The sequence below is a fragment of the Paenibacillus sp. FSL E2-0201 genome (assembly GCF_037963325.1).
Taxonomy (GTDB): Bacteria; Bacillota; Bacilli; order Paenibacillales; family Paenibacillaceae; genus Paenibacillus_AQ.
In genome coordinates, this window is sequence record NZ_CP150154.1 from 4,094,283 (window position 1) to 4,151,953 (window position 57,671).

The window sequence follows — 57,671 nt, forward strand, 5'->3', positions numbered from 1 at the left end:
TTGTTTCAGAGCAACTATCTTGCTTAGGTAAGGCTCAAAAGTGGCAAAATCATCGTTTTCCTTAGCTTCTTCCCAGATCGTTTGGGAATGTGCGGAAAGAACAGCATACTCCTCAAATCTTTTGGAAGGAATGCTCTTGCTGCGCTCATATTCTTTACGGCAATCGGTAACGATCTTCTTCTGATCATGTGATAGCTGGGTAATCACTTCAGGACGAGAAAAAAATGCTGTAAAATCTCCCATTTCCTCCGAAATTCCGAGTCTGAACAATTCTCCACTCAGCATCCCTATCGTACCCGAACGAACCTCTACTCCCTTACGCGGCGCACCGGTGCGCAAATCCCAATGAAGTAATTCTATGGCCTCTGAATATCCACTTATTTTTGATAATAACTCGCTAAATTTCTCCCACTGTTCCTTCACTTGCTGTTCCATTTTATTACACCTGCTTTCTCTGTTTTGCCGACTCCTCTTGATGATACTTTTTTGAATGAGTATAATCAACTTCAGAGATTACATCTCTAATTTAAAATATTCAATGGGTTACATAAGAAGCAGGACCTGCTTCGCACAAAATTCGAAGGAGCGTGAACAGGCTATGATGATTCAAGTTACACCTCTCGCAGAAAGGAAGTTAAAGGAAAGGCTTGAAGATCGGCCAGGATTTTTCAAGCTCTTTTATGATACGGAAGGCTGCGGGTGTGACGGAATTAATGTATTACTAATTGTTTCAGAAATGGAGGACGGCGATTCTAGGATTGAAAATGATTCCCTTCCCTTTATCGTAAGCCGCCAGCAAGAAATTTTTTATGAAGACAAGATGCGTCTAGATGCCGAGGAACGATTCTCTTCCTTTAAGCTAGACAGTGATTCACAGATTTACGGAAAAAATATCCTGGTCAGAGATATGCGTAATGTAAGTACAATTCAGTAATTTTAGGGAGGAAAAACAGCCATGAGCCATGTATCCGATATTATTAACTTTAATAAGAGTTTTGTAGAGAATAAAGAGTATGAAGCATATTTAACTAGTCGTTATCCAGATAAAAAAATGTTGATTATCACTTGTATGGATACCCGTCTGGTTGAACTATTACCAAAAGCTATGAACTTTAAGAACGGTGATGTCAAAATCATCAAAAATGCCGGAGCGGTTATTTCTCAACCTTTTGGTAGTGTTATGCGTAGTGTAATGGTTGCACTGTATGAGCTTGATGCTGAAGAAGTTATTGTCGTTGGACACTATGAATGTGGTATGGCTTCCCTCAACGCAGACCATATGATCAATTCCATTAAAGAACGTGGAGTATCCGAAGAGGTGCTGAGCACGCTGGAGAATTCCGGAATCAAGCTAACCAAATGGCTCCGCGGTTTTGACAACATTGAACAAGGGGTCATTCAGACCGTAGACTTGATTAAACGTCATCCACTGCTTCCTTCTGATGTACCTGTTCATGGCATGATCATTGATCCCGCCACTGGAGCGCTTGAGCTAGTCGCTGACGGGTATAAATGATTTAAGTAACAACCTTATAACAGTTGATTGCGTGGATCCTGGATCCACGCTTTTTTCGATTAAAAAAGTATAAGTTATGACAAGCATAAATTTTCTTATATTTTATATAAAAATTGAAACCTCATGGGACGTGCTGCGTATTACCGAATATGCACACAAATTCATACTCACAGGAGGGTTTTCGTACTAAATGAAACCAATGAAACGCGTAATGATGATTGTAATGGCCTTTACTCTATTTTTCGCCGTAGCTACCCCGAACTTTGTGGATGCGAAGCGAGGTGGTGGCGGATTTAAATCCGGCACTCGCAGCTATTCAACAACTCCAAAAAAATCAACAACCGATAACGTAAGAAAAAGCGATAGCACAAAAAGCTCCACAGCAGGATCTACTGCTGCAAATACGAAACGCGGATTTTTCAGCGGTGGCGGCTTAATGAAAGGTATGATGATCGGCGGTTTGGCTGGGTTAATGTTCGGCGGTATGTTCGCCGGTATGGGTGCCTTCGGTAACATTCTAGGACTCGCCATTAATATGCTTGCTATCTATGTACTCGTAATGCTTGTGATGTCCTTCTTCCGTCGCAGAAAAGAACGTCGCCGCTTAGAAGATCAAGGTGGTCGTTACTAATGTCAACAATGGTTCTAAGCATGGATGAGATCATCAACGCCCTATGTTTACATATGGCTGAACGTAAAGCGGTTCGCCCTGAAGATGTTCAGGTAGAACTGAGCTGGGAAGAAGACACTGGCTACTCTGCTGAGGTTTGGGTACAGGGACGTAGTCAATATCTAGTGGAGTCCAACATGATCGAGGCGATCCTGCGTTACATGCTTAGCGAATATGGCATTCGTGCCTATCGCGAAGACGTAAGGCTAGACCTGGATGAGGAAATCACCGCGATTGTAACTACACAGAACTAAGCCTTCTAGCGACAAATATAAGAAAAGGGACAGCCCAAGTGGTTGTCCCTTTTTTTTGTATGCACCTATTCATAGAAAAATTGCTTTACCGTTCCTACTCCGTTCGCCACATCAACTTCAGCGTACGCTCCGTTAATCAGCGTAATTTGCGGTGGAATATGACCACAATCAATATCATACACTATGGGCACTTGAAGCTCCTCAGAAAGCTCAGCGTAGATGTCTTCGGCCGTATAGTTCTCTACTGGCCGATTAGCAGGACTTCTGCCAAACATAATGCCAGAACAATTCTCGAACCAACCTGCCAGCTTCATCTGAACTAATGACCTGCGTACATCAACCGTATTCAGTTCGCAATTCTCTAAGTACCATAGGATTGGTTCATTGTTAATCATTTTTTCTTGAAAATGCCGCAGATTGCCAAATGGTGTGCCTATCAGATGCCTAATTACATCTATGCAGCCCCCTAGTAGACGCCCTTTCATAGTTACAGGGACAGATGTTACAGTCTTCCAACTGGTAACTTCTGTCAAGTGGAATACATAAGGCGTTGGAGCATCATGCTGCCATTCCCCTTGATATTTATCGGATGAACGCTGGACAATAGAATCGCCTACTTGCGTCGTAAGTACCGCTTCCCACATCGCTGTGGTATCATCCGAATACTCCCCTCTTAAATCAACAAGGTTTGTCCCATGAGCCGTTGCAATCCCTGTTCTTAACGTAACTGCAAGGAGCAGCACACTAATGTCCGAATACCCTAAGATCCACTTATTCTTCATGGTATCAAAATCAATAAATTCAAGAATCTCAATCAACAACTCCCCGCCCCAAGGCGGAATAATTAAATCAATATGCTCACTGCCCATCATCTCGTTAAACTCCTGAGCACGAACTTTAGCGGGTGCGGACTTGGCCTTCTCTTGCGTCCATACGGTCTCCCCACAAATCACTTCAAATCCTTTAGACTCCAAACGACTTGTAGCCAACTTAATTAACTCCGCATTTTGAGCGCCTACAACAGATGAAGGTGCTGTTACCCCTACTGTCGCATTCTTGTTCAAAATAGGATATCTAATCATATGACACCTCCAGTTTATAGCAATTATATCAAGAGTACACATCATTTACACAAAAAAAGAACATGGCTAGTCGCGTCAACGTGCAATCGCGATTTCAGCACATGTCCTTATTCAATATAATGTACACTTTAGAGTAAAGAAATAGCAAGTAGCTCAAACAACACAAGCGGCAAGATCACATTATTATTAGGAGGACCTGGGTATGGACCTGGATATGGGCCAGGACCCGGATGCGGATGATAAGGCTGGTATGGATTATAATATCCGCGTGACATTTGCCCATTCACCGCAACGTTCAAATACAAATGTTTATTATCTACTCCGGCAATAGTACCTTCGTGCACTAAGCCATCTAAAGTCTGTACATTCACCCTATGGTTTAAGTAGGGCTTGCAAGATTGATGCAGGGAATCACGAACACCGTGCAGGTGCCGGATCACCGCAGGATCGGCCTGATAAATCACATTCTGCTCTTGCCCAGTGTTATATGTCGACATGGATGCTCTGACCTCCGTAAATGGATTTGCTCCATTCTATGCAGAAGCCTATATCACGGTGCCTATTTAAGAGACATCATTATACCGGGAGGGCTACTTTCTCAACTTTCACATTTACCGAGACAAGGGACAGACCCATCATATTTTCCACTGCATTTCGTACATTTTTCTGCAACATATAACAGACCTCTTGAATTACGCATCCGTAATTAACAATAACCCGCAGGTCGATGGCAACGTCTACTTCTTTTACTTCTACAGACAATCCTTTTTTCACATTTTTACCGCCCAAACGTTTGGCCCAGTTGTCCGAAATATTGCTTCCTGACATTCCAGCGATACCTGGCGTTTCCAGAACCACCTGTCCAACAATCGATGTGACTACATCATCTGAGATATGAATTAATCCTTGCTCCGTTCCTTCATTCATATAAACAACCTCCATCATATTTGATAATTTAAGAGATATTAAAGGCTCTCCTCTACCTCTACTTCTACCTCTGCCCTGTGGTTCTTAACAAACAAATTATACACTTTGGTCAAGAGGATTTTCACAATCATATACAGTGGAATAATCAGCAATATCGCAATAATCCCGCCTATATCTCCACCAACCAACACTAAGATGATCGTTGTCAGCGGATGAATATCAAGCTTTTTCCCAAAAATGTAGGGAGCGATCAGATTATCCTGAATTTGCTGAGCTACAAGAACGATGATGATGGACCACACTGCAATGGACGGCGATTGGATGAATCCTATAATAAAGATTGGGATACTGGAGAGAATTGCACCAATGAAAGGTACAAAATTCATGACTACGGCAATCACTGTCAGCAACAATGCATACTGTAGTCCAATAATAAGGAAACCAATATACATCAGAACACCAAGCGCCAGATTGACTAATACCCGCCCAACGATGAATCCACTTAACGCACTGTCAATTTCACTCATCATTGAAGTCCCTTCTCCACGATACTTCTTTGGAAAGAAACTTACAATCTTACGACCAAATTTCCCACCTTCCTTAAGCATGTAAAACAACATGATAGGAAAGGTAAATAAAATAATCGCGAAATTTGAAACAAAGGAGAATAGACCCGTTACGTAATTCGAAATCAGATTAAATCCTTTATTCAAATATTCAGTCAATTGGGAAGCAAGATCCATATCTGCTGGGATAATAGAAGCCAGAAATCCACTGTCCTCGAGCCTCAATAGCTGCTGATTCACGGCTGCGATCAGATTTGGCATATTATCAACAAAATTAATGAGCTGTGTTCGAAGTGAAGGCCATACTCCAATACTAAAACCAAACAAAAGCAATGCAATGACCACATATACGATGATGATCGCAACAGAGCGATTTAGTTTATATCTCTCCAAAGTATTGATTAGAGGTCGGAGTAAATAATAGAAAAATCCTGCCAACATTAAGGGCACGATAATAACATTGAACAAAGACAAGATTGGACTGAAAATAAAATTAACTTGCGAGCCTAAAAATACTATACCTAACACCAAAAGGATCGCTATACAAACTCGAATGAATGTGTTCAGTTTAGCCATATTTCTCTCCCATCTTCTATTTTTGGGTGTCTTTCATCTTGCTATTTGGGAATACGTATGGTGAATACCGTTGGTTCCTTCTTTCCACGACTGAGATGAAGCGTGCCACCCATTTTCTCTGTATTTTTCATAGCAATGGATAAACCAAGTCCCGTTCCACCTGTAGTTGACCGCGCTTTATCTCCACGAACAAACGGATCAAAAAGCGTTGACCAAAGCTCTTCAGGAATGCCTACTCCGGTATCTGCAATTTCAATAGCAACCTCACTCTCTGCAGGTATAACCTCCACGCGCAAATGAGTGCCTGGCGGATTATAGGTCAAAGCATTGGAGATCAAATTATGAACTACACTCGAGAGCAGCTCCGCATCAAAGCTTGCGAATACCTCCTGTTCCGGAACATTCAGCTGCAGGATAAAGTTCTTTTGTTCTATCTCACCATAAGAGTCTGCAACGATTTCACGAATAAATTCACCCAGTTCTTGACGTTCCATCCGTAACAAAAAATCCGGGGAATCTATTTTGAGCAGCTCCACCATATTTTGAATCAGCTTAGTCACTTGCGAGGATTTATTATAGATATAGGTTAAATACCGTTTTTGGCGTTCTTCATCCTCACCACGACCCTCAACCAATGCCTGTGCAAAACCCTGTATACTCGTAATAGGCGTCTTCAGATCATGGGAAAGATCGACCATCATACGTTTCTTACTTTCCTCTGCTTGGCGTTTCTCTTTGGTCGTCTTCTCAATTACGTCCGCCATATAATTAAAAGTCTCCCCAATTTGAGAAAATTCTTTCTCTGCATATAACGAGATACGAGTATCATAGTTCCCTTCAATCATCTGCTTCAAACCAAGCGTAATGATCCGCAGCGGCTTCCTGATTCTTCGTGCCACCCAATAGCTATACACGATAATAAGCATAAGAACCATGCCTACTCCAAAAAAGACATAATATGAAATCGAGTGGTTGAAATAAGCAACCAGTGGGTCACTATTAATTGAAATATCAATCACTTCTCTAGGAACCTTTAGGAGCAGCCATTCTGATTCATTCTGATTATTACGTGTAGCCAATGAGTAGTAGTACTCCTGGTCTTCTCCGTTTTCCAGACTTTTTAAGAGCTGGTCATCGGTATATTGTGTTACATTATCTTTCTTCTCCCCAACAACCTCAATAACCATCTTGTTTTGATCCAAGACCTCTATCCATCCACTGCTACGCAGAAGGCGTTTGGTTTCTATCCCATGCTCCAGATTATCTCGATAGGCACTTGCTTCAACCTTTAAATCCGGATCAGCGATTTTATTTTTTTCGAACATATGGGTCACATCAAGATTAATGAACAAATAATAAACAATCACAAGAAAAAACAAAATGCAGATGAACAACAAAAAATCCAGCGTCAGCGATGATTGTAAAGGTCGTTGATCTCTATTGCTCCATAGGCGCTTCAATTTTGTATCCCAGCCCTCTAATAGTCTTTAAATAAACCGGCTTTTTGGAATCTTGCTCGATCTTTTCACGGATATTACTGATATGCACCATGATACTATTATCTTCGTACACATAGAAATCTTCCCATACAGCCTCATATATTTTTTTTCGAGTAAAGACACGTCCCGGTTGCTTCATCATTAATTCCAGAATTTTGTACTCGGTAGAGGTAAGGACGACGGGCTCCCCTGAACGATAGAGCAGACACTGGCTTTGATCCAGCCTCAATTCTCCCAATACAATCTGTTCAGCAGCCTTTTCTTCAATGATTTGTGCGTCAAAATGATGCACCCTCCGCAGCAAAGCTCCTGCACGAGCTACAATTTCCAAGGGATTAAACGGTTTAGAAATATAATCATCGGCACCGAGTTCAAGTCCCAGGATTTTATCGTAATGTTCGCTTTTTGCAGATAAAAACAACACCGGAAAATGATGGACCTCACGAATCTTTTTCAATAATTGCAATCCATCTAAACCAGGCATCATAATATCAAGGATCGCTAAATCAATTTTATGGTTCTGAACTTGCATTAACGCTTCGGTACCACTGTTCGCTTCCACAATGTTGTACTCTTTCTCTAAATATAATCTCAACAATTCTACAATTTCTGCTTCATCATCTGCGATCAGAATTGTATACATAGTAATCACCCCATCTAACTATAAGCTTCGATTATTAAACCCACCTAAATGCAATCTAAAGAAAAGCTAAATTATCACGTCCATCAACCAAGTCATATTAATTCATATATTTAAATAAAAATCGCACACAGGAACTCGTCCCATGTACGATCGTAAAATCCCAAAAATCAAAATATCAGGTCTTAAAAAGCTACCCCAATTCCACCTTCACCCGCATAGGTTCCCATTACAGGCCCCATACTTGAGAGTAAAACCTCTTTGAAGGGGTGCTTTTGTAAAATACGCTCTTTAATTTCAAGCGCAAGCTTCTCACAGTTACTGTGTACTATAGCGATAACAGCCTTCTCGTAATCATGCTGCTTCTCATCCAAATGTGCAAGCAGACGGTTTAATGCCTTTGGAAGACCCCGGGTCTTCTCTACTACCTCAACGGTGCCCTCTTCGCTGATTTTGAGCAATAATTTAATATTTAGCACGGAAGCAACTGCCCCCGATATCCGACTTAGACGTCCGCCTTTCATCACGTTCTCAAGTGTATCCAGTGTGAAATAAGCGCGAACTTCGTCAATTTGCTGAAGCACCTTTCCCTTCAGTTCTTGCAGACTCGTACAAGTCAATGACCACTTGGCTGCGAGACCCACAATCAGTGACAAACCTCCTGAGAAGGTCTTAGAATCTATAACCTCTATCGCATTGGAGTGCCCTTCTTCTTGATACATTTCCATAGCGATCATAGCAGTCTGATAAGTGCTACTAATATTAGAGGACATACATATGACCATAATGTCAGTGCCTTCCTCTACTTGCCTGAATGCCTCAAGGAATTGGTTTGGACTTGGACTTGCCGTAGTGGGCAGCTCCTTGGATTCAGCCATTTTAGCATAAAAGGTTTTCGTATCCGTATCCTCAGGCATAAGCTCATGCCCAAAGTGAACCGGTAGATGGATGACGGAAACATTATACTTCTCCATGTAGTCAAGGGGTAGGTCAGAACCGCTGTCTGTTATGATCTTGATTGCCATAATATAAGTACTCTCCTTTCAATATCAGTACTATTATAGCTATCATAAAATGAAATCTCCAGTAACCTTTATAACTTGAAAAATCCTTCGATTTGTGCTTATGTCTTTCTTCCTTAACTTGTCCTAATATGATATGGTTTATGAATAAGCGTATAGAAATGGAGTGTATGTATGAGTAAGGGAAGAGTATGGAATAGAGGCAAGCATGACGGAACAGGACTATCAAGGAAAAAAAGTGTAGATCAAGAAGTAACAGCATCTACTGAAACAGAGACCAATGAAGCATCGAATGAACTAAATTCTAGAATTGATACAGTTAAACCGATGAATCGTACAAACTGGGTAACTCGTCCAACGCGGGTCATCAATAAAGATTCCAAAGATAAACAATAACGTTGAAAAAAAGGCTGCCCTCAAGGGCAGCCTTTGCTAATCTAAACCTCATGCACGTGTGGAGAGAATGAATCTCTCAAGTGCTGCTGTATCCGTAATCCTATGATTACATTCTTGGCTTTCTATGCATATATATTGGCCAATAGAAGAGTAATCATCCGGCGAGGATTTCGCAAGCTTGGTCTTGACCGTAAAAAAGGCAAGCTGTTGCTGCCGATTACAGAACAAGCAATACCCCTTCTTGTTCATAGGTGTCATTCTTCCCTCGATACCGATAAACTGTCCTTCGAACGGATATACGATATATAATTTGTTGGTAGCAATATCTATCCAGCTCAGATATGTCATATATCGAAAGTCAATCACTGATAAATCCGGTACCTTCAGCTTCTTATTCTTAGGAAATAACTTCTGAACTTGTTTCGGCGTAATCTGTGGAAAAGGTTCTAAATAAACTTCTAATCCACTTAGATACTTCTGAAAATCGTCTGCCGTCTCAAAGGTAGATATTTGTTGCAGCATCTGCTGCTGAGTATCATTAAGTGTTGGAAAGGCTTCTATAACGTTCAACGATGAACGATATCTCACTGTCTCCAAGACTCTTCGATCTGCTACAGTTCGCAGTGTTTTCAGAAGAAAATCTGTTTGCTTCTTAATAAAATTATATTGATGGTTTCTAATAAATGGTGTGTTCATTGCTTTTCAGCCCCTTATTTATATTGAAATTCCATAAGGTGCAAAGCCCATTATTAGAAACGATATGTTTAGTTTGGGCGATCATCCATCTATCGCACCTCACGCAAAGTATCGCCCTAATTTAGGCTTTGCGTGAGGAACTTCTAGCTAATGGGCAAACCAGCATTAGCACAGTACCACCTCCAAATACATTCACGAAAAAAGTATAACAGGAATGTTTGGAACCGACTAGACCCTATAGCCAACCTCTGCTTCATCTCTGGAGGGAGCTTCACCGATCAACTGCTTCAATAGTTTCTTCATCATGACCGAGGCCTTCACTTTAGTATGAAGACAAGGTGAGAGCTCAATTTCGTAGTTGCCTTGCTTAATCGTTTCTTTCAATTCCTCAACAGTGGAGCAGTTGGTATTCAACCGATTCAATACGCTCCCATATTGCAGACACTGATGACTATCACTGCCGGCGATCACGGGTACACCCAGCGTCTCCGCAAAGGGTGTAATTAGGTTCTTATAGGTCTCTGCTCCCTGCATGTAAATATCTTTTGCATTGAAATCAAAAGCATCTAATCTCCGAAGCAGTTCTGGGTCCAGTTGATGTAATGGCGTAGAAGTGCGGAAGGGATGTGCTCCAATTTTCCAAAGGTTATGTTCGTCCGCCATATCAAGCAATCTCTTAAAAGCAATAAAATTGCCCTCTTGAGTATGCTCTTCCAGTAAAGCTCGGACCGCTAGCACATTCTCCTTAAGTCCGATCAGCAGGATATGACCTGTCTCCGCAATATCCACTTCCATACCCGGAAACAGTTTTAGCCCATTTACATCATAATAATGCCCGTTATAGGGATACATCTGATCCAGTTCTTCATACATTGCAAAGAAATTCGAAGTGTTAAAATGCTCAGTCAAAGCCACTGCCTGTAATCCGTTCGCTTTTGCCTCAAACATCATTTCAGCAAAATATTCTGGGGAAAACGTTGATTTCTTAGATAATTTACCGTGAGTATGCAGATCAATATTCATGACTAATTCGTCTCCTTTGAGCTTGTAAGTTATGTTAATACACCAGTTTAGGGTAGAGATAACCGATCCAGAATAGCAAAATGATATAAGCCGTGGAACCGGATAAAAAATACCAGTCGGACCGCTTCATTTTCAAGTAAGATAGCTTGATCTTCTTCACTTTCTTATTGTTCAAACCGTAGCTAAATCCCCGAGTTTCAAGCGCCTCGATCGTGGTCCGAGAACGTTTAGCTGTGTTCAGCATAAGTGGGTAAAAGGCCAAAATTACAATTCGTAAATAATACGTTGCCGTTCTCCAATACAACAGTCCATGTTGCAGGGGTCTTTGCCCTCTCAGTCTGAAAGACAACAAAATCTGATGAAATTCCTCCAGTAACGTAGGCAAAATACGATAACCATAAGATAAGCTAAATGCAAACGTATCAGGTATTCCTAAAGATAGCAGGCCGTCACTAAGCCTTTCCGGATCGAGACTGGAGAACACCGTAATACTCGCTAGTGAAATCACTGAGAGCTTAAGCGTTAGCGTCAACATGGGCAGCAACGATTCAATTCCTCCGCCGAAAAAGAGCGACAGGATGAACATCCACCCAATTTGGCTGATTAATCCCAAACACAATATGAAAATAATATATGGACTGACGCGTGAGAGGACTGTCGTTAAGACCATAAGTACGAACATCCCCAACAGGACCGTACGGTTATGTACGAACCAAGGTACTATGGCAAAGAACAAATACCAGAGCAGCAGAGTTCGCGGGTCGAGTCTCCCTAGAAAAGTGCTGCTGCTGTTATAAGCCGTCCCTAAGAGTTCCAGTTTGATTTGTTCTACAGATATACGGTCAAGTGCCCGTTTAACGGCTTCCATGAATTGCTGCCACCTCCTTCTGTACTTCCACTAGACTTACGAAGTCCTCCAAGCTGCTGCAAATGCGGGGCAGACCGAGCAACCGACTCAGTTCCATCAATTGTGTCTGAGCCAGACCCGCACGCCGTAATAGAAGTCCGTCCGCGAAGATTTCATCTTTCGTTCCGTCAGCAATAATTTGACCTTGATGCATAACGATAATCCTAGTCGCCCATTCTGATACAAGCTGCATATCATGAGTCGCAATCACAACCGTCTCAACATGGCTGCGAAGCGTATCTAGTACATGTACCATTTCCTGTTTCGTCGAAATATCCAGATTCGCCGTTGGTTCATCGAGCAGCATGACAGCAGGACGAACCGCTGCTCCAATAGCCAGTGATACTCGGCGCTGCTGACCTCCACTCAGAAGACGAGCGTCACGTTCTGCTAATTCACTGAGCCGGAATGCTGTGAGCATTTCTTCTACTCTCTCTTCTGCGTCGACTAGCTTTCGCGCTTTCAAATAATAAGCCATTTCTTTACGTACAGAATCCTCAATAAACATTTCCTCTGGGTTCTGAAATACGTAAGCTACGGTACCGGAAAGACGCTCGGGTGGCAGACCGTTCACAACCATCCCCTTCACATTTACCGTTCCTGCTGTAGGTCTGACAATTCCAGCAATCAGCTTCATTAAAGAAGATTTGCCCGCTCCGTTGTTTCCAATAAGAGCTATAGATTCACCTTGCCGCAGCTCTAACTGAACACCATTCAAAACAGGATGCATCGTCTTATGAATCGTGCGATAAGATAGGTGAACATTCTCCATCTGAACGACGTGCTTCACTTCCCCAGTTATAGTAAGGGACTGCTCGTAATTAGGCTCAGATGATTCCGTTCTCACGATCGAATCCTGGCGAAGCACCATGTGGGCGCTCGCTTCCACAGCATTTAAGGGAAGTAAGTGGGTTCGCGGTGCATCAGATTGCAACAGCCAAGCTGCACGGGTGACATCCGGTGGATAGATGCCAAGCTCCAACAGTTCTTTTACAGATGAAAGAGCCTCCCTTACAGGCTTCTGCCATCGAACCTCCCCCTTATCCATCAGGACGACATTCTTACAATAGTCTGCAATAAATTCCGCATGGTGTTCGATTACTACAATGGTCTTCCCCTGCTCCTCGTTCAATCGGCGCAAAATATCATAAATATGGCGGGCATGCTGTGGATCCAGCTGAGCTACTGGTTCATCAATAACGAGAATTTCCGGATCCATCGCTAGAGCTCCGGCAAGAGCGAGCAAGTGCTTTTGCCCACCACTCAATTGCCAGATAAATTCATTTCTTAAATCGCTAAGTCCGGTTAGCGCCAGTGCCCGTTCTCCCCGTTCCTTATAATCGGCAAATCCATAATTGAGCGGTGTAAACGACACATCGTCAAGTACCGTCGGGCGTACCAACTGATTCTCAAAATCCTGATATACATATCCTATATGTTTGGAAAGCTCCGCTACACTTTTCCCATCCGCCGGTTGACCGCAGATCGTCACCTCACCCGCGAAATCACCTGTGTAATAATGAGGAATTAAGCCGTTAAAACATTTACAGAGCGTGGATTTTCCCGAACCGTTACTACCTATAATGGCAATGAAATCTCCTTCATCTAACTGCAGAGATACATCTCGCAGTACTGGTTGTTCAGCTCCCGGATAAGTAAAGGTGACCCCATTCAGTTCGAGTATTGATTTACGCATCTACTTGACCTGCTTCCTGTCTTTTACGTGCTGACCGCCGAATGAGGGATATAATCGCTGTTGCTGCAACAACTGCTGCTACCAGCATACTCAGCCAAATCAAGCTCTCTTCATTGGACTCTGCCCAAGCAAACTCAAAATCACCAAAATTCCATCCGGATTCCGACAGCAATTCCGATCCAAGCGCAACCATTACCAGAATTGTTCCAGAAATGACGAGCTTAGGAGATAACCAAGCCCCTGTTGCATATTTCATATTCCGTTCACGCGGCTTCATGCCAAGTAAAGGTTCGATCTTTCCATATAAGCGTGGAACCAGATACATGGTAGGAATCAAAGCGAACAAGATACCAGAGAAGAGTACATCATTCAAAAAGCCAACTCCCTCAATGACTACGATACTCTCTGCTAGACCTTTAACAGCTTCAAGCTCTTCCACACCCACCCATACCTTCACTATATCCACAACAGAGCTGAAGAACTGATGAATCACTACACCAGTAATCGCCGCCACTCCAACCTGTCTGCGATTCTTCGGATCGGATACCATACGACCTGCAGTATACATCGCTAGTGAGAAGGTAATGAATTTCTCCAGTTCTCCTAACCCACCAAATTGACCTAACATCAGTTCTCCGAAAATCACTTCACCTACAGCTGCCCCAATGGCCGCATATAAAGGATGAAACAGCATACATAAGGTCAAAGGAATGAAAGCAAAATATTCAATCGATAATTCAATGGGGCCTAGTTTGATCCCAGGCACTAGCTCCGTGAACATATTGGACAAACCGTAAAGCGACATCGATAGTACAAAAATCATCATTTTCTGTGACTGTGTCAGCGTGTAGCGCGTTTTTATCGTACTCATGAATATTTGGCCTCCCTACAGGAATTTATCTTCATTATAAGAAGGTCATGTCAGCACAACTTTTACCAATTGTTAAATGAGAGTAATATTTTTTTCAATATTTTTAACGTTGTAAAAATATTTACAACATCTTCGCACGATATATTCTATTTATCGCTTCATATTAGGAGGAATGAGAAATTGTATAAAGATTGGAATCGCCGCGCTTTCTCACCAAATCAACGAATTATTGCTGACTTTATCCAGAAAAATGAGCAACGTGTGGTATATATGACCGAACAGGAAATGGCCGATGAGCTTAAATTGAGCATCGCCTCCGTCTCTCGTTTCTGGAAAGCGGCTGGATACAACCATGCCAAGGATTTCAAGAACCGACTTCGTTTCCGTTTCGAGTCCACACCTTCCATCAAAATGCGTGATGCCATGCAAAGATCGGATGATAGTTCACTCCCTCAAGTACTGCTGGACAATTGCTCACATCATCTACAAGAAACACGCCGCTATTTGAGCGACGAGGCACTGCAACGTGCAATAGAAGCATTATCTACAGCTCGTATTGTATATGTATATAGCCCCGGTCCATGTGCTGGATTGGCGGAGCTGATGATCTATCGTATGGCGCGTTTTGGATTACAGATGAAAAAAATGGCTCCCAGCGGACACGAGTTGTTAGAGACCTTGATGCATGCTGATAAACAAGATGTAGTGCTTGTTTTTGGATTCGTTCAACTGTTACCGGAAATCGAAGTGATTCTGGACCATTCACGGGAAGTAAAATATCAGGTCATCTTGATCACCGACAGACTCGTATATCCACGATCCCAAGATGCAGATATTGTACTGTATGCCGGGAGAGGTGAGGTATGGGAATTTCACTCTATGGTCGGTCCCACTTATATCATCGAGAATCTGATTCTTGGCGTAGGTTTAGCAAATAGGGATAGTAGTCTGAGCAAGCTGGACAATTTGCAGCAGCTAAGAGCGCAGTATGGAGGAAAGCTTCCGCGGAGCTAGGATTAAATACGATAACAGAAAGATAACAAAAACACATATTTTTCGAATATTCTAGCGGTTTATTAAGTTTTTTTATTCAAAATCACTAATTAACAATTAAAAACAAGTTTTCCAAGAAAAAAAATGATCAACTGTATAAAATAATTATACGCCCCTTAAATAACATAATGCTAATATAATAACGACAATTCCTATGAAGTTAGCAATTCCTCGAAAGCATAGTTAAATATGTCACCCTCATTATTCAACACTAGGAGGTGAACGCACGCTACCGGTATTAACCTAATGAGGGTTTACATAAATAAAATTCATGGGGTGGTTTTTAGTGATTTTACGCAAGTGGTTGATTGCTTTTGTCGCATTTTTACTGATGTTCTCGTGGACTGGACAACTTACGAACAAAGCACATGCTGCAAGTGGATTTTATGTAAGCGGTACCAAATTATTGGATGCTACAGGACAACCATTTGTGATGCGAGGAGTCAATCATGCGCACACATGGTATAAAGATCAACTATCCACCGCAATACCAGCCATTGCCAAAACAGGTGCCAACACGATACGTATTGTACTGGCGAATGGACACAAATGGACGCTTGATGATGTAAACACCGTCAACAATATTCTCACCCTCTGTGAACAAAACAAACTAATTGCCGTTTTGGAAGTACATGACGCTACAGGAAGCGATAGTCTATCCGATTTGGACAACGCCGTTAATTACTGGATTGGTATTAAAAGCGCATTGATCGGTAAGGAAGACCGTGTAATCATTAATATAGCTAACGAGTGGTACGGAACATGGGATGGAGTCGCCTGGGCTAATGGTTATAAGCAAGCCATACCCAAACTGCGTAACGCTGGTCTAACTCATACGCTGATTGTTGACTCCGCTGGATGGGGACAATATCCAGATTCCGTCAAAAATTATGGGACAGAAGTACTGAATGCAGACCCGTTAAAAAATACAGTATTCTCTATCCATATGTATGAATATGCTGGGGGCAATGCAAGTACCGTCAAATCCAATATTGACGGTGTGCTGAACAAGAATCTTGCGCTGATTATCGGCGAATTTGGTGGACAACATACAAACGGTGATGTGGATGAAGCCACCATTATGAGTTATTCCCAAGAGAAGGGAGTCGGCTGGTTGGCTTGGTCCTGGAAGGGAAATAGCAGTGATTTGGCTTATCTCGATATGACGAATGATTGGGCTGGTAACTCCCTCACCTCGTTCGGTAATACCGTAGTGAATGGCAGTAACGGCATTAAAGCAACTTCTGTTTTATCCGGCATTTTCGGGGGTGTAACTCCAACCTCAAGCCCTACTTCTACACCTACATCTACGCCAACCTCTACTCCTACTCCTACTCCTACTCCTACTCCTACTCTTACTCCTACTCCTACTCCTACGCCAAGTCCGACCCCGAGTCCGGGGAATAACGGGACAATCTTATATGATTTCGAATCAGGAACTCAAGGTTGGTCGGGAAACAATATTTCGGGAGGCCCATGGGTCACCAATGAATGGAAAGCAACGGGAGCGCAAACTCTCAAAGCCGATGTCTCCTTACAATCCAATTCCACGCATAGTCTATATATAACCTCTAATCAAAATCTGTCTGGAAAAAGCAGTCTGAAAGCAACGGTTAAGCATGCGAACTGGGGCAATATCGGCAACGGGATTTATGCAAAACTATACGTAAAGACCGGGTCCGGGTGGACATGGTACGATTCCGGAGAGAATCTGATTCAGTCAAACGGCGGTACCATTTTGACACTATCCCTCAGCGGCATTTCGAATTTGTCCACAGTCAAAGAAATTGGGGTAGAATTCCGCGCCTCCTCAAACAGTAGTGGCCAATCAGCTATTTATGTAGATAGTGTTAGTCTGCAATGACTTATCTGCAAAAAAACTCCAGCTTATATAGTAAGCTTAATAATTCGAGGAGCCGTTACCTAACGGCTTCTCTTTTGCTATCAAGGATTGATTGAAAACTTAATTCATCCTCACTTCGAATGACTACGAAAGCCATGAATAATTTACCTTCTTTTACAAACACTACGAAACAAAAGGAGGCTGATGTTTCATGTGTCAACGTTTTTCCCTGGCGGCCGAACTGCAGGAAATTAGGGATCATTTTGAAATTAACCGGGTGATGTACTACTATAAAGACCGCTATAACATTAGTCCCACGCAGGATATGCCGGTAGTTTTACAACAGGATGGAGAGCGAATTCTAGATGAGTTCCGTTGGGGGTTCGTTCCTTATTGGGGAAAAGATGCAATCAATGCAGATCTCCGAAATGTGTATCAGAATCCAACCTATCGCAAGATGGTGGACAAGCATCGTTGTATTATTCCGTGCAATGGATTTTACTATTGGAAAAAAGAAAGCAAGAAGACTTATCCAGTTCGGGTAGTCATGAATAATCGCAGTATGTTCGGAGTAGCTGGTTTATACGAAATTTGGCGTGATACGCGCGGGGAACCTCTTCGCACCTGCTCTCTGGTTATGACAGAAGCTAACCCACTGATTAGTGAATTTGAGAGCCGGATGCCGGCGATTTTATCCCCCCAGGATATCACTCGATGGCTTGATGAGGAGACCAATGATCTTGAAGCACTGAATCCGATTCTGCGGCCTTATTCAGCAGATGAAATGCAGGTGTACCCGGTCACACCAATGATTAACAACAACAGAAATGACTCGGCTGAATGTATTCGGGAAATGGATTTGAACGAGTCCTGGGTAAAGCCGTGAAATAATTACAGATTTGAACTAGGACTCCCTAATAAATAAGCAGCGGTGCTAGTGCTAGAAACTGGTCATAGCCCCGTCAAGTAGACAGTAAAAAAGAAGCCTTCTAAGCGGCGATCTGGTTCCGGTACTCTTCCGGAGACAGGTCGCCGAGTTTTTTTTGGAAACGTTCCTTGTTGTAATAAAGAATGTATTCCCTAACCAAATGTTCAGCATTTTCTAAATTCTTGGGCTTCTCCAAATACAATTTCTCGGTCTTCAGGTGAGAAAAAAATGACTCTATACAAGCATTGTCATAACAGTTCCCCCGGCGAGAGTGGCTACCGACCAAACCCTTGTCCTCTAAAACCTGGGCATACGTCCGAGTCGTGTACTGAAAGCCCTGGTCAGAGTGTAGGAGAGCCTTTGAGTCTTGGAGAGATTTCACAGTATCTATCACAAGCTTTAAGTCATTACGGACAGAGATTCTCCAAGCCACAACCTCGTTATTGTATAGATCCATCACTACAGATAAGTAGACAAATTCGTGGCCTGTACGGATATAGGTAATATCCGTGACTAACTTTTGCTGAAGAGCGTGGGCTGTGAATTCCTGGTTGAGTACGTTTGGAAATAAGACAGAAGGCTTACGTCCGGCAAACGGGCGTTTCTTGCGAATCACCGATTGGATGCCTAGCTCTCTCATCAACCTGCGAACTTTCTTATGGTTTACGGGGAATCCCTCTTTGCGAAGCGCTGTACGCATTCGCTTATAGCCATAGGCAGGACGTAGCCGATGAATGGCTAAGATATGTTCCTTAAGGTTCGCATCCTTCTCTTGGCGTTCTTCCCGCAGGTCAGAGGTCTTTTTCCATTTGTAGTATGCAGCCCGGGACAATTCAGCCAGTTTGCACAGCCAAACAATCGGGTATCGCTTGCTCATTTCTTGAATGGATTGGCACCGGATATTTGTATCCAACTTCCCTCCCCATGTAGATTGGGATTGAGCTTTTTTAAGTATTCGACCTGTGCCTTCAAATACGCAATTTCTTCGTCTTTACTGTCAAAATGTTTCCTTCCACCTTTACCGCGTCGGTCCTCAAAGGACTCCCCACTTTTAAACTTACGTATCCATCTCACCAACTGAGCATCGCTCTTGATGTCGAGTTTTTCTAGAATCTGTGAATAGCTCATATGTTCCTCTAAGTGAAGACGAACCGCCTCTTTCTTCAACTCTTCTGAATACTTCGTAAACGTCTGCCCTTTTTTAGCCATGAAAAATCCCCTCCGGTCGACTGTGTTAAACACATGATACCATGTGCTCTTTTTTCACTGTCAACCATGAGGGGATAATACCAAACCAAAGCCTTAGCACCGCTGCTTTATTGTTATCGGTGAACACTGAAAGCAAGTAGTCACTTGAGTTCGGATTCATATTGTTCAAGCTTTTCAAAAACACCATTCACCCATTCTTGGTCGTCCCATAGCTTGGGATTGTTAAGCTTTCTAACCGCAGGGTGACCCGTTGTGATAGTATCTACACCATCTTTGTATCCAAAGTACAAATCAACTAATTCTAAAGACTTATTTGAAGATTGAACTAGTAATTCGCAAGTCATTCCAGACCCTTCGTTTGAAAAAGGTAATCTTAAATAGTAAAGATTCTTATCAAGTTTCTTAAACTCTACTTCCTTAAACTCATTATCAAAGCCGAAATTCACACTACTGGCACCATTCAATTCCTGCTTTTGTGTTAATTCCAACATTTTATCTGTGAATTTAAGAAGATTTGCATTCGAGATGTAGTTCTCAAATGATACAATTTCTTGTTTTGTAACAGCTCCGGTATAAAGATTAACGAAAGCTTTTCCAAAAGCCTCAATGGAAACATAATCATCTTCACTGATCTGATCTTCTTTAATGAAAAATTGTTGATTAGCCAACTCACTTAATAGTTCTGTTGCTGATTTCTCTGACGGTTCAACAGATGCTTCTATCTTTGATATCGATTCAATGGAATTGTCATTTATTGTGGTAGGGTTTAAAACAAATAACATCAACACTACAATACCTAACGTGAATATTCTCATAAAACCACCTTTCTAATAATTATATAGAAAATAGTTTTTCCTATAAAATCTATGACTCATCCTATGATTCCATAATATACTAATAAAGGTTTCTATATATAGTTAAATTGGAAATTCATCTCTTTCTTTGCTAAAACTTATTCTTTGCATAAGGATATGCGTAAAGCTTAAAAAGCCCATTAGCGCAATATGCGGTAATGGGCGAGACGGCTCATGAATTATCCAAGCATAGCAGCTTGTCGTTTATACTGATCCTCCAGCACTAAACAGACCATAGCCTCTACAACAGGGACAATTCTCGGGCAAATACATGGATCATGTCTACCTTCAGTGCGTATCTCTTGTTCTTCGCCTCTGATGTTAGTTGTTTGCTGTGGTACAGAGATGGAAGACGTCGGTTTTACGCTAATCCGAAATACGATTTCTTGTCCGGTGCTAATTCCCCCGATGATTCCTCCGGAATGATTGGTAAGGAAACCATCGCCATTCATCGCATCATTATGTTCACTCCCCAGCATCGTTGCCGCTTCGAAGCCAGCTCCAAATTCTATCCCTTTAACTGCGCCAATGGACAGCATGGCTTTCGCCAGTTCTGCATCCAATTTATCGAAAACCGGCTCTCCAAGACCCGGAATTACGCCACGAATGCGGCATTCCACGATGCCTCCACAGCTATCTCCAACCTCAGCTAACCGCTCAATCTTTTGAATCATCTTGGCAGCTGCAATCGGATCACAGGCGCGGACAGCATTTTGTTCAATAATCTCCTCATCGAAGGATTCACACTTTATACCACCGATTTCTTGTGAGTATGCTACTACCTGCACGCCTCTTCTCTCTAACAGCTTACGGGCTATTGCACCTCCAGCCACTCTTGCCGCAGTTTCTCTACCTGAAGCACGTCCGCTACCGCGATGATCCCGGATGCCGTATTTCTCTAAATAAGTAAAATCGGCATGGCCCGGACGAAAAGCGTCCTGGATCTCGCTGTACGCTTCTGGCCTCATATCGTGGTTTTGTAGAACTACAAAGAGTGGTGTCCCTGTTGTTTTACCCTCAAATACTCCTGATTGTATGTGGACAACATCATATTCTTTACGAGGCGTAGTCACTGAAGATTGACCCGGTTTTCTCCGATCCATCTGCTTCTGAATATAAGCTTCGTTAATCTCAACGCCAGGTGTTACACCATCCACTATGACACCTACCGACACACCATGTGACTCACCGAAGGTTGTAATTTTGAACACTTCACCGAATGTATTTCCTGCCATTATATATGCACCCCTTATTTAATATTGGATCTGTACACCTAACGCTGACAATCTGTCAAAATAATCTGGACAGGTCTTGGAGACACAACCAGGGTCGATTATCTGAATATTCTCAATCTTCAAGCCGATTAAAGAAAGCGCCATAGCCATGCGATGATCGTCGTGAGAATCTAGCAAAGCGGGAATAGGCTGACCCGGATATACCGTTAGGCCATCCTCAAACTCATCCACACGGATTCCAAGCTTACTAATTTCCTCACATATGGCGGATATCCGATCACATTCATGATGTCTGATATGCGCAGCATCTTTTAAAGTGATTGGAGCATCGGCAAAAATAGCCATAGCAGCCACAGTTAGTGTTTGATCCGACCATTTCTTCATACTCACTGTGAATCCACCCTTAATCTGTGGGACACCTTGTACTTCAACATAGTTCTCCCCACGAAGAACGGTACAGCCCATTAACTCCAGAACATCTAAGAACTCGATATCAGGTTGACTTGTATTGCTAGCATTGATCCCTTCAATACGTACACGCCCTGCCGTAAGCGCAGCTACCGCCCAAAAGTAACAGCATGTGGATACATCAGGCTCTAAAGTAATCGTGTGACCTTGATACTTTCCTGTTGGAACTGTTATCGAGTGACCGTCCTGAGAGGCTTCTGGTGTTACACCAAATGAAGCCATCATAGCAAGAGTCATCTCGACATAGTCTCTTTGCACAACTTCACCATCAATAAACACGGTTACCGGTTCTTTGGCATACGGTGCAGCTAGCAGTAATCCGCTAATAAATTGACTTGAAGTAGAGCCGGGTAGTGTTGCCTTTCCTCCTTGCAGACCTTGTGTCTCTATTGTAAAAGGTAAACAGCGTTCGGCTTGCTTATACTCAAACTGTGCGCCAAGGTTCGTTAATGCGTCGAGTAATGGCGCCAGAGGTCGCTCACACAGTCGTTTACTTCCATTCATTGTCCAAGTGCCAGTCCCTGCCGCGAGTGCAGCGGGTAAGAATCTCGCAACTGTGCCTGCCGCTCCTACATATAGTTCCCCAGTCGGATTCGGCCAATTGCCTCCACATCCCTCGATAACTGCTGTCTCTTCATCTATCACAACGGAAATTCCAAGTTTCTTTAAGGATTCAATACACCAATAAGAGTCGTCACTTCTTAATATTCCCTTTATTTCTGAACGTCCTTCAGCTAAAGCAGCGATTATCAAGGCCCGATTCGTCAGACTTTTGCTCCCCGATATAATTATCGTCCCAATGATTGCCGCTTCCGCTGGACTAACCCTCACTACTTGTTTATCGCTATTTGTTGACCAAGGAGAACGCGCTTCTAAGTCCGGTTGTTTGGATTCCACTTCATCCACCCCTTTGAATTATTCCTCTACCCTGATTATAATGAATGAAATGAAATAAATGAAATTGGATTTTTACCATAATGATATAGAGGTGATCTATACCAGATGTTCAACTTGGAGTGGTATCGTATTTTCTGGCAAATAGCACGTCATCGAAATTTAACAAAAGCTGCAGGGGAACTACATATTACACAGCCTTCTGTGAGTTATGCCATTAAACAAATGGAAGAAGCATTAGGACTGAAGTTGTTTCACAGGCTGTCCAAAGGTGTAGAGCTTACAGAAGAAGGACGAGCGCTATTTGAATATGTGGAGCAATCCTTTTCCATGCTGGATTCTGCACAGAAGCATCTGGAGAGCTTGAAGCAGTTAAATGAGGGAGAAATACGCATCGGAGCTAGCGATTATCTAATCAAGCATCTTTTGTTGCCGCAGTTGAACACCTTTCATAGCACATACCCAGGTATACGAATTCGACTTTCACATGGGAAGACACCCGATATCACTAAGCGTTTAAAAGATGGTGAGATCGACTGTGCCTTTGTACATATGCCTCTTCAAGATCCACTGTTAAACATTCAGACACTCGCGGTGTTGGAGGATTGTTTTGTAGTTGGTGAAGCCTATAAAGAATTAGCGAATCGTTCATTAACCATGAAAGAAGTGTCAGAGCTGCCTTTAATCCTATTTTCACAAGGGAGCAGTACAAGAGTATTTGTCGAGCAATGGTTTGCAGCTAAGGGACTATCGGTAATTCCAGATATTGAATTGGGGAGTATAGAACTGCTAGCAGAGTTCGCTAGATTAGGGTATGGGGCAGCTTTTATCAGCCGTTCTTTCGTGCAAGAGGATCTTCACAGTGGAAAGCTTCATGAGTTGAAGTTAGAAGATCCGCTTTTACCTCGCAGTATAGGTTTTGCAGTACGACGGGATCGAAAGCTGTCTGTTGCGGCTGAGCAGTTTGTTCAGATGATTGGGGCACGGTTATCAGAGGATGTTAAATTCTTTGACTAAAAAAAGAAAAAAACACCGAAATTCCCAGTGTTTACTTCATTCCTAAAGCTTCTTTCATTTGTGGGATAGATAAACCGTTTGCTTTCATCTCTTTGATCCAAAGAATTCGTGCGACGGTTTCCTCTCTTTTATATCTGCGTGTTAAATTCTCCTCCGCCTGTTCAAAGGGCAGCATGCCTTCTTCTGTGTAATGTTTGAGTGTACTGTAACGGGCATTTGTGATTCTTACCAATTCACCTATAGATACATACTCTGACGCCAAAATATTCTCCATGGTACGTTGTCTAGACATGGATTACCAACTCCTTTACAGCGGGCGTTTCGGAACAATACGCACACCTTGAATTGGCACTTTCATCATTACAAAATGCGGGATCGCATCGTATAACAAATTATCAATTTTAAGAGTCGCAATCGATCCTCTCTCCATCACCTTAACTTCATGTCCATAGGACTCTAATCTTGTAATAACTGCGTCTAGTCTTTGATTAGAATTATCAAACCAAGACTCTGTTTCAATAAAGACAGCTCGTGATCGCTCTAAGGCAGGGAAGATTAGGTTGATACTGCTACCGATAAATGTCTTCGCAAACTTTGTCTTCAATTCTAAGAAACGTTTAAGACCTAACTCAATTCCATGGCGAATTTGTATAGAAAATAAAGCCTTTGCCCATAAATTACTTTGGTATAGTTCATGTAGTTTGATATTTACCTTTTCTAATTCATTCAGCGAGAAAAAAGCATGCATACATCCACTTTCACGAAGTAGCCATAGCATACAAATGACCTCATCCGTTACTGGACCCTCTTCCAAAATTTCTGCCCGAATGTTCTCTGTAATGCTTGTGTATGCCTCCATATTACTGCGATAAGCTCTAACTTCAACTTCAGCAGAGTCAAAAAACATGTCGCTCCCTAACAGACTTGGGATATCTTCAAGCAAATTCATTGCTTTAAGATAATCTGAAATCGCGGTTTCAAAATTTTTCAATTGATTGTTAGACGGCATGGATGCCTTTTTTAACCACCAATTCAGGTCACCCTTCACCTCGGCACTATTATGAAGTAAGGGTTGTAGAACAGTTTCTCTATAAAGAGTTGAATGAGATTGCTCAAGAGCTTCCTTATGCAAAGTTAAATTGTACTCAGATTGCGTAATACTTTCCTCTAAGTAAAGCTCCAAGATAACCGCAGCCGCCATACAGCGTAAAGACACTTTCTTGACAGTAGTCATATGAAGACTTCTCTGTGCATTTAGCGCAATCAATGAGAAACTCGGTGCTAATTTTAAATCCATCATAACCATCCACCCCTATCCATAAATTCGTATTTACTGGATGATGATATTTATTCCGAATGGCGAGCGCGTGATTTACTTACTACTTACTACTTATCATTTACAATACACCAATTTAACATTAATTGTCAATGACCTTAGGCAGCGTAATCATATCCTTTCACGCAAAAAAAGCCAGACCACCGAGCAATTACATACATTGCTTGACGATCTGGCTGTTGAGTTTTGTACACAAATCAAAAGTTTTATGCTCCCCGTTCTTAAATTCTTTCCATTCAGCGCTTTCGAATCCTAAAAGTTTTTTTATGTATGTCCTTAAGTCAGTAATAATCAACATTGCGGTACAATGTTGATTTCCATTCATATTATAAAATATAACCCGCAGTGAAAGGAATTTAAACTCATGGAATATTTGAATATGCTGGCTAAATTAGGGGTTGGGAATGCTCACCCTGGAGGGTTTACTGCAACTTTAAAACAATTTGAACAATATCCTCTACCCACTGCCTCCCGAATTCTTGAAGTTGGATGTGGAACCGGCAGAAGCTCTTGTTATTTAGCTGCACAGGGTCATGATGTAACAGGTGTAGATATTCAACCGGATATGATCTCAAAAGCAAAAATACGGGCTGAAAAAGAAAATGCTTCCATTGAATTCTTAGTAGGGGATGCAAGCTCGCTGCCTTTTCCTGACGAGTCATTTGATGTGATTCTTGTTGAGTCTGTATCTATATTCACTGATACGGATACAGCATTTTCGGAATATTATAGGGTTTTACGGACTGGGGGCAAGCTTTTTGACAGAGAAATGGTCCAATATAAACCTATACCCACAGAAATCAATCAAGAGATCACTACTTTTTATCATATTGAAAAGCTATGGAATATTAGTGATTGGTCAGCATTAGTAAATGCAACAGGATTCAATCATTCCCAGATCGATGGTCCCTTCTTGTTTCCTAAATCAAGTGAGGATCTTACAGAGCATCCAGACCATTATCAACAAATGGATGCTGATTCCTTTCTTGACCACACGATTTGGGAATTGATCAGTAAGTACAACAGTATAATGGACCGTTATCATGAATACATCGGATTTATTCTCGTTATTGGAACGAAATAAAGGATTGGCATGTCCATCAACATTTGCAAAAAAAGAACAATAGCCTTGGAACAGTGGCTATTGTTCATTCTGATAGCCTGCTATTATACAAAGAAACAAGCAGATAATATAATTACCAATAAGATATAAAGAACCAAAATTTCTCCAGTAGAAGTGAATCTGCCTCCAACTCCACAGCTCATTGATTATCCCTCCCTTTTACTTCCTAAAACATCATATGCACCACTATTCTAAAAGTATGGACTATCACCTAATTAACATGAGCTGACGGATTTAATATCCTACTCACGCTGGAAATAATAGCGAAATTGGTCCCAACATTTAGCGCTAATGTCTCCCAAGTAGATGATAAGGAATTGTCGCAAATTCGAACCCGCTTCGAAAAAATCGAAAAGATTCTTAGTGAGGTAGAATAAACGGCGGAATTGCAACAGTCACCCCAGTAAAGACCTATCCGATAAGATATGATGGACTTTTGTTATATCCTCCATTAACTTGTGGCCTTCAGACATTATTCGTGAATCAACAACACACAGCACTTCACATCCCTTATATTCCTATACTGTCATTGGATTGAATTCATTAACTCGTAGAAATATTTAGGTTCATGAGTTTTATTAAGACGATACCAAGCGTCTAATGTTTTTGGAGAGAATACATCTAGAGCTTTTAAAACATGAACAGAAAATTCTAATGGAGCTACTCCGGACGCGGTGATCAATTTCCCATCGGTGACAGCAGATTCCATTTTGTAATATTCTTCGCCCGTGTAAGAATGGCAAATCATTTTAAGGTAGGCCAAATCATTGCATGTGTGCCAACGTGAATCTAACAATCCTGCTTGAGCAAGTCCTAAGATAGCACCGCAAATTGCTCCAACTACTATCCCTTCCTTTAAACACATCTCGGCAATTTTTAATATGGGCACGTGAATAGCTTCTGTCCATGTATTTCCACCAGGTAAAATCAGTGCATCTACGCTTTTAATGCTGCACTCATCCACTTTAATGTCAGGCATTATTTTCAATCCGCCCATTGTAGTTACTGGAGTCTTTTCTATCCCAACGGTGACTATTTTTGCTGGAGCCAGCCCCTGTCTGAAGTGTCTTCCAGAGTTCAGCTCGGCGGCTAAATAACCTATTTCCCAATCGGACATGGTATCAAACACATAAAGATATACTGTATTATTCATTTCTAAGTGCTCCTCATAAAGTTTATTAGGTAACAGCAACCATTCATCTTTAATGAGTGGTTATCATTATAATAAAACAACTTCACTGACATCTACTGTCAGTGAAGTTGTTAAACTTGATAATATTCCATTAACTCTGAAGCAACCACCACAAGTTTATTCTTTAGATTCTGTGGCTCTATCACTTGAATGGATTTCCCATAGGGAAGAATTATATACGGAACATATGTATACAGTGATTCTTCCTCAAGTAAAAAAAATGCTTGCGTTGATGTCCGCTCCTGCAAATGATGCTCCATAAACCAATGTATGCATAAATCATCCAACGCCTCTGCCCTGCCACTAATAATTAAAAAAATTAATTCGGATTTACCTACTACATCTGGTAACAGATTTTTCATAAAAAAAGCACGCGCTGAAAAATCATTGGGACGCCTAAATGAGAATGGCGTGCGTGTGATGTTCAGAATTCGTTCTACCCGAAAGCAGCGGATCTCATTCCGCAGGTGGCAAAATGCAATTGTGTACCACTTATTGTTCCAATTAACCACACCATAGGGGTCAATTACCCTATTTGGGGACTGCTCTTCGTGACTGTTACGATAAGAAATTTCTACAGAACATTCATTTGCTACAGCGTGTTCCAATTCCTGTAGTACCGGCTGAACAGCGGGGTATCCCCTGCGGTTTATTACTTCAAATCCGGCTAAATGATGGCTTAGTATACTTTCCTGCTCCTGATTCGAATACATTTTCAACTTGGATGTTGCATTCTCTAATGCCTCACTCAAAGGATATCCGGCTTCTTTTGCAAATAGGGCAGCATGAAGCAGTGTCTTTTTTTCATCAATATTAAATAGCAGAGGAGACTTGATAAAATTGTGCAGCAAGCTATACCCGCCATTGTGCCCTGTGTCGGATATGATAGGGACGCCACTGACACATAGTGCATCAATATACCGATAAACTGTTCTTATATTTATCTCTAACTTTTCCGATATTTGCTTTGCAGTCAATTTCTCTCCCGAATTTAACATCCATAGAATTGTTAACATATTATCATTTTTTGGCATAACATAACTCCTTGTTATTACTAATCAACTCCGTTAGTGTTACCGGAATGAAGGACAAGGAGCGTAGCCTATTTAGGCTCGCTCCCCCACATCTCCATAACGGTTCTAACGGCGATTTTTTCAAATCCTCTTTTCATTTCAATAAATGCCTCAGCTTATCTGGGTTCCTAACAAAGTATAAGTTGCGAATCGAATTTCTCTCGACATGCATTAGCGCAACAGTTATGATGCCATCTCCTGAACGGACAACGAGTCCTGTTTGGCCATTTATATCCCTCATTTCTACATGCATGCCTCCTTCGTAATGAGGAGCCTTACGAGTTAAGCCGAGAAGGAAACGGGCGACGAGATCGCGCGATTCAATAGGATGGACGGCGGCGGAGGCTTTACCCCCTCCATCTGAGACCAACACGACATCTTTGGCGAGCATGGATATAACCCTATCCACGTCACCCTGTTCGAGAGCCGCTAAGAGTCGACGGACCCATTCTTCGCTTGCAGCTTCGGGATTGACTGGTTCATCGGGGGTAATCCCCATTTTTCCTCTCGCACGGCTGATCAGCTTGCGGCAATTCGCTTCGCTTTTGCCAACGAGCTCAGCAATATTAGCATATTCAAAGCCGAGCGCCTCACGAAGCACGAACACTGCCCGTTCCGTAAGGGACAGCCTTTCAAGCAATACGAGCATAGCATAAGACAGCAGCTCGCCTTGAACAACCGATTCAAACGATTCATCATTCGGAGTAAGAAGGGGCTCAGGAAGCCATTGCCCAAAATACTGTTCCCGCCGCTTACGCGCCGAATTGAATAAATCCCGACAGCGATTAGTTACCATTTTGCACAAATATGCTTTAGGTTCAACCAATCGATCCAGCTCTACATCATACAACTTCAGGAATACGTCCTGCACAGCGTCCTCCGCATCGGAGACCGATCCAGTCAGTTGGTAGGCAAGCGTAAAAAGCAGCCCTTTATAATGCTCATATAACTCTTGCATCTTAAAATTCCACCCTTTTCCACTAACCCTCTGTTTACATTATTTTAACAGACTTGCCGAATCCCATATGAATTTCCTTATTCGCCAACCCAGCTTTCCTGTAAAAATAATATCTAACCCCCATTGATGTGTCCATACCATTCCCTGCTCCGGACCTAAGGCAAAACAAAAAAAGTCAATAAATTCCTTATGCATGGGTGCCGGACGCCCTGCAATATCCGCCGATAAAATCTTTCCAAGCCTTGCTGCTTGGGCGGTCGCTTCCTTACACGTCTTCCCGTCCAACCGTCCGCTAGCAGGGTCTACGATTCGCGCGCAGTCGCCGATACTGTATACACCCTGGGCCCCTTGAACCCGATAACTTGCATCTACGATCACGTATCCTTCCGGAGTGATTGGTAACCCGATGCTTTGCAGCATTGGGTTGGGTAACAGCCCCAGCGTCCAGACACATAGGCCAGCGGACATCGTCTCGCCGTTAGATAAGGTTAGCACTCCCTCTTTCTCCTGTAACACCCTACTTCCATGTAAGGTAGTTACTCCGATAGCGTCAAGTGAACGTTCCAGTTTAAGCCCTACTTTTGCCGGGCCTTCTGGGAAAAGTCTCTTATTCGCGTTAAATAAATTTATCCTTACAGCATTCGGGTCAAGTCCCAATGATATCGCATCATCACGAAAAAAATAAGCTAGTTCGGCAGATGTCTCGATGCCGCTTATGCCCGCTCCAACAACGGCAATGGTCATTAATCTCTGACGTTCTTTCGAGCTTTTTTCCTTTACAGCTTTCTTTATATTCGCGCGCCATGCCTCTCGGATCTTCCACGCAGCGTCTAAACTCGCTAATGCCATACCTCCTTGATCAGGGTCGGGTTGCCGCACGACGCTGCCCACCGCGAGAACGAGGAAGTCATATTTTATCGAATTCTTATTTCCTACAGCATCCTGACAGAGTAGCCTTCTTTCCCCTGATTCGATTTTCGTTACAGTAGCCTGAACGAATTCAACCCCCTCGGGAAATAACCTAGTCAGAGGGATAGTAATCTCTTCATCTCCGACCGCGGGCTTAAAAAGCAATACTTTTCGAAAGTGATAAGGGTTCTTATCGATTAAAATAAGTCGGAGTGTTCGTTTACTTGCTTGCCCCTTAAATGTTTTCCGAATCGCTTTAACTGCATTAATACCTGCATATCCTCCGCCAATAACGATGCATGTCAATTCTTTCATTGCAACCACTCCTTATTCCGTCTGCATATAAAACGAGATAAGGAGTCGTTTTGTGACAACAACGATATTTCGATGACTGCTGATTATCTGTACTTGAAAAAGTTATCATATCCTATTTAGCAAACTATCAATCAAGCTAAAGCACTTGTTGAATGATGTGGCCAAACATGTTTATACCACACAAACATAGCTATTCAGTATAAGTCTATGGATAGCAAAAAGACTTACTCGAGGTATCAATACCTTGAAGTGCACCCCTTAGAATAGACATTGGAAAAAACCCCTGGTTTATCCGATGAAATTCTAGGGGGTGCATTTTTATGGCGATTAAAGGACAGAAGTTTAAAAATTACTCAGATGAGATTAAAAAAGAGGCCATTCGTTTACATGTGGAGGAAAGATGGACTTATCGGAAAATTACGGAGCATTTTGAGATACAAGATCAAGGACGGGTAAAGAGATGGATGAAGAAATACCGAGAGCTAGGGGAATTTGGGCTACTAGATCAACGGGGGCGTCGTATTGAATATATCGATCAAGATAGGTATGTTCAAAAGCTCAAACGGGAAAATGAAATGCTAAAAAAGTGTTTGGAAATCTGGATGCAGGAGGTGAAACGCACAAATATAGAGTCATTGAGAACGCTGCAAAAGAGTATGCCGTTAGCAACCTGTGTAAACTCTTTAGGGTCTCTAGAAGTGGATACTACGCTTTCATGAAGCGCAAAGGAACAGATCGGGATCAGGAAGCAAAGGCGCTCATTCAGAAGGTCTATGAAAGGTATGAAGGAGTCTACGGTTATCGCCAAATTCAATTGTTCTTGCTACAAGACCACGGGGTTTGGATGAATCATAAGAAGGTACTCAGAATTATGCAGGATTTAGGCATTCGTTCGAGGATCCGCCGAAAACATCGTTGTAATTATGCTACTTCTGAAGGAGACCGTGTGGCGAAAAATATTTTGAAACGGGATTTCAAAGCGGATGCTCCCAACCAAAAATGGGTGACAGACATTACGCAATATCGTGTAGGCGAAAAGTGGCTCTATCTTTCTGCGATTAAAGATTTATTCAATAACGAAATTATCGCTTATCAAATGAGCGCTAGGAACGACAACGAACTGGTTCTCCGGACCTTTGAGCAGGCGTGGAGTCAGCAAAAAGACGTGACTGGACTGATCGTTCACAGCGATCAGGGATTCCAATACACGTCTCATGCATACCACGACATGCTGCCAAAGGTTGGGGCCCGAATCAGCATGTCTCGCCGAGGCAATTGTTATGACAACGCCTCTATGGAGAGCTTCTTCTCGCATCTCAAAACGGAAGGACTCTATCCTTATGATATCCGAAATATGGATGAGGCACAAAGGAAAATTGAAGATTACATTCGATTTTATAACCAACATCGGCCACAACGAAGGTTAAATAAGCTGCCTCCGGTAGAGTACCGGAAACAGCTTATTGCCTAGGGTCTTTTTTCAGTGTCTATAAAATGGGGGCTTGACCACCTTCGAGCAAGTCTTTTTGATCTTAAATTATAAAGAAACTAATGCCTTATACAAAAACATACTCCCCGTCACCGATCTGAATCGTCTTCCCTTTCAGCGCTAACGAATCCGTTTCAAAAATCACCTGCTTGAACTGGTTCTCATCCCCATGCACGAATGCAAAAGACTTATCTTCAATCGTAAGGATAAAAGTACTGTCGTCTGACTCTGTTACAGGCAATCCGAATAACGTTCCCCAATGGTTAGCAGTAGCTGCAGGGTCAGAGACATGGAATACAGCGCGCACGATTTCGACATGACCAGCAGGATGAGGCCGGATGACTCCAGACGAAGTTAATCTTTCTAACCTCTCTGCATCTGTTCCGCTCCATTGAATGATGAACGGATAGACTAGGCCTTGAAAGTCACCACCGATAGTCATCATGCGCCACTCGATTAATCTTCCCTCGTTATCTAGACGCTTCCCATCGATAATTGGAGATAATGATAAACCCGCTGCTTTCAGGGAAGCCGCTACTTCTTCAATATCATCTGTCCGGATGACTACTCTGCTTAAGACTTCATGCTCAGGTAGAAGTTTTACCGCGTCTTGCACCACTAGATTATGTTCCGTCGCCTTTGCTAGCTCAAGATTCTCAATACCCAGAAATTCGAGATAGGTCAGCCCGAAATAACTTAATGAATTATATGTGCCCCAATCTTTATGAGAGCCTCCCTTAAAAGCAACCAATCCATGATCTCCAAAAATTTCAACCGGTTTGGCCAGATCATTGACGTAGTGTACTAAATGATCCCATTTCACCGTTGCCATGATTACTTCACTCCCAGCTCAGTAGTACGCTTCACAGCTGCCAGAACACTTCTTTGCAGACCTGCTGCGAAATCACTGTTATTTAATTCGAACAAGCCATGCATTCCGACACCGCCTGGTGAATTATTAATATCAAGCAGTTGTCTTGGATGCAGTCCTGTCTGCTGCAGCATAGCAACCGATCCCATAACGTTCTCCAGCGCTACCTTCCAGGCTTGCTCACGCGGCAGTCCGGCAAGTACACCTGCATCTACAAAAGATTCAATGAAATAATAAATATAGTTGGGGCCAGCCACACCAAATCCAGTGAAAATATCCATCAATGCCTCATCCAGATATTGCACCTTACCAAATCCGAGTAAGAAATGCTCCACTTGATCGCGCGTAGCGTGAGCATTTAACGCAACACCGCTATATCCGTAGCCTGTATCCGTCAAAGTATTGGGAATAACTCGGATTATGGAACGATCAGCTCCAAAATACCCGGCTAATTGTTCATTCGTCACACCCGCCACAATCGATACGATTGCGGCAGTGGATGTAGCAAATTTCTGTACAATTTGTCCAAGTGTAGTCAAATCATCCTGTGGCCGCACCGCAACCACAATCAGATCTGCTGTAGCTAGGCTTTGCTCTTGCGAGCTTTTCGTATCTACTCCGTATTTTGTATTCAAAAACTGAAGACGGGTCTCATTAATGTCTGATACACTAATTTGATCTACAGACAGGGTGTTATTGGATATAGATGCACGAATGATCGCTTCCGCCATCTGTCCTCCACCAATAAAATGAATCTTCTCTTGTGTCACAACATTCACATCCCTCATTAATTGTTGTCCCATGCTTCAGGCAGAATGAAGCCATCATATTTCTCTATTCCACGGATGTATTCTTCAAACTCTTTCGATTCATAAGCGGCTTTCAAGTCCTTGGCCCATTGCGTATTTTCATCTTTTTTATTAACCGATACGATAATTCTGTGTTCCATAGGTGTATTTTCTATTTTTAAGGCATCCGTAATCTTTCTGTCCGAATTAGCAATATAATTCCCGTTTACAACGCCGTAATCAACATCTTGCAGTGAAACAAGGATTTGAGCAGGATCCAATATTTTAATATCAATGTTATATTTATCCGGCTCCATACTGTTGATGTTAAAATCAGCTACGCCCGCGCCATCTTTAATCTTGATCCAGCCCAATTCTTCAAGGATACGCAGTGCACGCTCTTGGTTAACCGGATCATTCGGAACAGCTACGGTTGTACCATCTTTAACATCGTCAAGTGTTGTATGATTTACGGAATAAAGACCTTGTGGTGCACCAGGCGCATAAGCAATTCCTACCATGTCTGCTTTGATTTCTTTGTTGATTGCCTCCATATATGCTGTGCTTTGGAAGATACTTGCGTCAATAGAGCCTTCCTTCATCGCTGGATTGACCTGCATATTTTGTGAAAAGGACTTAATTTCAACGGTATAGCCTTGTTTCTCTAGGATGGGTAGAATCGATTGGCGGAATTGCTCCTCATAGGTTCCTACACCAAATCCAATGGTAAGCTTCTTCTTATCTCCGGAATTATTGGATTGACTATTCCCGCAAGCCGTCAACACCGCTAGAACCCCAATCATCAACACTACTATCAACTTTTTCATAACTTCATCTCCTATTCAAATATGGATTGTTTTAGTTGTGCTAACGCCTCATCCGTCACATTAAGCGGAATAGCGCAATTTGGAGAAAGAATAAAAGGCTGGTCTTTCATTAATGACAATGCTTCTTTAGCCTGCTGCTTAATCTGTGCGATATCGTTTACAGCGAACAACCCATGATCGACGCCACCTACTTTAGTAGCTTTGAGATCCGCCACTAAACCTGGGTTCTCCTCGGCTACAGTATCCCAGCTGATCCCATCAATTCGATAATCATTAAATTTCTCAGGCTGTGCATAAGCTCCACAAGTATGGAGAATGTTTTTGCCGTAGCTTGCAGCTTCTAAGACTATAGAATCATAGGGTCTGGAGAACTCATCAAACATGGCTTCATTAAATAATCCTGGATGAGCGGTGCCTGTCACAGCGTAGAACAAACCGTCAGAACCCACATGCTGCAGCTCTTGTACATAATCGGCTAAGGTTAATGAAATTGCATGTAACGCATGGTGTGCTGCCGCACGATGCTCCTTAAATAACGACTCCAAAGTTACCGGATGCTCAATGCCAAACACTGTTTTTGTAACATAAGCAGAACGCCCTACAATAAATAGCAATACAGTCAATGGAGAGAATACCGTTTGGATTAGTGGGGTATCAGGTAGTCCTTGACGAATTTTTCTAACCCCGTCTAAGTGTTCTGCCAAGGAAGCTGTATGCACAGCCTTTTTGACTTCAATATCCCATAGATTAGCCGCTGATGGAATCGCAGTCGTTTGCTGCCTAGGAAATACAGTCTGATAGTCCGTAAAATCATATTGATTGCCCCAAGCTTCCGCCAAATAAGTCGCTCTAGGATTAATCTTGACCCAGTCCCAATCATATTGCTTCGTGAAAGAAATCGTAGTTTGTGCTAGGTCATCTGCTGTTTGTTCTTTGTCGATAAAATGACGCCACCCACTTACAATTGGACGATCTGCCTGTTCACCGGATAATATTGCTTTAAATCGATCTTGCTTACTCCATTCACTCATCTGCCAAACTCCCTCCCGGAATATGTAATGACTAATAACGGCGAATTTTTCTCGCTAGCGTGTTACCTAAGGATTGAATGCCTTGCACTAAAATAATGAGAATGATCACGGTAGCTACCACGACAACCGTATCAAAACGTTGGTATCCATATACAATCGCCAAGTCTCCGACACCGCCGCCTCCAACCGTACCAGCCATTGCAGTTGCACCGATCAACCCGATCGTTGCCGTCGTCAAAGACAGAATTAATGATCCAACCGCCTCTGGCAATAAAAAGTACCATATTACTTGAAATGGCGTAGCCCCCATCGCTTCGGCGGCTTCAAGAATTCCCGGGTTCACTTCAAGCAAGGAGTTCTCTACCAAACGTCCAATGTAAGGAGCAATATAGATAATTAATGGAACGATCGCTGCGCTTGTCCCAATCGAAGTATGAACAATCAAACGTGTGAAAGGTACGATTGCCACAAGTAAAATAATAAAAGGCAGAGAACGTATGATGTTAATAATTGGATTAAGTATGGCGTAAAGCGCTTTGTTCTCCAAAACACCACCAGGACGAGTGATTACAAGCAATATCCCAAAAGGAATCCCAATCAAAGAGCCAACAAACAAGGAGACGCCAACCATCTGAATCGTTTCAATAATCGCCTGCAGAAATTGATCACCTGTTAATGTGGTCGAAAACATTAGATTCTACCTCCTCTACACCGACTCCATGACGTTTTAAGAAAGATAACGCATTGTTAATTTCAGCTGTATCTCCACTGCATTGAATAATTACTGTGCCCAGTGTCGTTTCCTGAATCTCCGTCGTATTCGCAAATAAAATATTGACCATCACATCAAAGGAACGAATCATTTCGAACAGAATAGGCTCAGATGCACTTTCACCAACAAAATTAAGCTTATGAAGCACACTGCCAGGCGCCGTTTTAATGTTTTTTTGCACGCTCGGTGTAATGCTGTTCTGAATAACTGTCTTCACAAAATTTTGAGTGGTCTTATGCTTGGGGCTACCGAATACATCTAGTACGCTTCCTTGCTCTATAATCCGGCCTTCTTCCATGACTGCTACCTTATTACAAATCTCTTGAATGACAGACATTTCATGTGTAATGATCATCACAGTAATGTTGTACTCTGCATTGATTTTTTTTAATAGCTGTAAAATAGAATGGGTTGTCTGTGGATCTAAGGCAGAAGTCGCTTCATCACATAAAAGGATAGATGGATTCGAGGCAAGTGCTCTAGCAATCCCGACACGCTGCTTCTGCCCACCTGACAATTCACTGGGATAACTCCCCGCTTTGTCACTTAATCCAACAAACTCTAGCAACTCTTGTACACGCTGGCGGATTTCATTCTTATTCTTTTTTAGAAGAACCAGAGGAATCGCTACATTATCAAATACTTTTTTAGATTCTAATAGATTAAAATGTTGAAAAATCATGCCGATATTCTTCTTAGCCGCACGCAGCTCTTTATCGTTATAGGTTCCTAAATCACGCCCGGCAACAAATACTTGTCCTTCTGTCGGTCTTTCCAAATAATTGACTAAACGAATTAATGTACTTTTCCCCGCACCACTATAGCCAATAACCCCAAAAATATCACCTTTATCGACCTTTAAATCGATCCCTTTAAGAGCATCAATCGTGATCCCTTTCCGTGTGAACGTTTTGGAGACCTGCTTTAGTTCAATCATATACATTCCTCTCAATCATCTTTAGGATTTAGGTCAAGGAGATTAATTAAGCTTTAACTTGTAGCTTCACCAATGCTTGTTCTGCCAATATAGCGAAGTACTTCGCAGCAGGTAAGATCGCAGCCTCATCCACATCGAAACGAGGGTGATGTAAAGCATACGCTGGACCTGAACCTATATTTACAAAAGCGCCCGGGATCTGTTGTAAATAGAACGAGAAATCTTCTCCACCCATCTGTGGAGGAATATCATGTACTTCGTATCCGACATGTGAGGCGATCTCTTTGGTAAAGTCAGCCCATTCCCCATGGTTTATCGTTGCTGGCGGACCAGGATACCAATGTAGCTGTGCTTCTGCCCCGGCAGCTGCAGCAATCCCTTCAATAATTCGAGTCATTTGGATTGGAATTTGGCCACGAATTTCTTCATTATAAGTTCGCACCGTACCTTCTAATTCCACTTTTTCCGGCAATACATTCCATGTGAAGCCCCCATTAATTCTGGTGACACTTAACACAACTGGTTCAGTGGTGCTATTTTGACGGCTAACAATGGTTTGTAGCGACGTAATGATCTGAGCCGCAGTGACAATGGAATCCACACCTTTTTCCGGAGTAGCCGCATGAGCGCCGACACCTTTTACCGTGATTTCAAACCGATCAACACCTGCTGTTAAAGCTCCCGTTCTAGTTCCAAATGCTCCAGTTGGCAGGTCTGGTGAATTATGTAGACCAAATATTGCATCTACACCCTTGAGTCCTCCTGATGCTAAGACACTTTCCGCCCCATGCCCTGTTTCTTCTGCTGGTTGGAACAATACTCTAACCTTGCCAGGCAATTCACCTTCACGTGCCTTTAACAATAAGGCAGCTCCTAGAATCGTAGCCGTATGAAAATCGTGCCCACAAGCATGCATTTTCCCAAGAATCTCAGAAGCAAAAGATAATCCAGTCTGTTCCTCTATCGGAAGTGCATCAATATCACAGCGAATGGCTACAACAGGTCCGTTTCCTTGCCCGATCTCTGCAATAAGTCCGGTTTGTAATGGTAGGTCTAAAATATGAATATTGGCGTTAGTCAGCCATTCTCGTAATTTCTCTGTGGTCTTAAATTCTTCATAAGCTAATTCAGGCTCTCTGTGCAGGTTTCTTCGAACATCTATTAATTGATTTGCTAAAGCTTGATCAACCTCATTAAGTAAATTCATAGTAAAGTGCTCCCCTTTCTTTATGATTCCAGCTTTTCTTCAATACCTTTAATCCGGTCAAGTGCAGTAGCTAGACTGCTTAAAATATGATCTCGCATGGCTTTTTCAGCACCATCTTCATTGTGGTCAGCGATCATTTGCAAGATCAGATCATGTTCTTCATCTGCCTGTGTATTCCAATCTCCATGCATGGAGACGAATCGACAATACCGAAGGGAATGATCTCTTAATTGATTCAGAACTTTTTCGAACGTTCTAAGCTCACTGATTTCTGATAAATAATCATGGAACTCAAATCCATAGGTAACGAAATTCTGATTGTCGCCAAGCTGGAAGGAGTGTTTCATTTTGGTAATCATTGTCGTTAAATTAACAATATCTTTCTCTGTAGCATGCTTAGCTGCACTTCTTGCAATATAACCCTCCAGCATGCTGCGAATATGAAATATTTCTTCAACCTCTTTGAGTGTCACAGAAGCTACCCGCAGTCTTCCATTTGGCTGTCGAATGAGAAAATCCTCGTTCTCCAATCTCTGTATGGCCTCTCTTAGTGGCGTACGACTAACTCCTAATAACGCCGCCAAATTTTCTTCATGTACAGGTTGATCCGGCTCTAATTCACTATCAATAATTTTTTGTTTTAATGCATCGTAGGTATTATCCTTTGACAGCCTTCGTGTTCGAATCGCCATATCTATGTAGCTCCTCATCGATAATCTGTCAGGCAAGAGAGCCTCAACAATATATTTGTATAATTGTATACAATTATTAGTTTTGAATGGATTCGTTCAATCTTTTTTATACTATATTCCAATTAATCCACCTAGTCAAGTAGGATTTAGAGGAATAATGTATTTATCTTCAATATCAAAAAAAGCTCTACAACCACAAGGGTCGTAGAGCTTTTTTTGATGATTTTTTAGACATTGAATTAAATTAAAATTTAATAATCCCTGAGGTATGAAGCAATACCAAAAATACCAGAATCGGCGCAACATACCGGAGCATAAACAACCAAACGCGGAACCAACCTGCCTTAAGCCCAGCCGCTTCTGCTGCCCCTTTCCAGAAATAACCGGCAAAGATGGTAACCAGCAAACCGCCTAGTGGCAACATAATGTTAGAGGTTACAAAATCCACCCAATCGAATAGCGCTTTGCCGCCAAACGATAGCTCAGGGAACATTCCCAGAGACATCGCCGAAGGAACACTGAGTAGGAAACATACTAGCGACAAAATCCAAACTGAACGTTTCCGGCTCCAATTCCAGCGCTCCATCGCGAAAGATACAGGTACCTCCAGCAGGGAAACGGCAGAGGTTAAAGCCGCAATCGCCAGCAAAATAAAGAACAGACCGCCAAAAAATGCACCAAACGGCATAGCTGAGAAAGCTGCCGGCAAAGCAATAAAAATTAGCGAAGGGCCTTGATCGGGAGCAATGCCAAATGAGAAAGTCGTCGGAAAAATAATCAAACCTGCGATAAACGCATATAACAAATCTCCCGCCCCGACTGCGAGCGCAGCAGTTCCTAGCGATTGTTTTTTATCCACATAAGAGCCGTAGGTCAGGAGTATCCCCATCCCTAGCGACAATGAAAAGAAAGCATGTCCCAATGCGACTAGCGCAGATTCCGCCGTTAATACCGAGAAGTCCGGTTTTAGGAAAAAGGATACCCCTTCTTCTGCACCCGGTAAGGTTACTGCGCGAATCATCAATACAAAAAGAAGAACGACCAGACCAGGGATTAATACTTTATTAAATTTCTCAATCCCGCCTGATACTCCAAGAATAACTACACCCGCCGTTATAAGGATTGCTATCCCCTGCCAAACAATCGGCATAGGTCCAGAGATAAAGGAGCTGAATTCACCTGCATAATTACTAGAACTAAACAGTTGTCCATTAAACGCGATCATTGCGTAGTTCAGCGTCCATCCTGCAACAATGATATAAAAGGATAGAATTAAAAATGGTGCAAGGACTTGCAGAAATCCGACTGCCATCCAGCTCTTCCCGCCTCCGGCACGTACAAATGCAGTAGCCGCGCTTCCACGTCCGCTGCGACCGATGGCCAGCTCTGCCAGCAATACCGGTAAACCGATCAACACTAGACATACAATGAAGAGAAGGAAAAAAGCCGCTCCTCCATTTTCTCCAGTAATATACGGAAATTTCCACATATTCCCAAGCCCTACTGAGCTTCCGATAGCCGCGAAAATAAAGCCCGCGGAAGAGAATCGCTCCTTCTTCTCCGAGAGAAGATTTTTTTCACCTTTAAATTGATTCATTCTTATGCCCCGTTTTCTTTTTTTCTTTTTTAGACCTCATTATAGCCTATGTTAGCATGATCGTCATATGAAAAATTTCTGAATATATATATCATTTTCATTAATTATCCAAATTAGTCATGAAATTCATCGCAAAAAAGGAGCTACATGCCCTAGTCTTGGACTAGAACCGTAGCTCCTTCTTCAAACTCTTTTTCTAAAAAGAGGTTATTCTTTTACAGCACCTACCACAATCCCAGTTACAAAGAAACGTTGCAGGAAAGGATAAACCAATAGAATTGGCAAAGCACTTATGAAGATCTGTGAGGCCCGGATGGTTCGTTGTGATAAATTAGCAACGGCGGCTGGATCAAGCTTAGACATATCTGCCTGAACGATAATCGTCTGCATAAACGTTGCTAACGGAAGCTTGTCTGCATCTCTGATATAAATAATACCGTCAAAATAAGCGTTCCAGTGTCCTACCATAAGAAATAGAGAAACAGTCGCAATAACAGGTAGGGAGACCGGTAAATATATTTTCACAAAGGTCTGAAAGTGCCCTGCCCCATCAATAAAAGCTGCTTCCTCAAGGTCTTTAGGTACAGTACGGAAGAAATTCAGAAGCAAAATGATGTTAAATACAGCTACTAATCCAGGAAGAATAAGTGCCATCAATGAATTCATAAGACCAAGCTTCAGAATTAGAATGTAACCCGGTATCAGACCACCGCTGAACAGCATGGTGACAACAAAATACCAAAGATAAACGTTTCTTGCACGAAAGACTCTTGTTTCCTTAGACAGCGCATAAGCTGCAACCGTATTTACCACCAGCGCTAGTCCTGTTCCGAGTACTGTCCGTTCCACAGACACCCACAAGGAGTTAAGGAAATTGACATTATTGAACGTCTTTGCATAGGCTTCAAAGGTAAAGCCAATCGGCCAGAATGTAACTAATCCAGCATTAGCAGGTGCGGATGCACTAAGAGATACCATGAGTAAGTGGTACAAAGGTAGCAGGCAGAGCACGGAAAGGATTGTCAAACACACATTATTGATTATACTGAATATTCGATATGGAATTGTTTTATGGTACATCAGTTGTCATCCTTTCTAGAAAATTCTGTACCCTGCAAATCTATAAGCAAGTCGGTAAGAGACTACGATTAAGATTAAGCTAATAAACGATTTAAATAGATTAACTGCGGTTGCGAAACTGAACTGTCCGCTTAGTAGACCTTCTCTATACACGAAGGTATCAATGATATCTCCCTGCTGATAGATCAATGGACTGTACAAGTTAAAGATCTGGTCAAAGTTTGCGTTGAGTACATTACCCAGTGCCAAGGTGGCGATTACGATAGCGATTGGGATTAACGCTGGGATTGTGATATACATCGTTTGTTTCCAACGCCCCGCCCCATCCACTTCAGCTGCTTCATAAAGTGATGGATTGATACCCGAAAGTGCAGCTAAAAAGATAATCGTATTGAAACCAAACTCTTTCCAAACATCACTGGCAATGATAGTGAACCTGAACCAGTTGCCGTCTCCTAGGAAGAAAATCGGCTTGATGCCGAATACAGATGTGAGGAATTGATTGACAATACCTGTCTGAGCAAGGATATCAATAAGAATCCCTGAAAGTGTAACCCAAGACAGAAAGTGCGGAAGATAAACGAGTGTTTGAATCGTTCTTTTAAGGCCCATTCTTCTTACCTCATTAAGCAATAAGGCGAAGATAAACGGAATAATCAAGTTCAAAACAATTTTGGAGCAAGCAAAAAATAACGTATTCCACGTAATGGACAGGAAATAATCATTCTCCCACATGTACCTGAAATGCTTAAGTCCGACCCACTCGGAATTAAAAAAACCTAGTGCAGGTTTATAGTCTTGAAATGCCATAAGAATTCCGGACATCGGAATATAAGAAAAAATAAAAACCATGATTGCCGCTGGCAACACCATAAAATGGAGAATCCATGGTTGATTAAAGCCTTTTTTTCTTTTTTTACTCGGCTGACTTTCTAGGCTCGCCTGTGGTATCGAGTTAACCTCCATATTAGCCTCCATAGCTCTCTCCTGTTCCCAAAAAAAATATTTTGTGTGTGATGGGGATCTCTGCTATAAATAGTATCAGGCGTTTCTCAGGTTTGACTATATAACATTGTTAGGCTTGATAGGGTTTTATTAGGACAACATCTGGAGGGGCATTTATGAATTTATGGAAGCGCTTTACAATACTTAGAGGAAACTTACAATCTCGATTTAGTCTGTTTGCCAAAATAAACAGCTTGATCATAATCCTATTCATTCCCATCATTATCATGTATACCTTTTCAAATAACGTCACCTTCGAGGTTGTAGGCAAAGAGTTGCAGACGTCCAATACGAAACAACTTACTTTTTTGTCCAATCAGATCGATTCGCGAATTAATCAGATGATGGACTTCACTCTTATTCTGTCAAGAGATCCTAACGTCAGGGCATTCAATGGACTAAATGTATGGGAAGATCGATATGATCAGATGCAGACCAGATATATTCTCCAGGAAAAGATGGTGCTTCAAGCTGGGGTTACAGATATTTGGCCGACCAGATACGCCGTTCATTCACAGCAAAATAAAGATGTCATCGCCAATTACGACAGACCCATCGGGTATGATGAGGATTATTTAAAAGCAAATATGAGCGGAAGATGGACGTATGGTGATCATGGCGTGGAATCTCAAGGCGATCTAAAATCCTTTTACTGGTTCTTAACGGATTCCTTAGCTCAGCCGGGGACATTAACGGGAAGTAGCCTAGTCATTGAAGCTAGTTTTAGTTATACGAACATTCAGAACATGCTCGATTCGTACAAAGCAGGTGGGCAAGGCGATCCGTTCTTCTATCACAAAGGGGAGAAACCGATCCTCAACCGTAGCGCGGACAAGCAGCTATCCGACGAACTAGTTAATTACCTGGATAGTCACTCTCCGGAGAATACAACTCAGGATGTAGTGAAACTAAATGGGAAGAACTATTTGGTCAGTTCTGTCAAATCAGCCACTTTGGATTGGCATTTAGTAGATGTTGTGCCGCTTTATCAAATTCTCAAACCGATTTCTCTTAGTCGGGATTTATTCTATATCACAATGATTCTGCTATTTGTTGTGGGAGTATCCTCTTCCATTCTGCTATATAGAAACGTTCAATATCCAATTAAAAAGCTAGTCAGCGGCTTACAGCGCGTACAAGAAGGAGATTACTCCGTACGGCTTCATAGCAATGAGCAAAATGAGTTTTCGTTTCTGTTCCGTCGTTTTAATGATATGTCCCATCAAATTCAAGACCTGATAGAAAATGTATTTAATGAAAAGATCCGAGCTCGAGAAGCTACTCTCAAGCAGCTTCAAGCGCAAATTAATCCACATTTCCTCTATAACTGTCTTGGTTATATTATCAATATGGCCCAGATGAAGGATGAAGACGCTGTCGTATCAATGGCATATAATTTAAGTGCCTACTACCGTTATACCACCCGTATGGAACGGGAGACGGCTTCTTTGGAGGAAGAAATCAAGCTCTTGGTCAACTATTTAGATATCCAAAAACTGCGCAACGGCAGAATTGATTATCATATTGATATTCCTGAGGATATGCTTAGCCAATCTGTACCTCGCCTAATGCTCCAACCTATGGTGGAGAATTCTGTGATTCATGGCGTAGCGAAGTCCTATTCATCAGGCGAGATCAAAATTAGTGGTGAGAAATCAAACGGTTTCTGTAGAATTTATATTGATGACGACGGCCCCGGCTTGAATCCGGATCAGCTAGAAGCATTAAACCGTAAAATGCAAGAGCCTTTACAGGAGGAAATGGGTTGTGGTCTTTGGAATACGAATCAGCGGATCATGCACCTGTTCGGCAATCATTCAAGTCTTACCTTCAAGCCATCCCCTCTCGGTGGATTCCGAACAGAAATAGTCTGGGAAATCCCAACTGAGGATGATAGTTATAAATTAAAGGAACATCAAGGAGACTAACAACATGCAGATGATCATAGTAGACGACGAAGCACACTGGGTAGATAATCTTTCCATGACTAAACCCTGGCATACGCTAGGAATTGAACAGGTGCATAAAGCTTATTCCGCACGTGAAGCGCTGCAAATTATCGATACGCATCCCATTGATATAGTGATCTCAGATATCCAAATGCCGGAAATGACAGGAATTGAATTAATTGAACGAATAAGAAAACACAATAAAAAAATTAAGTGTATTATTTTATCCGGCCATTCAGAATTCGATTATGCCAAAAAAGCACTACAGAATAAGACCGTGGATTACTTGCTTAAACCGCCTACTGATGATGAATTGCTCGGAGCAGTTAAAAATGCGATCAATCAATTAAACGCAGAATGGGAGCTCATAAGTTCACTTAGTCGGACCCAGTTTACCCTTCGGGAGAATCTTCCGGTTTTACGGGGGCGATTACTCCTGGATGCCTTACAAGGACATCGATTTCAAGCCGGTGAATGGGAACGGAAGCTTTTGAGTTACGATCTGCCCTTCCAATCCGGAGAAGCCGCTTTGATGCTTGTACGAATGGAAGAAGAATTCGGAGAATTTGATAACACAGATCAAACCTTGATCGAATATGCGATCATTAATATGGCTGAAGAAATTATGGGAGAATTTATGGAGGTCTGGGGGGTTAAGGAAGAACATGGTTACCTTGTGTTTCTGCTTCAGCTTAAAGATCAAGGAACCGACCTTGAAAAAGAATCCATATTAGAGAAGCTTTCTTTACAACTTCAGTATAAGGTTAAGCAATTTCTGAAAGGTTCACTATCCATTGTAATAACGGAGTGGTTCAAATTCCCTGAGCAGCTGTCGACTCGTTTCCAGCAAGCTTCATCTTCTTTCCGTCAAATTGTCGGGGATGAGCGTGAATTCATTATGCGCGTCAGTGACTTGGAGCTTCCTTCAGTGCATGGCCCCTTAGATGCTCTTTATACCCCTCCCACTTTGATTCATCTACTAGAGAGTGGACATTGGGATGCGGCTGAAGAAAAATTGCTTGCCGTCTGTGCCGAGCTGGATGAGAAATGGTCTGAATCCTGGGAGCATTGCATGGAGGCTGGCTTTTTAATTACTGCCTCTTTCACGAATCTCGCACATCGTAATGGTCATACATTGGCAAACTTAATGGGGACCGATATCGAAGCGTTACAGAGCGGGGATGCTTTTTCCAGCATCAGTAAACTAAGAAAATGGTCTCTAAGTGTTCTGGCCCAGCTAAAAGAAGGAACATCCAACGAAATTAAAGACATTCGTTCCGAGTATGTAAAAAAAATTCAAGATTATACGGATAAGAACTTGCATGATGATGTATCATTACGTGTTCTAGCTGACCATGTAAATCTCCATCCGACACATTTATCAAAAATCTATAAGATTGAAACGGGTGAAGGAATCAGCGATTATATCTCGCGCTTGCGGATGGATCGTGCCTGTCATAAGCTGAAGACCACCACTAAAAAAGTCTATGAAATCAGCATGGAGATTGGATATATGGACCCTGCTTATTTTATCAAAGTATTCAAACGGCAGTTTGGGGTAACACCGCAGGAATATAGAGACACAAAATAAAGAGCATGATAGAGTCCTATCAAAACTAAAAATCTCATATAGATGACATCCCCGACAAGTTGTTAAAGTTACACTTGTAAAGATCATACACAGTAGGGGGAATTGAAGAATGATCAAGTTCAAGAAAATGTGGTCGCTTCTCACGGTCACAGCACTTATCACTCTCACAGCATGTGGCAGTAGCGGCACATCTAATGAGAACGCCAAAAATGGTAACGCTACCAATAATACCCAATCCGAAGCAGATGCTGCTTTCGCAAAAGGCAAATACGATCCACCAATCGAGTTCAGTGCCGTATTGATGCCTAAGAAGTATGTTCAAGGTGATACCAAAGAAAACAACGTTCACGATCGCTGGATGCTTGAAACATTGGGTATGAAGCATAAAGATACTTGGTATCCTGCAAATGACGATCAATACAGACAAAAGCTTCAACTTGCCATTGCTTCCGGCGAAAAGCTTCCTGATTTCGTTTTTGCACCAACTAACGCAGTATTGACCAATCAGCTTATTGATTCCGGTCAGTTCATCGCTATTGATGAGTTATTTGATAAGTATGCCAACAAAATTCTGAAAGATCACGTTGCAGCACATCCAGAACTTTGGTACCCATTCACTAAAGACGGCAAGAAGTATAATCTGCCGATCCTTGAATATACCGACAATGATGATACGCTCTTGTGGTTGCGTGAAGACTGGATGGAAAAGCTGAACCTTGAAGCGCCAAAAACCATCGCTGATCTTGAGAACATCATGGACAAATTCAAAAACGAAAACCCTGATGGCTTAGCACCTAAAGATGTGTACCCGCTTGCAATTTCTTTGAAAAACAATACAAATACCTGGATGGGTCAACTCGACTGGTTATTTGGGGCATACGGTACGATTGAGGAACAATGGAACAAAGACAAAGACGGCAATCTAGAATACGGTTCCATTAACCCAGGTGCTAAGCAAGCACTCGCGAAGCTTAGCGAATGGATGGATAAAGGCTATATTCACACGGACTCCGCTCTTTGGGATGAAGGTAAATCTGCTGAGAGCTTCACGAAAGGTGCAGCTGGTATTCTGCCAGGCGCCAACTGGGTTCCAGACTGGCCCGCTCCCGACCTTATGAAGAATGTACCTGGTGCGAAGATTAAAGGTTATCCGGTTCCAGCAGGACCCGATGGTTTGATTGGAACCAAATGGCAGAATTCCGGTGTAAACGCTAGTATCATGATTAACAAGGATGCTAAGCACCCTGAAGCGATTTTCTTGTACTATAACTACTTGCTTGATAACCTAGCTAACCCGGCTGCAGGCAGTCAATATGAATATGGCTTTGCTAAAGGTTACGACTGGGATATGATTGATGGACAACCTACAAGTGATAAAGACAAGATTAAAGACTTCTCCAATGAATTCCCATTCTTAACAGGTCCGGCCCGTATTCCTGATCTGTTTATGAAGACTTTGGTTAAACTTGCTGATGGCGAGACACCTGTAACACCTTATGAAAAACAAATGGCAGAGTTCCGTAAACCAGAGAACTGGGCGGCAGGAAAAGTTGTTATGTCGCAGTTAGACGTCCGTAAACAAAACTACTTTACTGGTGCTGCTACACCAACAATGGTTTCCAAATGGAACCTGCTTCGTCAGTCCGAAATGGAAACTTTCAACAAAATTATTTATGGCAAACTGCCAGTAGACTCCTTTGACCAATTCGTTGCCAATTGGAAATCCAATGGCGGTGACCAAATCACCAAAGAAGTTAACGAATGGTTCAAGTCTGTATCCGCGCAATAAGCTTTCACAAGCATAGCAACAAGCAGGAGCGTTCATTCGCTCCTGCTTGTTTTTTTATATAATTCGCACGCCTCTGGTAAAATAGCCAGATTGCCACTCCCTTTTGGAAGAACACTTCATGGTTGCTTTTGATAGATTGCCCCATTTGTCGTCCATCTGTCACATAACTGTTCTCCCTTAATAATAAGGCATTCCCCATCAAGCCTAATAATTACTGGCAAGTCATGGATATAAAATTCCGAGCCTGATTTGGGCACTAACTTCTTTTTAGAACCATCTGGAGTAATAATATGCCCCTCAACCAATTGAAGCTGCTCATTTATTTCCTCACATCTGTAAGTACCATATGGCATTGTAAAACCGCAAAAAGGTAAATAATTGATACCCAGAAAATTTAGTTGCGAATCAACATAGTCTTCCCATCTACTCTCTGAAATTTCCAACGAAAGTTTACTTATAGGAGCTGAGTCGAAAAGCTTTCTTGCATATCTACCGTAATCTCTTAAGAACATCTTATAGCCTTCCGCCCCTGGAGGACGATTTCTATAGTATGGTTGATGATTGTCTCTTTCCCAAATTCGCTCCAAAAATGCAGTTCCTCGACTCTTTGTAAGATAATCAATTGTGTCATCCGTATTATTCCTGTACAGGTAAATCAATGAGGGTTGAAGCGGAGATATAATCTTATAAATTGCTTCGATAAATGACTGAAGCTGGATGAATGGTGCGTCAGCTAAGATAAAGGTGTATATTTGGAATTGAAAAATACAACTGTCCAAGATTACAATTTGATTGGAGTGGAGTTGTTTCTTTACGAAATGCTCCCACTTTTCAATGGCCACTTGTTTATAACGTTCCAAGTCGAAGTTCCATACATCATATCTTTTTAATTCCGTAAACGCATCACTACCTAAGTATTCTTGATAATTCCACTCTACTTCTAGCAGATCAATTCCAATGCCACGCTTTCGTTTAATGAGAAGCTGCTCCAATATCGGAACTGTATGGGGATAACTAGCGATAAATTCTAGATACTCTTCGTTCTCCATATATGCTTCATAAAAAAATAAAGTTGGATGAGGTCTCGCTACTTCGTGAATCCATCTAGCCTGCTCGCCATTTTGCTCTAATTGTTGAAATAATATTCCTGCATTAGTTGATTTGCCTGTTGAAGGAAGCCCCTCCATCAAAATCAACCGGGATTGATTGAGTATTCGTGGCATAATGAGTACTCCTCGGCTCCTTAAGTATTCCCATAATATATCAACAAAGGTGGGGTTGAGATTGAAGCTTGTGCCTAACTATATCACGCTTAGCAGAATCATTTTGGCAATAATGCTGTTATTCTTCAAGCCGTTAAGTTCGGTCTTCCTTATTATTTATGTCCTTTGCGGAATCACCGATCTGATCGATGGACCTATTGCAAGAATGACGAACACAACAAGTAGTCTTGGTGCAAAGCTAGATTCTGCAGCCGACACAATACTGATAGCTGTCACTTTATTTACATTGTATCCGTTTCTCGGACTTACACATGTAATCATCTTCTGGATCTTCATGATCGCTGTCATCCGTATAACATCGATAGGGGTTGCCATCCGAAGATTCAAAACTTACGCAAGCCTTCACACCTATGGCAATAAACTGACCGGGCTCCTCTTATTTATAACTCCTCTATGGCTTCTCCACATCGATCACTCCATTTGGAATGTCTTTGTATGTATCATTGCTACCATATCCGCCGTGGAGGAATTCATCATCCAATTCACTTCAAAACAATTAAAGTTAGACCGAAAAGGATTGTTTATTAAAAATTGATTCATTAGAAGCGGCTTTCAGCCTTCGATTCCGACAAGCTCAAATAATCAAACTTCACTGAACAGCCTTCACCTTGCGGGGATTGCGCGACTACACCTGCTACGCATTCAGCACCTTTATTCATTCCAAAATATCGGATAAGTTTCCAATCCGCACCGTCCTCTGAATAAGAAAAGGTGACACACTGATTTTGCTTGGTCATACGCAAATAAGGATTGTCTACAGCAACTTGTACGGAGTTACAATCATCTGACATCCCTTCTCTTGTCACCACAGACACGATTATGGGACACTGTCCGTCGAATTCAAAGCAAATCTTGGCCCAGTTATAATGGTCCATCATAAACATTAGGCAGCCTGAATCATATTTATGCCGCATATCGACACTAATTCTGGTTGTCATTTCGAAGGAAGCTCCCACAGGTATGGATAAGAATGGTGCTGAGCTTGCGATATGTTTACCTGCCGGGTCTTGAAAAAAATCTGATTCAGGAGGTGCAATTATTGTAAGCTCATCTAAGTCTGTAAACTCCCAGCGCTCAGGACGATTCATCCAGCTCAGTTGGTTTCTTGTTTCATTTACAAATAAGTTTAATGTCATTCTTCTTCTCCTATCGTCAATGATTTTCTGACATTCCCCATGCCTATTTCCTCTCACCTACAATTTTTCCTTTCTTTGTAATCATGCCAGATCATTTTTATTTTTACAATCTCCTAAGGGATAATAGTGAAATAATCACATAATTTTCTAAATAAAATACCAAAAAGGATAACTCCAAGGAGTTACCCTATGATCACAGTCAACCCTCATCAGGAATGATAAAAGAAACCGTAGTCCCCACACCAGGAATACTTTTTATTTGTAAGCCAATTCCATATAATTGAATCAATCTTCTATCCGTATTAAGCAGCCCAATGCCTTGGTTCTTATAGCTTTTTGGATTTAATAGCTTGCTGACTTGTGCTTCGTCCATTCCCATCCCTGTATCTACAACGTTAAAATGGACAGCATCCGCACGTGTCTCAATGTGAATACGCAGTGTTCCACCTTTAGCCCGACTCAATACGCCATGTCGAACAGCATTCTCAACTAGTGGTTGAATCGTAAGCGGAGGAATTAACATTTCCAGATTCGCATCTACTTCCCATTCCACATGGAGCCTCTCCTCGAAACGCTGCTGCTGGATATATACGTAATTCTCAACCAGTTCAAGCTCCTGTGACAGCGTAACGAGCTTGCCTGCATTTAAGAAGTCAAAACTAATGCGCAGATAAGTTGCGAACGCATCTGATAACTCTCTCATTTTGGCAGTGTCAAAGTCGCTTAAAGACATAATCGAATTCAGTGTATTGAAAAGAAAGTGCGGATGTATCTGGGCTTGTAAATAAGCACCCTCCATCCTCAACCGATCATTAACCGCTCGCTTCATAGATGAAAGGGACAAGGCGCGATACTTCAACTCCATAGCATCTACCGGCTTGGTGACATAATCATTTGCTCCAGCCAAGAAGCCCGCATAAACATCCTCCCGCTCACTACGAGCGGTCAGTAGAATAATAGGTAATTCATACATCGTGAACCGCTCACGAATCAATCTTGTCAATTCGTAACCAGACATACCCGGCATCATCACATCCGTGATGATCAAATCAAATCGATCATGGTTTAATTTATCCAGCGCTTCACGTGCAGAAGTCGCAGTAACCATCTGATAGGTTCCATCTGACAAAATATTTTGCAAAACTTTCAGATTAACCGAATCATCGTCAACCGCCAGAACACGTATAACATCAGAGTCTGGATCAAGCTTTGTGAGTGGCTCTTCTTCCTTCGTGGAATATGTGGCAGCTACCATAGCAGACGTCTCAGCAGTTATCCATGCGCTGAATGGTGACAATGTTTCCGTATCCTTCTCTAGTTGTGCATTCGAAACGGATGATTGAACACTCTCATCTACTACAGGTAATTTGAAGCTGAACTTACTACCCTGACTCGGCTGCGATTGCAACAATAATTCACTACCGTGTAGTTCGACCAGCTCCTTACAGATACTAAGTCCCAGACCGATACCACCCTCGCCATAAGCCCCTTGTTCATAACGCATAAAAACACGCTTTTTCAGTGACTCATCCATACCAATTCCTGTATCTGTGACATGGATCCATACGTGCCCTCCCACTTGCTCTGTGACTAGTTCAACCTTCCCCTGTTCAGTATACTTAAGCGCATTATGAACTAGATTTATCAGAATCTGAACTAATCGCTCCTCATCAGCATACACACACGGTAAATTCTCATCGATATCCATGCTAAGCTCCACCTTTGTTCCACCGGTGAGGAAGCGTAACATATCCAGCACACCCTCCGCCAAGGACCTTACTTGCACGGCTTTTATATTCATCACAATCCGTTTATCCTGCAATCTCACCACATCAAGCAAATCATTCAACATGAGCGACATCCGCCGACTGACCATAATTAGCAGTTCCATGTCACGTTGACTTTCTTCATCCAGCACATGTTTTTTCCTCGTTAACACGCTCTGGGCAATATTCATAATCCCATGCAGGGGAGTCCGTAGTTCATGTGACGTATTCGCCAGAAAACGGTCCTTTAATTTATTTGCCTCTGCTAATTGAGCGTTTAATAACACATTCTGATGGGATTGATGAAAGTATCTTCTAAACCAATAAGCTGAAAAAGTGGCTAGTGCAGCAATTAAATCTACCGGATAAAACATAAATTGTGAGGTTCCTGCGTAATAAACAGAAGCCCATAATATATTGTTTAACACAGCAAGCACTGAGCATAATAAAAATAATGCACCCTCAGCACGAATGAATACCATCTTCATAAAATAATAAGCCGTCCAACATACTGGAACGTAATACAGGATCATATAGACCCCTTTTTCGATCGAATATAGCACGGTATCATCTGGACCAAAGATTATAAATAGGGTAAAACCGAGAAGTGAGAGGATATAACTATAAAAGACCTTACCTTTTCGCAGATTCCCATAGAGCTCTCTACCCATCAGGAATAGGAACAAGCAGAACCCTATATACGAAAGCACCTTTAGCTTCAACGTCCAGATAAAATCAACCTGAAGAAACCGGAACAATAATCCGTTATGTTCAACTCCAATGGATACAGCCGCTGCAACCATCATGGAGAAGAAAATAATCAATTCTGTTTTTCGCACATCCATCAAATAAATGATCAATAAATACAATCCATGTAATAGAAGCAGTACCCCTACAATTAGCTGCAAGCCAATGGAATTCCAGTAAACGGTGTCCACCTCATGTTGAATGCCAAACTCCACGGATCGTACAATGCCTCCTTTTAACGGAGACTCAAAATTTGAAGCCCGAACAAACAGATCCACTTCGTGCTGATCTGTAGGTGCATAACTAATCAGGAATGACTTCTTCACAGAGACATGGCCTTCCTTATCATTAGATAACACACCAAACCGTGAGAGAACTGTTCCATTAATCTCCACTTCAGAAGCCGTATAAATGGATTGGAACCAAAAGCTAAGTGGCTCAGATAAGGGGCGATCCAGCAGAATTCGCAAATGATACGTTCCGTATCCATATGCTTTTTTTTGCTCTTCAGACTTGAATATAGCATTCCAGTTACCCGGAACTTGTAGCCTCTGTCCCCCAGAAACACTATCAATGTTGGCGTTATTCACCCATTGTTCAGGATAAAACTCCCATTCTCCATCCAGCGGAAAGGAGCTAATTGATTCAATGTCCACCCCGCGTAAATCTAGCACACCTTGCTTCACAGTTGGTGGATTGGACAACGAAAAATGATTATGCCAACCCCAGCGCACCACAAGCAACAAACCTATAAATACTACTATGTATAACATATGACTTAACTTAATTTTATTCTCCGAAGTTCTCATGCACGCCTCATTCTTCGACAAAATTTAATAGTCCTATATCCCCATCTTCCACTATTGAACATTATAGTCTGATTATACTATATTATGAGGTCTGTTGACGTAAGGAATACAAGGATCAAAGAACAAAAAAAAGAAACTCCAAATTGATCGAAGTTTCCTTTTTTTCTCCATACATTATAACGACTCGCTACTCTTTTTCATTAACATTTCAACCATTTCTTTATATCCCCGATTTTGAGCATGCTCTAAGGGACTAATTCCATCGGAATCTGCAAGATAGATGTCAGCACCGTGCTGAATTAAGAGTTGAACTATAGCCTGATGTTCTTTGCCCCCATCACCCAATATAATAGCTTCTAGTAATGCAGTCCAACCCAGATTATTGACATGATCAATATTGACGTCAGAAGTGGTAAGAAGCTCTTCCACAATGTCCACATGACCACGGTCTGCAGCAGGGATGAGTGCCGTTCCCCCAAACCTGTTCAGGATTGATGTATCAGCACCTGCAGCAACAGATACCTTCACAAAATCAAGCATGCCCTCAGCTCCAGCATAAAGAAGTGGATTATCCGAGCGGTTGTCACGCATATTGATATCGGCACCTTTTTCAAGCAAAAATTTGAATACATCCAGTTGATTCGTGTGTACAGCGATCATAGCGGACGTTCTACCATCTTTGTCCGTAGCATCAATATCTGCACCGTCTGCTAATAGTTTGGCTATAAGATCCTTATCTCCTTGACGAGCAGCAGTTAACAGTGCTTGGTTCAATTTATCCATTTCATTGTTCACCTCCTGAGTTGATTGCTGCCCTTGGTTGTTTAACACCTTGAAATCATCGGTCTGACATCCAGTAATCAAGAGGATGAGTGTTAACACGAGAAAGCGCATGGCAACCAACACCTTTCCTGTGAATTATCCTTAATTCGAAGTTAATGTTGCTTGGGATGTTGCCCATGCACCCAACGGTGTTACAGTATACACTGTGCCTGCAGCCAATTTGCCATTATTCGTAATATCGAATACACCTACCGCACCTTTACGACTGGAGAATTTATACGTTGCAGCCAATGTGTCTCCGTTTGGAGCAGTTAGTTGTACACTACGACCCGAAAATAATTCATCCCCAGGATCTTGAGCCAAAGTTACATTAATGGATGTTTCGCTGACAGCTTCCGCACCGGAGATTTGCAGTGGCGCTATTTCTTTCGCTTCAAATGATGGATTTGCTATATTGGCCCAGTCGGACGTTACGGTATATTTCACACCCGGTTTCAAGACTTGTCCTTCAGGCAGCCGAAATTTCGGTTCAATCTTACCATCTGTTGATTGTGTGAATGGGACATACTTGGCAACGATAGATTCTCCACCTTCCGGAGTTATCGTTACTTGTCTGCCTTGCATGGAAGAAATGATTTGATACGTGATGCCGTTTGCTTTATTATTCTCATCCAAAACAAATGCGTTAGCACCACGACCACCACTGTATGCAGAGATGACATATCCATAATCAATAACGCCATTTGTTTTCAGTGCTTCAATCTCGAAGGTATCGTTGGTTACCTGAGTGGTTGTCGTCATATCCACCTTCGCTGAATTTCCTACAAATGATCCTGCATTCTTACCTTTGTACGTTAAATTATAATTTGTTCCAGCTTTTTGTACCGATGTAGGAACGATGTACGTTGCAATGGAGCCCGTTTTCAGGCGAGGCATATTCGTCAAGGTTAGACCATCATTGAATACAAAATCTTCTTTCGCTTTAGCAAACACTTCATTCTCAGCAGTCAATGGCGCATCCAATGTCACGATTAATGTAATTTCATTGATCGATTTTATACTTGTAATTTGAGCTTTATCGGAAGGCACTGCTTTACGAGCTGTATTCAGTAAGGCTGCGACTTCTCCGCGTGTTGCGGGTTCAGGAGTGGAATTCAATTGATTTGCCCAGTAGTTAACCGATAAGACATCACGCTTTAACGCCTTTGATACTACTTGTACAAGTTCTGCATCCGTTACCGTTTCTTTAGGGTTGAATTTACCTTCTTCCGTCTCCATTATCCCTAAACCAACAAGTGCTGATGCATATTGGTAATACCATACGTTTGAATTCACATCGGTGAATGAAGCATCATTCTCCTCGGAACCTTGTAATTTAAAGGTCAATGCTACCATTTTCGCTAATTCTGCACGAGTGATTGGATTGTGTACACCCATCGATTGATCTGCATACCCCTGCAACACACCCAGTCCTACAAGTGCTTCAACGGCTTCTTGAATTTCTTTGTCTGATACCTTCGATGCTACTGCGGATATCCCTATGTTGCTTGATGCAGGTGCTGCTTGTACATTTAACACCGCAAAGGGTAAAGAGGTTGTGCCTAGTGCTGCTGCGACCATTAATGCTGCTGCTTTTTTAGAAACTATTTTCACTGTATTTCCCCCTCAAGTATCATTAAGTTAATAGTTGCTCATGTCTATAACTGAATGATAAAGGAAAGAAATAAACTCTCCAGAAACGATTTATTAATAAAGTATTAACTGGATATTAAAAATATCGAAAATCGTCAAGGATAGCGCCATTACACCGTAAATCGGTATCCCGCACCCCACACCGTTTCAATATATTGTGGATTCGAGGGATCTGACTCCAGCTTTTCTCGAATTTTGCGAATATGAACCGTCACTGTTGCGATATCCCCGCTGGAATCCATTCCCCAAACCCGTTCGAATAGATCATCTTTGCTAAACACCCGATTCGGATGACTCGCTAAAAAGACCAGTACATCGAACTCCCGCGCTGTAAACAAAACCTCTTGATTACGCACAAACACCCTGCGGGAATTTTTATCGATATGGACTCCGCGAATTTGAATCTCATGCTTCTCCATAGGTTCCAGCTTACTAAGCATGCGTTCATATCTTGTTAGGTGCGCCTTCGCTCTTGCTACTAATTCACTTGGACTAAAGGGCTTCGTTATATAATCATCCGCTCCGAGATTAAACGCCCGAAGCTTATCGATTTCTTCTTTTTTCGCAGATACGATAAAGATCGGTACTTCCTTCGCCTCCCTGATACGGCGGCATAATTCAAAACCATCGATGCCAGGTAACTGCAAATCTACGATAATAAGATTGTAATCCCCTTCCAGAGCCTGCCCAAGCCCTTCAGAACCTGTATGACATATATCAACGGCAAAACCGTTCAGCTCAAAATAATCTTTTTCCAATTGTGCTATCGTTGCCTCATCTTCAATAATCAGAATCCGTGTCATGCGACTGAAATCCTCCTTCGTCGGTCGTTCGCTTTAAAGTAAAGAACAGACTTGATCCCACACCTGGTTCACTTTCCATCCATATCGCTCCACCATGTCCTTCAATAATCTGACGAGCGATCGCAAGACCAAGTCCACTGCCGCCTGTCGATAAGCTTCGAGAAGGCTCCGCACGATAAAACCGTTCAAAGATATGTGGAAGAGCTTCAGCATCAATGCCCATTCCATTATCCTTCACTGCAACCGTCACCCATTCACTATCAACTTGCAGAGAAAAAC

The 57,671-nt window shown here is 42.1% G+C and carries 57 protein-coding genes and 1 pseudogene (2 of these 58 cut by a window edge); 16 read left to right on the plus strand and 42 right to left on the minus strand.

All coding sequences use genetic code 11. The features are described from left to right. Positions 1 to 435: the start of a carboxypeptidase M32 gene (locus tag NSU15_RS18610; protein WP_339287177.1), read on the minus strand. The gene continues 1,083 nt to the left of window position 1, outside the view; 435 of the gene's 1,518 nt are visible here — the first part of the coding sequence; the start codon lies at positions 433 to 435; its stop codon lies beyond the left edge, outside the window. 163 nt (positions 436 to 598) lie between these two features. Here NSU15_RS18610 and NSU15_RS18615 point away from each other — a divergent pair, with 163 nt between their 5' ends. The 4 genes from NSU15_RS18615 (at position 599) to NSU15_RS18630 (ending at position 2,440) form a co-directional block, all read left to right on the plus strand. Further along, positions 599 to 934 carry an iron-sulfur cluster biosynthesis family protein gene (locus NSU15_RS18615; protein ID WP_042128993.1) on the plus strand — a complete coding sequence of 112 codons (336 nt, stop codon included), beginning with the start codon at positions 599 to 601 and terminating at the stop codon, positions 932 to 934. Between the two features lie 21 nt (positions 935 to 955). Next, positions 956 to 1,516, plus strand: a complete 561-nt coding sequence (locus NSU15_RS18620; RefSeq protein ID WP_076119537.1) for a carbonic anhydrase — start codon at positions 956 to 958, stop codon at positions 1,514 to 1,516. 199 nt (positions 1,517 to 1,715) lie between these two features. Next, positions 1,716 to 2,147 carry a hypothetical protein gene (locus NSU15_RS18625; protein ID WP_076119612.1) on the plus strand — a complete coding sequence of 144 codons (432 nt, stop codon included), beginning with the start codon at positions 1,716 to 1,718 and terminating at the stop codon, positions 2,145 to 2,147. Between the two features lie 8 nt (positions 2,148 to 2,155). Beyond that, positions 2,156 to 2,440, plus strand: a complete 285-nt coding sequence (locus tag NSU15_RS18630; RefSeq protein ID WP_042132285.1) for a YxcD family protein — start codon at positions 2,156 to 2,158, stop codon at positions 2,438 to 2,440. A 65-nt stretch (positions 2,441 to 2,505) separates the two neighbouring features. On the opposite strand, the gene NSU15_RS18635 is transcribed toward NSU15_RS18630, so the two are convergent. From NSU15_RS18635 to NSU15_RS18665, 7 genes are all read right to left on the minus strand, one after another. Continuing rightward, positions 2,506 to 3,522: a S66 peptidase family protein gene (locus tag NSU15_RS18635; protein ID WP_339287180.1), complete on the minus strand. Its 1,017-nt coding sequence runs from the start codon at positions 3,520 to 3,522 to the stop codon at positions 2,506 to 2,508. Positions 3,523 to 3,650: 128 nt separating this feature from the next. Then, positions 3,651 to 4,019, minus strand: a complete 369-nt coding sequence (locus NSU15_RS18640) for a hypothetical protein (RefSeq protein ID WP_076119535.1) — start codon at positions 4,017 to 4,019, stop codon at positions 3,651 to 3,653. Positions 4,020 to 4,098: 79 nt separating this feature from the next. Continuing rightward, positions 4,099 to 4,449: an Asp23/Gls24 family envelope stress response protein gene (locus NSU15_RS18645; RefSeq protein ID WP_042129003.1), complete on the minus strand. Its 351-nt coding sequence runs from the start codon at positions 4,447 to 4,449 to the stop codon at positions 4,099 to 4,101. Positions 4,450 to 4,487: 38 nt separating this feature from the next. Beyond that, positions 4,488 to 5,591 (minus strand): AI-2E family transporter, encoded by a 1,104-nt coding sequence (locus NSU15_RS18650; RefSeq protein ID WP_042129005.1) that lies wholly within the window; start codon positions 5,589 to 5,591, stop codon positions 4,488 to 4,490. Positions 5,592 to 5,632: 41 nt separating this feature from the next. Beyond that, entirely contained in the window at positions 5,633 to 7,051 is a 1,419-nt protein-coding gene (locus tag NSU15_RS18655; RefSeq protein WP_339287182.1) for a HAMP domain-containing sensor histidine kinase, read from the minus strand. Then, entirely contained in the window at positions 7,029 to 7,733 is a 705-nt protein-coding gene (locus NSU15_RS18660) for a response regulator transcription factor (RefSeq protein WP_042129010.1), read from the minus strand. Before NSU15_RS18660 ends, NSU15_RS18655 begins: the two co-directional genes overlap by 23 nt. Positions 7,734 to 7,915: 182 nt before the next feature. Continuing rightward, the gene (locus tag NSU15_RS18665; protein ID WP_042129011.1) at positions 7,916 to 8,755 is read right to left on the minus strand and encodes a DegV family protein; all 840 of its coding nucleotides are present in this window, start codon (positions 8,753 to 8,755) and stop codon (positions 7,916 to 7,918) included. Between the two features lie 171 nt (positions 8,756 to 8,926). On the opposite strand from NSU15_RS18665, the gene NSU15_RS18670 reads away from it, so the two are divergent. Then, entirely contained in the window at positions 8,927 to 9,148 is a 222-nt protein-coding gene (locus tag NSU15_RS18670; RefSeq protein WP_339287185.1) for a hypothetical protein, read from the plus strand. 48 nt (positions 9,149 to 9,196) lie between these two features. Here NSU15_RS18670 and NSU15_RS18675 read toward each other — a convergent pair whose 3' ends face one another. The 5 genes from NSU15_RS18675 to NSU15_RS18695 form a co-directional block, all read right to left on the minus strand. Further along, positions 9,197 to 9,844, minus strand: a complete 648-nt coding sequence (locus tag NSU15_RS18675; protein WP_076119533.1) for a FusB/FusC family EF-G-binding protein — start codon at positions 9,842 to 9,844, stop codon at positions 9,197 to 9,199. 228 nt (positions 9,845 to 10,072) lie between these two features. Further along, the gene (locus NSU15_RS18680; protein ID WP_339287187.1) at positions 10,073 to 10,867 is read right to left on the minus strand and encodes a PHP-associated domain-containing protein; all 795 of its coding nucleotides are present in this window, start codon (positions 10,865 to 10,867) and stop codon (positions 10,073 to 10,075) included. 34 nt (positions 10,868 to 10,901) lie between these two features. After that, positions 10,902 to 11,735 (minus strand): energy-coupling factor transporter transmembrane component T, encoded by an 834-nt coding sequence (locus NSU15_RS18685; RefSeq protein ID WP_339287189.1) that lies wholly within the window; start codon positions 11,733 to 11,735, stop codon positions 10,902 to 10,904. Then, positions 11,722 to 13,470, minus strand: coding sequence for an energy-coupling factor transporter ATPase (locus NSU15_RS18690; protein WP_339287191.1), 1,749 nt, complete (start codon positions 13,468 to 13,470; stop codon positions 11,722 to 11,724). Before NSU15_RS18690 ends, NSU15_RS18685 begins: the two co-directional genes overlap by 14 nt. Further along, a complete protein-coding gene (locus NSU15_RS18695) occupies positions 13,463 to 14,341 on the minus strand; it encodes a cell division protein FtsQ (protein ID WP_076119529.1) in 879 nt (292 codons plus the stop codon). The genes NSU15_RS18690 and NSU15_RS18695 overlap by 8 nt, the downstream gene beginning before the upstream one ends. A gap of 180 nt (positions 14,342 to 14,521) precedes the next feature. On the opposite strand from NSU15_RS18695, the gene NSU15_RS18700 reads away from it, so the two are divergent. The 3 genes from NSU15_RS18700 to NSU15_RS18710 all read left to right on the plus strand — a co-directional run bounded on the left by NSU15_RS18700 (position 14,522) and on the right by NSU15_RS18710 (position 18,123). After that, positions 14,522 to 15,355, plus strand: a complete 834-nt coding sequence (locus NSU15_RS18700; protein ID WP_076119528.1) for a MurR/RpiR family transcriptional regulator — start codon at positions 14,522 to 14,524, stop codon at positions 15,353 to 15,355. 310 nt (positions 15,356 to 15,665) lie between these two features. Continuing rightward, a complete protein-coding gene (locus NSU15_RS18705) occupies positions 15,666 to 17,258 on the plus strand; it encodes a glycoside hydrolase family 5 protein (RefSeq protein ID WP_339287193.1) in 1,593 nt (530 codons plus the stop codon). Positions 17,259 to 17,448: 190 nt separating this feature from the next. Next, complete coding sequence (locus tag NSU15_RS18710; RefSeq protein ID WP_339287195.1) at positions 17,449 to 18,123, plus strand: SOS response-associated peptidase; 675 nt, start codon at positions 17,449 to 17,451, stop codon at positions 18,121 to 18,123. 103 nt (positions 18,124 to 18,226) lie between these two features. On the opposite strand, the pseudogene NSU15_RS18715 reads toward NSU15_RS18710, so the two are convergent. The 4 genes and pseudogenes from NSU15_RS18715 to aroA form a co-directional block, all read right to left on the minus strand. Further along, a pseudogene (locus NSU15_RS18715) lies at positions 18,227 to 19,374 on the minus strand (IS3 family transposase). Between the two features lie 140 nt (positions 19,375 to 19,514). After that, complete coding sequence (locus NSU15_RS18720) at positions 19,515 to 20,189, minus strand: hypothetical protein (RefSeq protein WP_076119527.1); 675 nt, start codon at positions 20,187 to 20,189, stop codon at positions 19,515 to 19,517. A gap of 218 nt (positions 20,190 to 20,407) precedes the next feature. After that, a complete protein-coding gene (gene aroC, locus NSU15_RS18725) occupies positions 20,408 to 21,463 on the minus strand; it encodes a chorismate synthase (protein ID WP_042129031.1) in 1,056 nt (351 codons plus the stop codon). Positions 21,464 to 21,481: 18 nt separating this feature from the next. After that, positions 21,482 to 22,828: a 3-phosphoshikimate 1-carboxyvinyltransferase gene (gene aroA / locus NSU15_RS18730; RefSeq protein ID WP_339287198.1), complete on the minus strand. Its 1,347-nt coding sequence runs from the start codon at positions 22,826 to 22,828 to the stop codon at positions 21,482 to 21,484. Between the two features lie 105 nt (positions 22,829 to 22,933). Here aroA and NSU15_RS18735 point away from each other — a divergent pair, with 105 nt between their 5' ends. Then, entirely contained in the window at positions 22,934 to 23,842 is a 909-nt protein-coding gene (locus NSU15_RS18735) for a LysR family transcriptional regulator (RefSeq protein WP_339287200.1), read from the plus strand. Between the two features lie 31 nt (positions 23,843 to 23,873). Here the strand turns inward: NSU15_RS18735 and NSU15_RS18740 are convergent, their stop codons facing one another. Continuing rightward, complete coding sequence (locus NSU15_RS18740) at positions 23,874 to 24,134, minus strand: helix-turn-helix domain-containing protein (protein WP_042129035.1); 261 nt, start codon at positions 24,132 to 24,134, stop codon at positions 23,874 to 23,876. A gap of 15 nt (positions 24,135 to 24,149) precedes the next feature. Continuing rightward, positions 24,150 to 25,142, minus strand: coding sequence for a hypothetical protein (locus tag NSU15_RS18745; protein WP_339287203.1), 993 nt, complete (start codon positions 25,140 to 25,142; stop codon positions 24,150 to 24,152). Between the two features lie 400 nt (positions 25,143 to 25,542). Between NSU15_RS18745 and NSU15_RS18750 the strand changes: the two genes are divergently transcribed. After that, positions 25,543 to 26,262, plus strand: a complete 720-nt coding sequence (locus NSU15_RS18750) for a class I SAM-dependent methyltransferase (protein ID WP_339287205.1) — start codon at positions 25,543 to 25,545, stop codon at positions 26,260 to 26,262. An 83-nt stretch (positions 26,263 to 26,345) separates the two neighbouring features. Here NSU15_RS18750 and NSU15_RS18755 read toward each other — a convergent pair whose 3' ends face one another. The 5 genes from NSU15_RS18755 to NSU15_RS18775 form a co-directional block, all read right to left on the minus strand. Then, a complete protein-coding gene (locus NSU15_RS18755) occupies positions 26,346 to 26,444 on the minus strand; it encodes a sporulation protein YjcZ (protein ID WP_139328621.1) in 99 nt (32 codons plus the stop codon). Positions 26,445 to 26,827: 383 nt separating this feature from the next. Next, positions 26,828 to 27,454 carry a type 1 glutamine amidotransferase family protein gene (locus NSU15_RS18760; RefSeq protein ID WP_339287207.1) on the minus strand — a complete coding sequence of 209 codons (627 nt, stop codon included), beginning with the start codon at positions 27,452 to 27,454 and terminating at the stop codon, positions 26,828 to 26,830. Between the two features lie 110 nt (positions 27,455 to 27,564). Further along, the gene (locus NSU15_RS18765; protein ID WP_339287208.1) at positions 27,565 to 28,527 is read right to left on the minus strand and encodes a YafY family protein; all 963 of its coding nucleotides are present in this window, start codon (positions 28,525 to 28,527) and stop codon (positions 27,565 to 27,567) included. 133 nt (positions 28,528 to 28,660) lie between these two features. Further along, positions 28,661 to 29,524: an RNA polymerase sigma factor SigJ gene (gene sigJ / locus NSU15_RS18770; RefSeq protein WP_339287210.1), complete on the minus strand. Its 864-nt coding sequence runs from the start codon at positions 29,522 to 29,524 to the stop codon at positions 28,661 to 28,663. Positions 29,525 to 29,563: 39 nt separating this feature from the next. Then, positions 29,564 to 30,748 carry an FAD-dependent oxidoreductase gene (locus tag NSU15_RS18775; RefSeq protein WP_339287212.1) on the minus strand — a complete coding sequence of 395 codons (1,185 nt, stop codon included), beginning with the start codon at positions 30,746 to 30,748 and terminating at the stop codon, positions 29,564 to 29,566. A 320-nt stretch (positions 30,749 to 31,068) separates the two neighbouring features. Between NSU15_RS18775 and NSU15_RS18780 the strand changes: the two genes are divergently transcribed. After that, positions 31,069 to 31,467, plus strand: coding sequence for a helix-turn-helix domain-containing protein (locus NSU15_RS18780; protein ID WP_042123336.1), 399 nt, complete (start codon positions 31,069 to 31,071; stop codon positions 31,465 to 31,467). Beyond that, on the plus strand, positions 31,419 to 32,219 hold the full coding sequence (locus NSU15_RS18785) for an IS3 family transposase (protein WP_339291250.1): 801 nt from the start codon (positions 31,419 to 31,421) through the stop codon (positions 32,217 to 32,219). Before NSU15_RS18780 ends, NSU15_RS18785 begins: the two co-directional genes overlap by 49 nt. 85 nt (positions 32,220 to 32,304) lie before the next feature. Here NSU15_RS18785 and NSU15_RS18790 read toward each other — a convergent pair whose 3' ends face one another. From NSU15_RS18790 to NSU15_RS18840, 11 genes are all read right to left on the minus strand, one after another. Beyond that, the gene (locus tag NSU15_RS18790) at positions 32,305 to 33,069 is read right to left on the minus strand and encodes a VOC family protein (protein ID WP_042129049.1); all 765 of its coding nucleotides are present in this window, start codon (positions 33,067 to 33,069) and stop codon (positions 32,305 to 32,307) included. A gap of 2 nt (positions 33,070 to 33,071) precedes the next feature. Beyond that, the gene (proC, locus tag NSU15_RS18795) at positions 33,072 to 33,911 is read right to left on the minus strand and encodes a pyrroline-5-carboxylate reductase (RefSeq protein WP_339287215.1); all 840 of its coding nucleotides are present in this window, start codon (positions 33,909 to 33,911) and stop codon (positions 33,072 to 33,074) included. After that, complete coding sequence (locus NSU15_RS18800) at positions 33,896 to 34,723, minus strand: MetQ/NlpA family ABC transporter substrate-binding protein (RefSeq protein WP_339287216.1); 828 nt, start codon at positions 34,721 to 34,723, stop codon at positions 33,896 to 33,898. Before NSU15_RS18800 ends, proC begins: the two co-directional genes overlap by 16 nt. An 11-nt stretch (positions 34,724 to 34,734) precedes the next feature. Further along, positions 34,735 to 35,754 carry a uroporphyrinogen decarboxylase family protein gene (locus NSU15_RS18805; RefSeq protein WP_339287217.1) on the minus strand — a complete coding sequence of 340 codons (1,020 nt, stop codon included), beginning with the start codon at positions 35,752 to 35,754 and terminating at the stop codon, positions 34,735 to 34,737. 31 nt (positions 35,755 to 35,785) lie between these two features. Continuing rightward, on the minus strand, positions 35,786 to 36,445 hold the full coding sequence (locus tag NSU15_RS18810) for a methionine ABC transporter permease (RefSeq protein WP_042129057.1): 660 nt from the start codon (positions 36,443 to 36,445) through the stop codon (positions 35,786 to 35,788). After that, complete coding sequence (locus NSU15_RS18815) at positions 36,420 to 37,463, minus strand: methionine ABC transporter ATP-binding protein (protein ID WP_339287219.1); 1,044 nt, start codon at positions 37,461 to 37,463, stop codon at positions 36,420 to 36,422. Before NSU15_RS18815 ends, NSU15_RS18810 begins: the two co-directional genes overlap by 26 nt. A gap of 46 nt (positions 37,464 to 37,509) precedes the next feature. Next, complete coding sequence (locus tag NSU15_RS18820) at positions 37,510 to 38,670, minus strand: amidohydrolase (RefSeq protein WP_339287221.1); 1,161 nt, start codon at positions 38,668 to 38,670, stop codon at positions 37,510 to 37,512. A 20-nt stretch (positions 38,671 to 38,690) separates the two neighbouring features. Continuing rightward, complete coding sequence (locus NSU15_RS18825; RefSeq protein WP_339287222.1) at positions 38,691 to 39,362, minus strand: GntR family transcriptional regulator; 672 nt, start codon at positions 39,360 to 39,362, stop codon at positions 38,691 to 38,693. Between the two features lie 244 nt (positions 39,363 to 39,606). Then, on the minus strand, positions 39,607 to 40,959 hold the full coding sequence (locus NSU15_RS18830) for a sodium-dependent transporter (protein ID WP_339287223.1): 1,353 nt from the start codon (positions 40,957 to 40,959) through the stop codon (positions 39,607 to 39,609). Between the two features lie 207 nt (positions 40,960 to 41,166). Then, the gene (locus tag NSU15_RS18835; RefSeq protein WP_042129067.1) at positions 41,167 to 42,039 is read right to left on the minus strand and encodes a carbohydrate ABC transporter permease; all 873 of its coding nucleotides are present in this window, start codon (positions 42,037 to 42,039) and stop codon (positions 41,167 to 41,169) included. Positions 42,040 to 42,054: 15 nt separating this feature from the next. Further along, on the minus strand, positions 42,055 to 43,005 hold the full coding sequence (locus NSU15_RS18840) for an ABC transporter permease subunit (protein WP_339291393.1): 951 nt from the start codon (positions 43,003 to 43,005) through the stop codon (positions 42,055 to 42,057). Positions 43,006 to 43,160: 155 nt separating this feature from the next. Here NSU15_RS18840 and NSU15_RS18845 point away from each other — a divergent pair, with 155 nt between their 5' ends. From NSU15_RS18845 to NSU15_RS18855, 3 genes are all read left to right on the plus strand, one after another. Then, complete coding sequence (locus NSU15_RS18845) at positions 43,161 to 44,972, plus strand: sensor histidine kinase (protein ID WP_339287225.1); 1,812 nt, start codon at positions 43,161 to 43,163, stop codon at positions 44,970 to 44,972. 4 nt (positions 44,973 to 44,976) lie between these two features. Next, on the plus strand, positions 44,977 to 46,584 hold the full coding sequence (locus NSU15_RS18850) for a response regulator (RefSeq protein ID WP_339287227.1): 1,608 nt from the start codon (positions 44,977 to 44,979) through the stop codon (positions 46,582 to 46,584). A 109-nt stretch (positions 46,585 to 46,693) separates the two neighbouring features. Then, positions 46,694 to 48,373 (plus strand): ABC transporter substrate-binding protein, encoded by a 1,680-nt coding sequence (locus NSU15_RS18855; RefSeq protein WP_042129073.1) that lies wholly within the window; start codon positions 46,694 to 46,696, stop codon positions 48,371 to 48,373. Between the two features lie 116 nt (positions 48,374 to 48,489). Here NSU15_RS18855 and NSU15_RS18860 read toward each other — a convergent pair whose 3' ends face one another. Next, positions 48,490 to 49,596, minus strand: coding sequence for a hypothetical protein (locus NSU15_RS18860; protein ID WP_339287229.1), 1,107 nt, complete (start codon positions 49,594 to 49,596; stop codon positions 48,490 to 48,492). Positions 49,597 to 49,666: 70 nt separating this feature from the next. Here NSU15_RS18860 and NSU15_RS18865 point away from each other — a divergent pair, with 70 nt between their 5' ends. Next, entirely contained in the window at positions 49,667 to 50,191 is a 525-nt protein-coding gene (locus NSU15_RS18865; RefSeq protein WP_339291395.1) for a CDP-alcohol phosphatidyltransferase family protein, read from the plus strand. Between the two features lie 4 nt (positions 50,192 to 50,195). On the opposite strand, the gene NSU15_RS18870 is transcribed toward NSU15_RS18865, so the two are convergent. From NSU15_RS18870 to NSU15_RS18895, 6 genes are all read right to left on the minus strand, one after another. Continuing rightward, positions 50,196 to 50,792, minus strand: coding sequence for a DUF1349 domain-containing protein (locus NSU15_RS18870; protein ID WP_339287231.1), 597 nt, complete (start codon positions 50,790 to 50,792; stop codon positions 50,196 to 50,198). A gap of 199 nt (positions 50,793 to 50,991) precedes the next feature. Further along, positions 50,992 to 54,114, minus strand: a complete 3,123-nt coding sequence (locus NSU15_RS18875) for an ATP-binding protein (RefSeq protein ID WP_076121062.1) — start codon at positions 54,112 to 54,114, stop codon at positions 50,992 to 50,994. Positions 54,115 to 54,288: 174 nt separating this feature from the next. Then, positions 54,289 to 55,008, minus strand: coding sequence for an ankyrin repeat domain-containing protein (locus tag NSU15_RS18880; protein ID WP_339287233.1), 720 nt, complete (start codon positions 55,006 to 55,008; stop codon positions 54,289 to 54,291). Between the two features lie 30 nt (positions 55,009 to 55,038). Then, positions 55,039 to 56,550: an S-layer homology domain-containing protein gene (locus tag NSU15_RS18885; protein ID WP_339287235.1), complete on the minus strand. Its 1,512-nt coding sequence runs from the start codon at positions 56,548 to 56,550 to the stop codon at positions 55,039 to 55,041. A 149-nt stretch (positions 56,551 to 56,699) separates the two neighbouring features. Beyond that, the gene (locus NSU15_RS18890) at positions 56,700 to 57,392 is read right to left on the minus strand and encodes a response regulator transcription factor (protein ID WP_042129085.1); all 693 of its coding nucleotides are present in this window, start codon (positions 57,390 to 57,392) and stop codon (positions 56,700 to 56,702) included. Then, positions 57,370 to 57,671: the 3' portion of a HAMP domain-containing sensor histidine kinase gene (locus NSU15_RS18895; RefSeq protein WP_339287237.1), read on the minus strand. Its footprint extends 1,198 nt past the window's final position; 302 of the gene's 1,500 nt are visible here — the last part of the coding sequence; the start codon falls outside the window, past its right edge — the gene reads right to left on this strand; the stop codon is at positions 57,370 to 57,372. The genes NSU15_RS18890 and NSU15_RS18895 overlap by 23 nt, the downstream gene beginning before the upstream one ends.

Coding starts and splice junctions, on each gene's coding strand:
- sigJ (WP_339287210.1), bottom strand. CDS start 29,524: ATGCAAGAGTTATATGAGCATTATAAAGGGCTGCTTTTTACGCTTGCC.
- NSU15_RS18835 (WP_042129067.1), bottom strand. CDS start 42,039: ATGTACCATAAAACAATTCCATATCGAATATTCAGTATAATCAATAAT.
- NSU15_RS18710 (WP_339287195.1), top strand. CDS start 17,449: ATGTGTCAACGTTTTTCCCTGGCGGCCGAACTGCAGGAAATTAGGGAT.
- NSU15_RS18640 (WP_076119535.1), bottom strand. CDS start 4,019: ATGTCGACATATAACACTGGGCAAGAGCAGAATGTGATTTATCAGGCC.
- NSU15_RS18665 (WP_042129011.1), bottom strand. CDS start 8,755: ATGGCAATCAAGATCATAACAGACAGCGGTTCTGACCTACCCCTTGAC.
- NSU15_RS18790 (WP_042129049.1), bottom strand. CDS start 33,069: ATGGCAACGGTGAAATGGGATCATTTAGTACACTACGTCAATGATCTG.
- NSU15_RS18820 (WP_339287221.1), bottom strand. CDS start 38,670: ATGAATTTACTTAATGAGGTTGATCAAGCTTTAGCAAATCAATTAATA.
- NSU15_RS18800 (WP_339287216.1), bottom strand. CDS start 34,723: ATGAAAAAGTTGATAGTAGTGTTGATGATTGGGGTTCTAGCGGTGTTG.
- NSU15_RS18755 (WP_139328621.1), bottom strand. CDS start 26,444: ATGAGCTGTGGAGTTGGAGGCAGATTCACTTCTACTGGAGAAATTTTG.
- NSU15_RS18875 (WP_076121062.1), bottom strand. CDS start 54,114: ATGAGAACTTCGGAGAATAAAATTAAGTTAAGTCATATGTTATACATA.
- NSU15_RS18890 (WP_042129085.1), bottom strand. CDS start 57,392: ATGACACGGATTCTGATTATTGAAGATGAGGCAACGATAGCACAATTG.
- NSU15_RS18740 (WP_042129035.1), bottom strand. CDS start 24,134: ATGTCTAGACAACGTACCATGGAGAATATTTTGGCGTCAGAGTATGTA.
- NSU15_RS18675 (WP_076119533.1), bottom strand. CDS start 9,844: ATGAACACACCATTTATTAGAAACCATCAATATAATTTTATTAAGAAG.
- NSU15_RS18765 (WP_339287208.1), bottom strand. CDS start 28,527: ATGCCAAAAAATGATAATATGTTAACAATTCTATGGATGTTAAATTCG.
- aroC (WP_042129031.1), bottom strand. CDS start 21,463: ATGGCAGGAAATACATTCGGTGAAGTGTTCAAAATTACAACCTTCGGT.
- NSU15_RS18840 (WP_339291393.1), bottom strand. CDS start 43,005: ATGGAGGTTAACTCGATACCACAGGCGAGCCTAGAAAGTCAGCCGAGT.
- NSU15_RS18650 (WP_042129005.1), bottom strand. CDS start 5,591: ATGGCTAAACTGAACACATTCATTCGAGTTTGTATAGCGATCCTTTTG.
- NSU15_RS18825 (WP_339287222.1), bottom strand. CDS start 39,362: ATGGCGATTCGAACACGAAGGCTGTCAAAGGATAATACCTACGATGCA.
- NSU15_RS18860 (WP_339287229.1), bottom strand. CDS start 49,596: ATGCCACGAATACTCAATCAATCCCGGTTGATTTTGATGGAGGGGCTT.
- NSU15_RS18670 (WP_339287185.1), top strand. CDS start 8,927: ATGAGTAAGGGAAGAGTATGGAATAGAGGCAAGCATGACGGAACAGGA.
- NSU15_RS18680 (WP_339287187.1), bottom strand. CDS start 10,867: ATGAATATTGATCTGCATACTCACGGTAAATTATCTAAGAAATCAACG.
- NSU15_RS18780 (WP_042123336.1), top strand. CDS start 31,069: ATGGCGATTAAAGGACAGAAGTTTAAAAATTACTCAGATGAGATTAAA.
- NSU15_RS18745 (WP_339287203.1), bottom strand. CDS start 25,142: ATGATGGATTTAAAATTAGCACCGAGTTTCTCATTGATTGCGCTAAAT.
- proC (WP_339287215.1), bottom strand. CDS start 33,911: ATGGGACAACAATTAATGAGGGATGTGAATGTTGTGACACAAGAGAAG.
- NSU15_RS18695 (WP_076119529.1), bottom strand. CDS start 14,341: ATGAGTACGATAAAAACGCGCTACACGCTGACACAGTCACAGAAAATG.
- NSU15_RS18705 (WP_339287193.1), top strand. CDS start 15,666: ATGGGGTGGTTTTTAGTGATTTTACGCAAGTGGTTGATTGCTTTTGTC.
- NSU15_RS18735 (WP_339287200.1), top strand. CDS start 22,934: ATGTTCAACTTGGAGTGGTATCGTATTTTCTGGCAAATAGCACGTCAT.
- NSU15_RS18660 (WP_042129010.1), bottom strand. CDS start 7,733: ATGTATACAATTCTGATCGCAGATGATGAAGCAGAAATTGTAGAATTG.
- NSU15_RS18810 (WP_042129057.1), bottom strand. CDS start 36,445: ATGTTTTCGACCACATTAACAGGTGATCAATTTCTGCAGGCGATTATT.
- NSU15_RS18685 (WP_339287189.1), bottom strand. CDS start 11,735: ATGGAAGCCGTTAAACGGGCACTTGACCGTATATCTGTAGAACAAATC.
- NSU15_RS18850 (WP_339287227.1), top strand. CDS start 44,977: ATGCAGATGATCATAGTAGACGACGAAGCACACTGGGTAGATAATCTT.
- NSU15_RS18620 (WP_076119537.1), top strand. CDS start 956: ATGAGCCATGTATCCGATATTATTAACTTTAATAAGAGTTTTGTAGAG.
- NSU15_RS18615 (WP_042128993.1), top strand. CDS start 599: ATGATGATTCAAGTTACACCTCTCGCAGAAAGGAAGTTAAAGGAAAGG.
- NSU15_RS18635 (WP_339287180.1), bottom strand. CDS start 3,522: ATGATTAGATATCCTATTTTGAACAAGAATGCGACAGTAGGGGTAACA.
- NSU15_RS18690 (WP_339287191.1), bottom strand. CDS start 13,470: ATGCGTAAATCAATACTCGAACTGAATGGGGTCACCTTTACTTATCCG.
- NSU15_RS18760 (WP_339287207.1), bottom strand. CDS start 27,454: ATGAATAATACAGTATATCTTTATGTGTTTGATACCATGTCCGATTGG.
- NSU15_RS18880 (WP_339287233.1), bottom strand. CDS start 55,008: ATGCGCTTTCTCGTGTTAACACTCATCCTCTTGATTACTGGATGTCAG.
- NSU15_RS18750 (WP_339287205.1), top strand. CDS start 25,543: ATGGAATATTTGAATATGCTGGCTAAATTAGGGGTTGGGAATGCTCAC.
- NSU15_RS18645 (WP_042129003.1), bottom strand. CDS start 4,449: ATGAATGAAGGAACGGAGCAAGGATTAATTCATATCTCAGATGATGTA.
- NSU15_RS18625 (WP_076119612.1), top strand. CDS start 1,716: ATGAAACGCGTAATGATGATTGTAATGGCCTTTACTCTATTTTTCGCC.
- NSU15_RS18720 (WP_076119527.1), bottom strand. CDS start 20,189: ATGAGAATATTCACGTTAGGTATTGTAGTGTTGATGTTATTTGTTTTA.
- NSU15_RS18805 (WP_339287217.1), bottom strand. CDS start 35,754: ATGAGTGAATGGAGTAAGCAAGATCGATTTAAAGCAATATTATCCGGT.
- NSU15_RS18775 (WP_339287212.1), bottom strand. CDS start 30,748: ATGAAAGAATTGACATGCATCGTTATTGGCGGAGGATATGCAGGTATT.
- NSU15_RS18845 (WP_339287225.1), top strand. CDS start 43,161: ATGAATTTATGGAAGCGCTTTACAATACTTAGAGGAAACTTACAATCT.
- NSU15_RS18830 (WP_339287223.1), bottom strand. CDS start 40,959: ATGAATCAATTTAAAGGTGAAAAAAATCTTCTCTCGGAGAAGAAGGAG.
- NSU15_RS18815 (WP_339287219.1), bottom strand. CDS start 37,463: ATGATTGAACTAAAGCAGGTCTCCAAAACGTTCACACGGAAAGGGATC.
- NSU15_RS18870 (WP_339287231.1), bottom strand. CDS start 50,792: ATGACATTAAACTTATTTGTAAATGAAACAAGAAACCAACTGAGCTGG.
- NSU15_RS18630 (WP_042132285.1), top strand. CDS start 2,156: ATGGTTCTAAGCATGGATGAGATCATCAACGCCCTATGTTTACATATG.
- NSU15_RS18855 (WP_042129073.1), top strand. CDS start 46,694: ATGATCAAGTTCAAGAAAATGTGGTCGCTTCTCACGGTCACAGCACTT.